Here is a 41,037-nt window from a genome sequence, read left to right as displayed (position 1 = left end):
GCCCCCGGGCGGGCAGCCTCCCACACCTCCCCCGAGCGGGCCGACCCCTCCCGGCGCGGGCGGCGGCCCGTCCGTTCCGCCGCCGCCACCCGGCTACGGTCAGCAGCCGTCGCAGGGCGCGCCGCAGCCGCTCTCCGACCAGGACGACAAGATGTGGGCGATGCTCTCGCACTTCGGCGGCGTGCTGTTCCTGCTCCCGCCCCTCATCATCTGGCTCGTGTTCAGAGAGCGCGGCCGCCGCACGGACACCGAGGGCAAGGAAGCCGTCAACTGGCAGATCACGTTCCTGATCGTCTTCGTCGCGGTCTCGATCGTCGTATCGATCCTGTCGGCGATCATCTGGTTCCTGGCGCCGCTGTTCAGCCTGCTCACCTTCGCGGTGTACGTCATCAACGTGGTGTTCTGCGTACTCGGCGGCATGAGGGTCAACGCCGGCGGGACCTACCAGTACCCGATCAACATCCGCTTCATCAAGTAATCGTCGACGAGGACGGGGCCGGATGCTGCAGCATCCGGCCCCGTCCTCGTCACCCGTTCACACCACGAGCTCGAGCTCCGAGTCGGCCTCGCGAGCCCGCAGGACCACGCCGCTCGCCTCCGCCCACGCCAGCAGGTCACCCGCTCCTCGGACGGCGGGCGCGTCCGACGCGAGACGCCGCACAAGATCGCCCTTCGCGTGCTTGTTGAAATGGTTCAGCGCCCGGACCGAGCCATCGGGTCCCGCCGTGACGACACGCACATAGGCCGACGCGACCGCGGACGGCACGGGGCCGAGTGCGACATAGGCCTCCGATCGGAGGTCGAGGATGAAGGGCGGCGCCGACGCCGCGAGCGCCGCCGCGACGGCATCCGCCCACACCCGCCGAAGCGGCGGAACACCGGGAAGCGCGATCCCGGCGCCCAGCCGATACGCCGGAAGCGGATCGAGCCCTCCCACCGGGCCGAAGGGTGCGGAATGGATCGCGACGTGGTGGCCGATCCACTCCCGCGCGTCGTGATGGAGCGACGCCGCGCCGAGCGCGTCGTAGAGCACACCCGTGTAGCGGTCGACCGACGGCAGAGTCGGCGACGTGAACAGTTCCGCGTTCGCCGCGACCTCGCCGCGCTGCCGCACGGAGAGCTTCAGCGTCTTCGCGGCGGCATCCTCATCGGCGCTGAGCGCTACGAGCGCCTCGGTCACACGACGACGCGGAGGGGCGAGCTCGGGATAGGCGAGCGTCTCGATGGCAAGGGGCGGGCCGTCGCCGCCCGGACGCTTGGTCTCGGAGGGGGGCAGAAGGATCAGCACGGTACGGCTCCGGGGAGGAACAGCGCAGCGCCGCCCGGCGAACCGGACGGCGCTGCGCGAGGGAGTGTCAGGACTGGAGCGTGGCGTTGCCCGCGACGATGGTGAGCTCGTCGCCCTCCATCGAGAGGAAGCCGTCCTGCGCCGTCGCCACGATCTTCGCGCCGTCGGTCTGCGTGATGCGGACCTGACCTTCGGCGAGGATCGCGAGGACGGGCTCGTGGCCGGACATGAAGCCGATTTCGCCCTCGACCGTCTTGGCCACGACGAGGCTCGCCTCGCCGTGCCAGACCTCCGCCTCAGCGGAGACGAGGGTGACGGTCAGCGCCATGTCAGCCGTTCTCCTTCTGGATCTGCGCCCACTTCTCTTCAACGTCGGCGATGCCACCGACGTTGAAGAAGGCCTGCTCGGCGACGTGGTCGAAGTCACCCTTGACGATCGCGTCGAACGACTCGATGGTCTCCTTGATCGGGACCGTGGAGCCCTCGACGCCGGTGAACTTCTTGGCCATGTAGGTGTTCTGCGAGAGGAACTGCTGGATGCGGCGTGCACGCGACACGACGATCTTGTCTTCCTCGGAGAGCTCATCGACACCGAGGATCGCGATGATCTCCTGCAGTTCCTTGTTCTTCTGGAGGATCTGCTTCACAGACGTCGCCACGCGGTAGTGGTCGTCGCCGATGTAGCGGGGGTCCAGGATGCGGCTGGTCGAGGTCAGCGGGTCGATGGCCGGGTACAGGCCCTTCGATGCGATCTCGCGGGACAGCTCGGTGGTCGCGTCGAGGTGCGCGAACGTCGTTGCCGGCGCCGGGTCGGTGTAGTCGTCGGCGGGGACGTAGATCGCCTGCAGCGAGGTGATCGAGTGACCACGCGTCGAGGTGATGCGCTCCTGGAGCACACCCATCTCGTCGGCGAGGTTCGGCTGGTAGCCGACCGCCGAGGGCATGCGGCCCAGCAGCGTCGAGACCTCGGAACCGGCCTGCGTGAAGCGGAAGATGTTGTCGATGAACAACAGCACGTCCTGCTTCTGCACATCGCGGAAGTACTCCGCCATGGTCAGGGCCGACAGCGCGACGCGAAGACGCGTTCCCGGCGGCTCGTCCATCTGGCCGAACACGAGGGCCGTCTTGTCGAAGACACCCGCCTCTTCCATCTCGGCGATGAGGTCGTTGCCCTCACGCGTGCGCTCACCGACACCGGCGAACACCGACACGCCACCGTGGTCCTGCGCGACGCGCTGGATCATCTCCTGGATCAGGACGGTCTTGCCGACACCTGCACCACCGAAGAGGCCGATCTTTCCACCCTGGACGTACGGGGTGAGCAGGTCGATGCTCTTGATGCCGGTCTCGAACATCTCGGTCTTCGACTCGAGCTGGTCGAAGTTGGGCGCCTGGCGGTGGATGCCCCAGCGCTCCGTGATCTCGACGGTCTCACCAGGAGCGGAGTTCAGGATGTCACCGGTGACGTTGAAGACCTTGCCCTTGGTCACGTCTCCGACGGGAACCGTGATGGGGCCCCCGGTGTCGCGGACTTCCTGGCCGCGGATCATGCCGTCGGTCGGCTTCAGCGAGATGGCGCGGACGAGGTCGTCCCCGAGGTGCTGTGCGACCTCGAGCGTGATCTCGTTGGACTCACCGGCGATCGTGATGGTGGTCTTCAGCGCGTTGTAGATGTCGGGGATCGAGTCGTGCGGGAACTCGATGTCGACGACCGGCCCGGTGACGCGGGCGACGCGGCCGACGACAGGAGCTTCCGTCTTCTCAGCGGTGAGGCTCATGGCTTCTCTTCCTTCGTATGGTCTATTTGCCCGACGCCAGAGCGTCGGCGCCGCCGACGATCTCGGCGATCTGCTGCGTGATCTCTGCCTGGCGCGCGTTGTTGCGCAGGCGCGTGTAGTCGGTGATGAGGTTGTCGGCGTTGTCACTGGCCGACTTCATGGCCTTCTGCGTGGCCGCCTGCTTGGCGGCGGACGACTGCAGAAGAGCGTTGAAGACGCGGCTCTGGACGTACACCGGCAGGAGCGCATCGAGCACCGTTTCGGGGCTCGGCTCGAATTCGTACAGCGGGTAGACCTGGCTGGATGCCGTGTCCTCCGCCTCGACGACCTCGAGCGGAAGCAGACGGACCGTCTCCGGCGTCTGCGTGATCATGCTCACGAAACGGTTGTAGACGAGGTGGATCTCGTCGACGCCGCCCTCGGCTCCGCCGATCTCGTACGCCTCGATGAGCGCGCCCGCGATCTCTTCTGCGGTCGAGAAGTGCGGAGTGTCGGTGTCGCCGATCCACTCGCCCGCCGAAGCGATGCGGCGGAACTGGAAGAAACCGACCGGCTTGCGGCCGACGAGGTAGTAGACCGGCTCGCGACCCTCGCTGCGCAGCAGCTCACCGAGCTGCATGGCCTCGCGGATGACCTGCGAGTTGAACGCGCCGGCGAGTCCGCGGTCGGAGCCGAACACGACGACAGCGGAACGCCGGATCTCGTCGCGCTCGGTCGTCAGCGGGTGCTGGACGTTCGAGTGGGTGGCCACGGCGGAGACGGCCCGCGTCACAGCCCGCGCGAAGGGGTTGGACGCGCGGACGCGCGCCATCGCCTTCTGGATGCGCGAAGCTGCGATGAGTTCCATCGCCTTCGTGATCTTCTTGGTCGTCTGAGCAGAAGAGATCTTCTGCTTGTAGACCCTGAGTTGTGCGCCCATGAGTTAACAGTCTCCCGTCGGCGTCAGCCGCGGCGGCCCTTGACGATCTTCTCCTGGTTCACGTCATCGACGTCCGCAGCAGCGACCTCTTCGCGGCCGGGCTGGCCGAGGGCCTGACCCTTGCCACCCTGGAACTCGAGCACAAAGGCATCCGTCGCCTTGTCGAGCTCCGCAAGCGTCGCGTCATCGAGGACGTTCGACTCGCGCAGGGACTCGAGGATCGAGGTGTTGCGCTTCAGGTGATCGAGCAGCTCGCGCTCGAACCGGAGCACGTCTTCGACCTCGATCGTGTCGAGCTTGCCGTTGGTTCCGGCCCAGATCGAGACGACCTGCTCCTCGACGGGGTACGGCGAGTACTGCGGCTGCTTGAGCAGCTCGGTCAGACGCGCACCACGGGCGAGCTGACGACGCGACGCGGCATCGAGGTCGGAGGCGAACATCGCGAAGGCCTCGAGCGAGCGGTACTGGGCCAGCTCGAGCTTCAGCGTGCCCGACACCTTCTTGATCGACTTGACCTGTGCGTCACCGCCGACTCGCGACACGGAGATACCCACGTCGACCGCCGGACGCTGGTTGGCGTTGAAGAGGTCGGACTGGAGGAAGATCTGGCCGTCCGTGATCGAGATCACGTTGGTCGGGATGTAGGCCGAGACGTCGTTGGCCTTCGTCTCGATGATCGGGAGACCCGTCATCGAACCGGCACCGAGCTCGTCGGAGAGCTTGGCGCAACGCTCCAGCAGACGCGAGTGCAGGTAGAACACGTCGCCGGGGTACGCCTCGCGACCCGGCGGGCGGCGCAGGAGCAGGGACACGGCGCGGTAGGCCTCGGCCTGCTTCGACAGGTCGTCGAAGATGATCAGGACGTGCTTGCCGCCGTACATCCAGTGCTGGCCGATGGCCGAACCGGTGTACGGAGCCAGGTACTTGAAACCGGCCGGGTCGGATGCCGGAGCGGCGACGATCGTCGTGTACTCCATCGCCCCGGCGTCCTCGAGGGCGCCCTTCACCGCGGCGATGGTCGAGCCCTTCTGGCCGATCGCGACGTAGATGCAGCGCACCTGCTTGTTGGTGTCGCCGGAGTCCCAGTTGGTCTTCTGGTTGATGATCGTGTCGATCGCGATGGCCGTCTTACCGGTCTGGCGGTCGCCGATGATGAGCTGACGCTGACCGCGGCCGACGGGGATCATGGCGTCGATCGCCTTGATGCCGGTCTGCATCGGCTCGTGCACGCTCTTGCGCTGCATGACGCCGGGCGCCTGGAGCTCGAGGGCACGACGGCCTTCGATGGCGATCTCGCCGAGACCGTCGATCGGGTTGCCGAGCGGGTCGACCACGCGGCCGAGGTAGCCGTCGCCGACACCGACCGAGAGGACCTCACCGCTGCGGGTGACCTTCTGGCCGGCCTGGATGCCCGAGAAGTCGCCGAGGACGACGACACCGATCTCGTGCTCGTCGAGGTTCTGCGCGAGGCCTTCCACACCGTTGTCGAAGCGAACGAGTTCGTTCGCCATGACGCCGGGCAGACCCTCGACGTGGGCGATGCCGTCGGCTGCGTCGACGACGGTGCCGACCTCGGTCGCCGCTGCCCCGGTGGGCTCGTAGGCGGCGACGAAGTCTTTCAGCGCGTCACGGATGACGTCGGGGCTGATGGACAGTTCTGCCATGGTCTTCCTTCTTGTGAGGTCTTGTGGCGGGCACGAGGCCCGCCGGGGCCGCTCCGGTGGAGCGGGAAGATCTAGCCCGCCAGGCGGTGGCGGAGGTCGCTCAGACGCGAGGAGACGGTGGCGTCGATGACGTCGTCGCCGATCTCGATGCGCAGACCGCCGACGACCGAGGGATCGACGACGAGATTCAGCGAGACGTCCTTGCCGTAACGCTCCGCAAGGGTGCGCTGCAGCCGGGACTGCTGGTCACCCGTGAGGGCCGTCGCGGAGGAGACGGTGGCGACGATGCGTCCCCGCTCTTCGGCGACCACGCTGAGCGCGCGACCGAGCATGGAGCGCACGCGGCGCTCGCGGGGAACCTGAACGAGGGACGAGACGACGATGATCGTCGGCTCACTCGCCCGGCCTCCGAGCAGCGCCTCGATGAGCGCACCCTTGGCCGAGGAGTCGCCCAGTCGGCTCCCGAGCGCGAGCTCGAGCTCCGGGTTGGACGCGATCGTGCGAGTGACTGAGAAGAGCTCCGCTTCGAGGTCGACCGAAGGCTCGGCGATAGCCGCGGCCCGGATGCCGGCCTCTTCGATGCCCGACACGAGGTCGGCGGCGGAGGACCAGCGCTCGGCGACGGCCGCCTTCAGCACCGCCACGGTGGCCGGCGAGTATCCGCCGAACACACCCGTGACGACCTGCTGGCGGGCATCGGCAGGCGCCGATGCATCGGACAGCGCGCCGCTCAGCTGCGACGAGCCGGCCAGGGCGCGCACCGCGGCGAAGAGCTCGCGGGCCACACCGAGGTCGACGCTCGGCGCGGCCGCGAGGGCCGACGTCGTCGCCGTGAGTGCCTGAGTGGTCGCGCTACCCATTACTGAGCCGCCTTCTCAGATGCCTCGAGGTCGGCGAGGAAGCGGTCGACCACGGCCTGAGCCTTCTGGTCGTCCGACAGGGTCTCCCCGATCACGCCGCCGGCGAGGTCGAGGGCGAGGGTGCCCACCTCGCTGCGGAGCGACACGAGCGCCGTCTGACGTTCTGCTTCGATCTGCGTGTGCGCAGCAGCCGTGAGGCGGCCCGCTTCGGCAGACGCCGTGTCGCGCGCTTCGGTGACGATCTTCTTACCGTCCTCACGGGCGGCTTCGCGGATCTCACCGGCTTCCTTGCGTGCGTCGGCGAGCTGAGCGGTGTACTCCTCCAGCGCGGCCTCGGCCTTGCGCTGAGCTTCGTCGGCCTTCGCGATGTTGCCCTCGATGGCAGCGGCGCGCTGGTCGAGGAGAACCTGCATCTTCGGCAGGGCGACCCGCCAGAAGACGAACAGGATCACGACGAAGCACACGGCCGACCAGACGATGTCGTACATCGCCGGGAACAGCGGGTTGTAGGACTCGCCTTCCTCAGCCGCTTTCACGACAAGATTCAGCATCCTGTCTCCTTATCAGTGCGATCGAAGAGCGATTACGCCGGCGTAAGGCCGGTGAAGATGAAGTAGGTCGCGATGCCGATGAAGGCGAGCGCCTCGGTGAAGGCGATACCGATCCACATCAGGACCTGGAGGCGACCTGCCAGCTCGGGCTGGCGGGCGACACCCTCGATCGTCTTGCCGACGACGATGCCGACGCCGATGGCGGGACCGATCGCGGCGAGGCCGTAGCCGACGGTGGCGATGTTGCCCTGCAGAGCGGCGAGAACCGTAGTTGCGTCCACGGGATTTTTCCTTTCGGTTGGGTGGGAAGGTCGAAGACCGACCCGCTCAGTGTTCTTCAGCGACTGCGAGCTGGATGTAGACCGCAGTGAGGAGTGCGAAGACGTATGCCTGGAGGACGGCCACCAGGATTTCGAACAGCGTGAAGATGAAGCCGAAGGCGAGCGAGCCGGCGGCGAGCGCCGACCACCATCCGCCGAGATCGACGAGGAAGAAGTTCGTCGCTGCGAAGAAGAGGACGAGCAGCAGGTGGCCGACCATCATGTTCATCAGCAGTCGGAGGGTCAGCGTGACCGGCCGGATGATGAACGTGGAGATGAGCTCGATCGGGGTGACGATCAGGTAGATCGGCCACGGCACACCGCTCGGGAAGAGTGCGTTCTTGAAGAAGTTCTTCGGGCTCTTGCGAACGCCGGCGTAGATGAAGGTCACGTAGCTCACCACTGCCAGAAGCAGCGGTACCGCGACGATCGACGTTCCGGCGATGTTCAGGCCGGGGATGATGCCGGTGATGTTCATGAACAGCACCATGAAGAAGATCGTCGTGAGGATCGGGAGGAACCTCTTGCCGTCCTTCTTGCCGAGGAGATCTTCGGCGATGTTGACGCGGACGAAGTCCAGGCCCATCTCGACGATGCTCTGGAATCGTCCGGGGACGACCGTCATGCGACGGGTGCCCAGCCAGAAGATCAGAACGATCACGGCGGTAGAGAGGAACTGGATCAGATGGATCCGGTTGACCTCGAGGAACCCGATGGCGAAGAGTGTCTCCGGAAAGAACTCTTCAATCGAGGGTCCGTGGAATTCCGGACCTTCTCCGGCGGCGGTGGCGATCAGGGTCGCAGCTTGAATAAACAGCGCTGGCTCCAGCTTCGGGGCCGCGGTCGAAAAACCGAGGCGACGATGGTCGGTGAGCTGCTCCGCAGACGTTCCCGTCGGGATCAGGCGGGCTCGGTAACAGCGTATCAGTCCCGGGGCGTCGCGGAGTCCGCCGAGCCCTTCTCCCCCGCCTCGACATCGGCCGCGGTGGGCAGCGTGGCGTCGCTGACGACCGGCAGGCGCATGCGCAGCATGACCACCACGTCGACGGCCAGCGACACGATGATGCTGACGACGAGGGCGACGAGGAAGACCATCGGGCTCAGCCAGGGCTGATCGCGGAGAAGGAACAGTCCGATCAGGAACACGACGAACTTCAGGATCCAACCGCCCATCACCGAGCCGAAGAAGATGGGCACGAACAGGGGGTCGCCGTACCAGCGGTTGGCGATGAGGATCGACGCGGTCGTGAAGCCGAGGAAGATGGCCGCCATCAGCACGGCGACCAGCGCGCTCCAGAGCCCCGAGGTGCCCGCGACCAGCAGCCCGATGACCGATCCGACCACCGCCAGCGCGGCGGTCGCGAGGGCGGAGAGGATCAGGGTGCGGCGCAGGAGCGGCGTCGAGGAAACGGTCGGCGTGGTCATGTCAGGACTTTCCGTCGGGATGCCGCGCCGTGCGGGCGGCGGGAGGGTGGCAGGGTGACCACGACGCAGGCGACGCAGCCGAGGATCAGATAGGCGACGCCGGGCCAGTACAGGCCCGGCCAGCCGGCGGTGGTGCCGATGTACATCAGCAGCACGGAGAGCGACACGATGGCCGTCCAGGCGTAGAAGACGAACACGGCGTTGCGATCGGTGTGCCCCATGTCGAGCATGCGGTGGTGCATGTGCTGCCGGTCGGGAGAGAAGGGCGACTTGCCCCTCGCCATCCGGCGGACGACGGCGAGCCCGAAGTCGAGGAGCGGGAGCAGGACGATCACGATCGGCAGGATGACCGGGATGTACGCGCCGATGAGCTGTGAACGGCCGAAGAGGTCGTTGTCCCCGAGGAGCTGCTGCGGAAGCCCGCCGGTGACGACGATGGCCGAGGCCGACATCATCAGACCGAGCAGGAGTGCCCCGGCGTCGCCCATGAACATCTTCGCGGGGTTCCAGTTGAACGGCAGGAACCCGGCGCAGATCCCGAGCAGCACGACGGTCAGGAAGACGGCGGTATTCGTCTCGGAGCTGTTCTCGAAGTCCCGGGCGATCATCGCCGAGTAGGCGAAGAACACCGTGTTCGCGATGATGCACACGCCGGCGACCAGTCCGTCGAGCCCGTCGATGAAGTTGATCGCGTTCATGACGATGACGATCGCGAAGATGGACAAGCTGATGCTCAGCCAGCTCGACGCGATGGCCTGGTCGCCGAAGGGCAGGGCGAAGATCTGGATCCCGCCGATGCCGACGATGATCCAGGCCGCGAGGAACTGGGCGGCGAGCTTGATCATCCAGTCGAGGTCCCACAGGTCGTCGGCGACACCGACGACCACCATGAGGGCCGCCGCGCCGAGCAGCGACCACATCCGGGCAGGCTCGCTCCAGATGATCTCGAACGCGGGCCACTGCGACGAGATCAGGAAGAACGCGGCGAGCCCGAGGAACATCGCGATGCCGCCGAGGCGGGGTGTCGGGTTCTTGTGGACGTCACGCTCGCGGATGGCCGGGTGGAGCCGGTAGCGGATCGCGACCTTCCAGACGAGCCAGGACAGCGCGAAGGTGATCGCCGCCGTGATGACGAAGGCGAGCAGGTACTCCCTCACGCCGGATCGTCTTCGTCGTCGGCGGGGTCGTCCTCGAGCAGGTCGCCGAGCACCTCCCGGAGTTCGCCGCGGGTGATGGCTCCCTCTCGCAGAACGCGGACGGGATGCTGCGGGGCACCGACGAGCCCGGTCGCGTCGACGATGGTCGAGGACACCCCTGTCTCGACCATGCCGCCGTCGAGGTAGACGGCGATCCGGTCGCCGAGCATGTCGACGGCCGAGTCGATCTGGAGCGCGGCGGGACGCCCGGTCAGATTGGCGCTCGACACGGCGAGCGGGCCGCACTCCTCGAGCAGCTCCAGCGCGAAGGGATCGTTCGGCATCCGCACGGCGACGGTGCCGTGGGTCTCGCCCAGGTCCCAGGTGAGTGACGGCTGCGCGGGGAGGACGATGGTCAGGCCGCCGGGCCAGAACTCATCGACGAGCCGCTCGACGGCCTCGGGAACATCGGCGACGAGCGCGCGCATCGTCGCGAGCCCGGAGACCAGGACCGGCGGCGGAGATTGCCGGCCGCGGCCCTTCGCCTCGAGCAGCCGGGCGACGGCCGCACTGTTGAACGCGTCGGCGGCCACGCCGTAGACGGTGTCGGTGGGCATGACGATGAGCTCGCCACGGGCGATCGCCTGACGGGCACGGCGCATCGCCGGCAGCAGCTGGTCGGCGTCGCGACAGTCGAGCACGGGAGACATATCCGCAGCATTCTACGGGGCGGAGGCTTGAGCCTCCTGGCAACCCTCGGCGGTCAGGGGCGAATCGCCGTCGTGGCGCGGTCTCGCGCCGTCAGGTCGGGGTGGGTGGCGGCTCCCCGCCATCCGTCGGCGGTCAGGATGCCGCGGATCGCGCCGCCCTGCCACTCGCCGTGCTCGATGACCAGGGTGCCGCCGGGGTGCGCGAGCCGCAGCGCCACTCCGGACAGGATCCGGACGACCTCGAGCCCGTCGGCGCCACCGTACAGTGCGGCGGGCGGGTCCCAGAACCGCACCTCGGGGTCGCGCGGGATGGCGTCGTCGGGCACGTACGGCGGGTTCGAGACGAGAACGGACACGCGCCCGTCGAGGTCGGGGAACGCATCTGCCAGATCGACGAAGGCCAGTCGGGCGTGCGGTGCGATGGCGGCGAAGTTCTCCTTCGCCCAGATGAAGGCGTCGACCGAGTTCTCCGCGGCGTGGACATGCGCGTGAGGGACCTCGGTGGCCATCGACAGGGCGAGCGCGCCGCTTCCCGTGCCGAGATCCACGGCGATCGGTTCGGGTCCGGCGGCGGAGCGGAGCGCGTCGATCGCGAGCTGGGCGACCATCTCGGTCTCGGGGCGCGGCACGAAGACGCCGGGGCCGACCCGGAGTTCGAGGTGGCGGAAGGGGGCGGTGCCCGTCAGATGCTGGAGCGGCTCCCGTGCGGCGCGGCGGACGATGAGGGCCTCGAAGGCATCGGCGGCGGGCTGCGGCATCCGATCGCCCCGGATCGCGGCCGCGGCGACCTCTCCCCTGCCGAGGCCCAGCACGTGGCCGGCGAGGAGCTCGGCGTCGACGGCGGGGGTCGGCACGCCGGCATCGGCCAGACGCGTGGCCGCATCGCGGACGATGTGCCCGAGTTCGCGCTCTGCAGGCGCGTGGGAAGTCGGAGAGGAGAGCATGGGTTCTTCCAGAATACCGCGGGCCTCCCGTCACACTCGTCCCCGGCCTCATCGCGCATCGTAGGCTGGGATCCCTCTTCCGCCTCATCCATCCGCATGAAAGGCCTCACCATGCCCGGCATCCACTCCGACATCACGAGCGCATTCGGCAACACTCCCCTGGTCCGCCTCAACCGCGTCTCCGAGGGGCTTCCCGGCACCATCCTCGCGAAGCTCGAGTTCTACAACCCGGCCTCGTCCGTGAAGGACCGTCTCGGTGTCGCCATCGTCGATGCGGCGGAGGCCTCGGGCGAACTCAAGCCCGGAGGGACGATCGTCGAGGGCACGAGCGGAAACACGGGCATCGCCCTCGCGATGATCGGCGCCGCCCGCGGATACAAGGTCATCCTCACGATGCCCGCGTCGATGTCGACGGAGCGACGGATGCTGCTGCGCGCCTACGGTGCGGAGCTCGTGCTCACAGAGCCCTCGCTCGGGATGAAGGGCGCCGTCTCCGAGGCGGAGCGGATCGCAGCCGACACCCCCGGCGCCGTCCTCGCGAAGCAGTTCGCCAACGAGGCCAACGTGCAGATCCACCGGTCCACCACGGCCGAGGAGATCCTCCGTGACACCGACGGAGACATCGGCTACTTCGTCGCGGGCATCGGCACCGGCGGCACCATCACCGGCGTCGGACAGGTGCTCAAGGAGCGCGCTCCCGAGGCACGCATCGTCGCCGTCGAACCGGCCGACTCTCCCCTGCTCACCACGGGCAAGCCGGGCCCGCACAAGATCCAGGGCATCGGCCCGAACTTCGTGCCGCCGATCCTCGACCAGGGCGTCATCGACGAGGTCCAGGACGTCTCGTTCGAGGACGCGATCACCACGGCCCGCGAGGTCGCCACGAAGGAGGGCATCCTCATCGGCATCTCCTCGGGCGCCGCCGTGTGGGCTGCGCTCCAGGTGGCCGCGCGTCCCGAAGCCGAGGGCAAGAACATCGTCGTGATCATCCCGTCGTTCGGCGAGCGGTACCTGTCGACCGCGCTGTACGAGCACCTCCGCGACTGAGTCGCTTCCCGACGACGCCGCTCTCTTCAGAAAGGCCGACTGTGCCCGGCATCTCCGACGCCCGCCGCGTGGTGCGCGCCGTCCGCGAGGACATCGCTGCCGCCAAGCTCCGCGACCCCGCAGCGCGCGGCGGGCTCGAGATCGCCGCGCTCTATCCCGGCCTGCACGCCGTCTGGGCCTTCCGCCTCAGCCACGCGCTCTGGACTCGCGGCTGGCGATTCCCGGCGCGCGCCGTCTCGCAGGTGAGCCGGTGGCTGACCGGGATCGAGATCCACCCCGGGGCGCGCATCGGACGCCGCTTCTTCATCGACCACGGCATGGGCGTCGTGATCGGCGAGACCGCCGAGGTCGGCGACGACGTCATGCTCTACCACGGCGTGACGCTCGGAGGACGTACGCGTGAGGGCGGCAAGCGGCATCCGACACTCGAGGACGGCGTCGCCGTCGGGGCCGGAGCGAAGATCCTCGGGCCCGTCGTCGTCGGCGCCAGAAGCGTGATCGGTGCGAACGCCGTCGTCACGAAGGACGCCCCGGCCGACTCCGTGCTGGTCGGTGTGCCTGCGCGGGCACGCCGACGCACTGCCGGCGAGGACACGCGCGCACTCCTGGCCGCGCCCGAGTACCACATCTGACCTGCGCCGCCCGGGCGCCGTTCAGTCGGTGGTGCCGATGGCGGCGAGCTGGGCCTCTTCGTCGGCGCTGATCGCCGACTCCAGGATCGGCCCGAGCGCGCCGTCCATGACCTGGTCGAGGTTGTAGGCCTTGTAGCCGGTGCGATGGTCGGCGATGCGGTTCTCGGGGAAGTTGTACGTGCGGATCCGCTCGGAGCGGTCCATCCCGCGGATCTGAGAGCGCCGGGCGTCGGATGCCGCAGCGTCCCGCTCTTCCTGCTGACGCGCCAGGAGGCGGGCGCGCAGCACGCGCATGCCCGCTTCGCGGTTCTGCAGCTGGCTCTTCTCGTTCTGCATCGACACGACGATGCCGGTGGGAAGGTGGGTGATGCGCACGGCGGAGTCGGTCGTGTTGACCGACTGACCGCCGGGTCCGGAGGAGCGGAAGACGTCGATCTTCAGATCGTTCGCATCGATCTGGACTTCTTCGGGCTCGTCGACCTCGGGGAACACGAGCACGCCCGTGGTGGAGGTGTGGATGCGTCCCTGCGACTCGGTCGCCGGCACGCGCTGCACGCGGTGCACGCCGCCCTCGTACTTCAGGTGCGCCCAGACGCCCTGCGCGGGGTCGGTCGAGGACCCCTTGATCGCGACCTGCACGTCCTTGTATCCGCCGAGGTCGGATTCGTTGCGTTCGAGGAGTTCGGTCTTCCACCCGCGTGACGCCGCGTACTGCACGTACATGCGAAGGAGATCTGCCGCGAACAGCGCGGATTCCGCGCCACCTTCGCCGGCTTTGATCTCCATGATCACGTCGCGCGCATCGTCTGGATCGCGCGGGATCAGAAGCCGCCGAAGGCGCTCCTGGCTCGACTCGACGAGCTCCTCGAGAGCAGGGATCTCCTCGGCGAAGGCCGCGTCTTCCTTGGCGAGTTCCCGCGCCGCCGCGAGATCGTCGGATGCCGACGTCCACGCGTCATGCGCGGCAACGATGCGCGACAGTTCGGCGTACCGCCGGTTGACGCGCTTCGCGCGCGCCGCATCGGCGTGCACCGCGGGGTCGGAGAGTTCCTCCTGCACCGCGCGGTGCTCGTCGATCAGCGTCTGGACGGACTCGAACACGTGGTGGTGATCAGCGGATGCTGTTGTCGTGCGCGCTACTGTGGCCGCCGCCGGTGGGAGCCGGCATGGACTTCTGCATCTGCACGAGGAACTCGACGTTCGAGCTCGTCTCCTTGAGCTTTCCGAGGACGACCTCGAGGGCCTGCTGCGGGTCGAGGCCCGCGAGGGCGCGACGCAGCTTCCACGTGATCTTGACCTCGTCGGCCGAGAGCAGCATCTCTTCGCGGCGGGTGGACGACGCGTTCACGTCGACGGCCGGGAAGATGCGCTTGTCGGCGAGCTGGCGCGACAGGCGCAGCTCGCTGTTGCCGGTGCCCTTGAACTCCTCGAAGATGACTTCGTCCATCTTGGAGCCGGTCTCGACGAGCGCCGTGGCGAGGATGGTGAGCGAGCCACCGTTCTCGATGTTGCGCGCGGCGCCGAAGAAGCGCTTCGGCGGGTAGAGCGCCGACGCGTCGACGCCACCGGTGAGCACGCGGCCCGAGGTGGGCGCGGTGATGTTGTAGGCCCGGCCCAGGCGCGTGATCGAGTCGAGGAGGACGACGACGTCGCGGCCCAGCTCGACGAGGCGCTTCGCGCGCTCGATGGCGAGCTCGGCGACCGTGGTGTGGTCTTCTGCAGGGCGATCGAAGGTGGAGGCGATGACCTCACCCTTCACCGTGCGCTGCATGTCGGTGACCTCTTCGGGACGCTCGTCGACGAGGACGACCATGAGGTGGACCTCGGGGTTGTTCGTCGCGATGGCGTTGGCGATCTGCTGCAGGACGATCGTCTTGCCGGCCTTGGGCGGAGCGACGATCAGGCCGCGCTGGCCCTTGCCGATCGGCGCCACCAGGTCGATGATGCGCTGCGTGAGCTTCTCGGGCGCGGTCTCGAGGCGGAGGCGGTCCTGCGGGTAGAGCGGGGTGAGCTTGTTGAACTCGACGCGAGTCGCGGCGTCGTCGACGGAGAGACCGTTGATGGCGTCGACCTTGACCAGCGCGTTGTACTTCTGACGGCTCGACTGCTCGCCCTCACGGGGCTGCTTGATCGCGCCGACGACGGCGTCGCCCTTGCGGAGGTTGTACTTCTTCACCTGGCCGAGCGAGACGTAGACGTCGCTCTGGCCGGGAAGGTAGCCCGTGGTGCGCACGAACGCGTAGTTGTCGAGCACATCGAGGATGCCGGCGATGGGGATGAGGACATCGTCGTCACCGATCTCGGTGTCGAACTCGTCCGTCGGCGTCTGCGTGCGGCGCTTGTTGCGCTGGCGGCCGCGGCCCTGCTCGTCGTCGCCCCGGTCGTCGGTGGCCGGTCCGGCGTTACGGTTCTGCGCGTTGCCGCTCTGGCCGCCGTTGTTCTGGCCGCCGTTCTGCGCGTTGCCGTTGTTCTGGGCGTTGCCGTTGTTCTGGCCGCCGTTGTTCTGGGCGTTGCCGTTGTTCTGGCCGCCGTTGTTCTGGGCGTTGCCGTTCTGGCCGTTCTCGCCCTGTGCGCCGTTCTCGCCCTTGTTGCGGTTGCGGCTGCGGCTGCGCGAACGGCTGCGGCTGCGGCTCGAGCCTTCGCCCTCGGCGCGGTCGCCCTCGGAGTCGGAGGACCCCTCGGAAGCGTCGTCGCTGTTCCGGGACGACGGAGCGTCCTGAACGGCCGGAGCCTCGGCGGCGTCGGCCGCGGGGGCAGCATCGGCGGCGGGGGCCGCGTCCGCGCGAGCGGGCTCGGCAGCAGCGGGCTCAGCGGCAGGAGCGGCCTCGGCCGTCGGCGCCTGCTCAGCGGGAGCCGCATCGGCGCTCTTCGCACGGCGCGGCGCGCGCTTGCGGGGAGCCTTGACGGGCTGGTCGGCGTCGCCCGTGCCCTCGGCCGCGGGGGCGGCGTCGGCGGCGGGCGCGGCGTCGGCGGCAGGCGCGTCGGCCGCGGGCGCGGCGTCAGCTGCGGGCGCGGCGTCGGCAGCGGGCTTGGCCTTGGCGCGACTGCGCGTCTTGCGCACCGGCGCTGCGGTGGCCGCGGCGTCGGTGGTCTCGTCAGTCGACGACGAACCGGTGGTGTTCGCGGCGACGGCTGCGTCGGTGGCGACGTCGTCGCCGGTCTGGATCTCGGAGATGGACTCCACGAGTTCTCCCTTTCAGATGTGGAAAGTCATAACCGCAAGTGGCCCCGTCCACGACGGTGACCGATTCTCTCGGGGGCTCTCACACGAGGACGTGTGACGTGCCGGCCCGAAGAGAGGAAATGTGCGGTGCTTCGCAGATTGCGATGGAGGGCAGATTCACGTGACTACGTGGCATCCTCCGCGTTGCCTCTCACTGTACCACCCAGGACATCGACGGCCAGGAGGAGCGGTGACCAGCGCGTGTCGGTGAGCGTCTGCGCGTGCTCGACGGCGTCGAGGCGGCGCCCCGGTCCGTCGGCGAGCACGAGCACGCTCGGGCCGGCGCCCGAGACGACTGCGGCGTACCCCGCAGCGCGCAGGCCCCTCACGAGCTTGTCGGTCTCGGGCATGGCCTCAGCGCGGTAGGACTGGTGCAGCTTGTCCTCGGTGGCAGCCATCAGCAGCTCGGGGCTCTGCGTCAGCGCCGCGATCAGCAGGGCCGAGCGCGACACGTTGAAGACCGCGTCCTCGCGGGTGACCTGCAGCGGCGCGAGGCCACGTGCGACCGAGGTCGACATCGTGAACTCGGGCACGAAGACGAGCGGAGAGACCCCTCGGTGCACCGCGAGCTTCTTGTGCTGCGGCCCGGTCTCGTCCATCCAGGCGATCGTGAGGCCGCCGAACAGCGCCGGAGCGACGTTGTCGGGATGGCCTTCGAGCTCGGTCGCCCACCGCAGCAGCGTCTCGGGGCCGAGCTCCACGTCACCGGCGAGCAGGCCCTTCGCGGCGAGGAGGCCCGCGACGACCGCGGCGCCCGACGAGCCCATGCCGCGTCCGTGCGGGATCGTGTTGTGGGCCGTCAACCGGATGCCGGGCATCGGCCGTCCGCTCGCCTCGAAGGCATACGCCATCGAGCGGACGACCAGGTGCGAGGCATCCGTGGGAACGTCCGCGGCGCCCTCGCCGGTCACCTCGATCTCGAGGCCGGGGCCGGCGAGCTCGGTGACGGTCAGGTCGTCGTGCACGCTCAGCGCCAGGCCGAGGGTGTCGAAGCCCGGGCCGAGGTTCGCGCTCGTCGCCGGCACCCGGACGGTGACGCTGCGACCCGGCGACGTCATCCCTGGACGGGGGTGAGGTCGAGGGCCGATGCGACCTCGCTGGTCGCGGCGTCGACGACGAGCGGCTCGATCTGCGTGCCGTCGGGATTGCGAAGCGCCCACTGCGGATCCTTGAGACCGTGGCCGGTCACCGTGAGGACGACCTTCGCGCCGGCGGGGATGACGCCCGCCTCGGCGCGGTCGAGCAGGCCGGCGACGCTGATCGCGGAGGCCGGCTCGACGAAGACGCCGACCGTCCCGGCGAGGAGCTTCTGCGCGGCGAGGATGCGCTCGTCGTCGATCGCCCCGAACCATCCGTCGGTCGCCGACTGCGCCTCGAGGGCCAGCTCCCACGACGCGGGGTTGCCGATGCGAATCGCGGAGGCGATCGTCTCGGGGTTCTTGACGACCTCTCCGCGGACGAGCGGCGCGGAGCCCTCGGCCTGGAAGCCGAACATGCGGGGCACGCGGGTCGACACCCCGCGCTCGGCCTCTTCGCGATAGCCACGGGAGTAGGCGGTGTAGTTGCCGGCGTTGCCGACGGGGATGAAGTGGAAGTCGGGGGCATCGCCGAGCTGGCTGACGACCTCGTAGGCGGCGGTCTTCTGACCCTCGATGCGGTCGGGGTTGACCGAGTTGACGAGGTGCACCTTGTATCCGGTCGCGAGCTCGCGGGCGATCTCGAGGCAGTCGTCGAAGTTGCCGCGGATCTGGATCAGCGTGCCGTTGTGGGCGACGGCCTGGCTGAGCTTGCCCATGGCGATCTTGCCCTCCGGAACGAGGACGGCCGCGGTGATGCCCGCGTGGGCGGCGTAGGCGGCGGCGGATGCCGACGTGTTGCCCGTCGACGCGCAGATGACCGCCTCGGCGCCGTGCTCGACGGCCCGTGAGAGGGCGACGGTCATTCCGCGGTCCTTGAACGATCCGGTCGGGTTCATGCCCTCGAACTTGACGTAGACGTCGGCGCCCGTGATCTGTGACAGCGACGCGGCCCGGATGAGCGGCGTGCCGCCTTCACCGAGGCTCACCACGGTCGAGGCATCGGTGACGCCGAGTCGATCGGCGAATTCGCGGAGGACTCCGCGCCAGACGTGTGCCATGTCAGTCAGTCTCCTTCTACGCGCAGGACGGACACCACACGACGCACCGCGGGAGTCGCGGCGAGTCGTTCGACGGTGTCGGAAAGGTCCTGCTCTCGGGCGGTGTGGGTTCCGATGACGAGGTGCGCCACGGCGCCCTCGTCTCCGGCGACGGCGTCGCCGGCGGAGGTGGTCTGTTCGACGGTCGCGATCGACACGTTCCCGTCGCTGAGGATGCCGGCGACGGATGCCAGGACGCCCGGCTGGTCGTCGACTTCGAGGGTGATCTGGCAGCTCGTCGAGATGCGGCCGATCGGCACGATCGGGAGGTTCGCGCGCGTCGACTCCCCCACGCCCGGTCCGCCGGCGACGTGACGGCGTGCGGCGGAGACGACGTCGCCGAGCACGGCCGAGGCGGTCTGCACGCCGCCGGCGCCGGCACCGTAGAACATCAGGTCGCCGGCGGCCTCGGCCTCGACGAAGACGGCGTTGTTCGCGCCGCGGACGGATGCCAGTGGGTGGTCGCGCGGCACGAGCGCAGGGTAGACCCGCACCGAGATGGCCTCGCCGGCGGGGCCCGCGTCGGCCTGGCCGACGAGGCGTTCGCAGACGGCGAGGAGCTTGACGACGTACCCCGCCGAACGGGCGGCGTCGATGATGCCGGCGTCGATCGAGGTGATGCCCTCGCGGTGGACCGCGTCGAGGGGCACCGACGTGTGGAAGGCGAGGCTCGCCAGGATCGCCGCCTTCTGCGCCGCGTCGTAGCCCTCGACGTCGGCCGTCGGATCGGCCTCGGCATAGCCGAGTCGCTGCGCCTCGGCGAGCACCTCGTCGAACCCGAGCCCTTCGCGGTCCATCCGGTCGAGGATGTAATTGGTGGTGCCGTTGACGATGCCCATGATGCGGAGCACGCGGTCGCCGGCGAGGGAATCGCGGAGCGGGCGGATGATCGGGATCGCGCCGGCGACGGCAGCCTCGTAGGCGACGGTCGCGCCGACGCGCTCGGCGGCGTCGAAGATCTCCGCCCCGTGCGTGGCGAGCAGGGCCTTGTTCGCGGTCACCACGTCGGCCCCCGATGCCAGGGCGTCGAGGATGCGCGTGCGGGCGGGCTCGAGGCCGCCGGTGACCTCGATGACGATGTCGGCTCCGGCGATGAGCGTGTCGGCATCCGTGGTCAGCAGGTGGCTCGGCAGATCGCCCTCGCGCGGCGCCTCGAGGTCGCGCACGGCGATCCCGACCAGGTCGAGCGGTGCACCCGAGCGATCGGCGAGTTCATCGGCGTGGGAGAGCATCAGCCGCGCGACCTGAGAGCCGACAGCGCCGGCTCCGAGCAGGGCGACGCGAAGGCGACGGGGTTCGATCATGCGGACTCCTCGGGGGTGCGGGATGAGGCCGGTGCGACGCCGAGGTCGCGCGCCAGCAGGTCGTTCTCGTCCTCGCCGCGGACGATCAGCCGCGCGGTACCGCCGCCGACGGCGATGACGGGTGGACGGGTCAGGTAGTTGTAGTTGCTCGCGAGCGAGAAGCAATAGGCCCCGGTGGCGGCGACGGCGAGCAGGTCGCCCGGCTCGACATCCGCCGGAAGGTACTCGGCGGAGACGACGATGTCGCCCGCTTCGCAGTGGCGGCCGACGACACGCGTCAGCGCGGGCTGGGCGTCGCTCCGACGGCCGGCGACGCGTGCCGTGTAATCCGCGCCGTAGAGCGCCGTCCGGGCGTTGTCGCTCATACCGCCGTCGACGCTCACGTAGAGGCGCTCGAGGTCGTCCGAGACGCGCACGGGCTTCACCGTGCCGACGCTGTACAGGGTTACGCCGGCGCGGCCGACGATGGTGCGGCCCGGTTCGAAGGCGAGCTCGGGGAGGGGGATGCCGCGGCTCTCGCACTCGCGCGAGACCGCCGCGACGATGCCGTCGGCGAGCTCGGCGATGGGGGTCGGGTCGTCCTTCGACGTGTAGGCGATGCCGAAGCCGCCGCCCAGGTTCAAGAGCGGCACGTCACCACCCTCGCGGAGACGAGCATGCAGTTCGACGACGCGCGCCGCAGACTCGGCGAACCCGGCGGTACCGAAGATCTGCGAGCCGATGTGGCAGTGGAGGCCGGCGAAGCGGAGCGACGGCAACTCACGGATGCGGGCGACCGCCGCCTCGGCATCCGTCAGGGCGAAGCCGAACTTCTGGTCTTCGTGAGCGGTCGCGAGGAAGTCGTGCGTCTCGGCGTGGACGCCGCTGTTGACCCGGACGAGGACGGTCTGGACGACGCCCTGCGCGGCGGCCTCGTCGGCGATCCGCTCGATCTCGATGAGCGAGTCGATGACGATCGAGCCGACACCGACGCGCACGGCGCGGGCGATCTCGGGGACGAGCTTGTTGTTGCCGTGAAGTCCGAGGCGAGCCGGGTCGGCGCCGGCGGCGAGGGCGACGGCGAGCTCGCCGCCGCTGGCGACGTCGAGTCTGAGGCCTTCCGCCGTGACCCACCGCACGACGTCGGTCGTCAGGAACGCCTTGCCGGCGTAGTAGACCCGTGCGGTGCCGCCATGACGGGCCGCGGCATCCTGGAACGCGGTCCTCACCTCGCGCGCGCGGGCGCGGACGAGGTCTTCGTCGACGACGTAGAGCGGCGTGCCGAATCGCTCGGCGAGCTCGGTCGCCGAGACGCCGCCGAAGACGATCGATCCCGCCTCATCACGTGACGCCCCGGTCGGCCAGACGTTCTCCGCGAGCGCATTCGCATCGTCCGGCGGCACGAGCCACTCGGGCACGGCGGGGCGGTCGGAGGTGGTGGACACGCAGGGGCACCAATCGAAAGTGGGGACGGGTACGTCGGGCGGTGCGGCCACGCCCCGACAGTGCCCACAGTCTAGGGCACCGTGGCCGCGGCCCCCAGTCCGGTGACGCTACGAGGCGTCGGCGCACGCCCCGGCGGCCTGCGCGGCCGGATCGTTCAGGATCGAGCTGTCGATCTCGAAGGAGGCGACGACGCCGCGGTCCTCGATGGCGACATCTTCCAGGCGCATGGCTGCGGGAAGATAGCCGGCGACGCAGACCGGCCAGTCCTCGACGAAAGATCCCGCGAGCGGGCCGAGCTGCTGTCGGAGCGCGTCGGCAGAGACATCGGCGCCAGCGAGCCGGAAGCTCGTCGGCGAGAGCAGGATGCGACCCTCCGACGCTTCGGCCGACAGCCGCACACCGACGGGGACTTCCACGCCGAAGACCGCGAACTGGGTGTCGAGCGCGATCTCCGGCGGATCCAGCGCGAAGGCATCTGCCGGGAAGCCCTCGACGCGAGACAGCAGAGCGCGCGTCTGCGTCTCGTCGAGGACGACGGTCGCGTCCGCGTCGCTCCAGTCCGCGTCCCGGTACATGGGCACATCCTGGGCGACGACCTCTACGTCGCCCGTGAATCCGTCGAGCTCGACGTCCTGCGCGCTCAGCCGCAGCTCGGGAAGCTGCCCCACGACGACCAGCGGCAGGAGAAGGGGTGCGGGGATCTCCACGTCGATCTGCGTGTCGGCCGCGAGCCCGAGGTTCTGGACGATGCGGTCTCGGATGAGCTGCGGCGCGATGATCCGTGCGGCGACCTCGCCCGCGACGGGGAGGCCGACGGCGAGGAGCACGGCGACCACGATCCACGCCACTGCGCGACGGGACCGTCGTGGCGCCGCTGCCGTCGTCATGTCACATCCGTTCGGGCGCGCTGACGCCGAGCAGATCGAGCCCGTTGCGAAGCACCTGTCCGGTGGCGTCGTTGAGCCAGAGGCGGGTGCGGTGCACGTCCGTGACCTCTTCATCGCCGAGCGGAGTGACACGGCACGAGTCGTACCAGCGGTGATACAGGCTCGCGAGCTCCTCGAGGTACCGGGCGATGCGGTGAGGCTCGCGGAGCTCGGCGGCGAAGGCCACGAGCCTCGGGAACTCCTGCAGAGCGCCGAGGAGTGCGGACTCCGTCTCGTGCGTCAGAAGCTCCGGAGCGAACGCGTCGCGGGCGACGCCCGAGTCGGCCGCGTTGCGGGCGACGTTGTGCGTGCGCGCGTGGGCGTACTGCACGTAGAACACCGGGTTGTCGTTCGTGCGCTTCTGCAGGATCTCGGGATCGAGGGTCAGCGGCGAGTCGGCGGGGTACCGGGCGAGCGAGTAGCGCAGCGCGTCGGTGCCGAGCCATTCGCGCAGGTCATCGAGCTCGATGATGTTGCCGGCGCGCTTGGACAGCCGGGCGCCGTTGATCGAAACGAGCTGCCCGATGAGCACCTCGATGTCCTTGTCCGGATCGTCCCCCGCCGCGCCGGCGAGCGCCTTCAGGCGGTGGACGTAGCCGTGGTGGTCTGCTCCGAGGAGGTAGATCTTGTGCGCGAAGCCGCGGTCGCCCTTGTTCAAGTAGTAGGCGGCGTCGGCGGCGAAGTATGTGTATTCGCCGTTGGACCGGCGGATGACGCGGTCTTTGTCGTCGCCGAAGTCGGTGGTCCGCACCCAGACCGCACCCTCGGCGTCGAACACGTGGCCCTGCGCGCGAAGACGGTCGACGGCCTCGTCGACGAGGCTCGGACGCCCGTCGGCGCCCGGCGCGTGCAGCGTGCGCTCACTGAAGAAGACGTCGAAGTGCACGTTGAACGCTTCGAGGGACGCCTGCAGGTCGGCCAGCTGGAGCGCGTAGGCACGGTCGCGGGCGATCTCGATCTGCTCGGCCTCAGGACGATCGAGGATGCCGGGCTCGGCCGCCTTCACGCGGTCGGCGAGGTCGTCGATGTAGGCGCCGGGATACCCGTCCTCCGGGGTCGGCTGAGAGGCGATCGCGGCCAGTACCGAACGCCCGAACCGCTCCATCTGCGCACCGGCGTCGTTGACGTAGAACTCGCGGACGAGCGTCGCGCCGCTCGCCAGCAGCAGTCGCGCGATGGCGTCGCCGAGGGCGGCCCACCGGGTGTGACCGATGTGCATCGGGCCGGTCGGGTTCGCGCTGACGAATTCGAGGTTGATCGAGTTGCCCGCCTGCGAGCGGTTCGCACCGAAAGCCGCGCCGGCCTCGACGATGGTCTTCGCGAGAGCACCGGCGGCGGCCGCGTCGAGGCGGATGTTGATGAAGCCCGGACCGGCGACCTCGACGGAGGCGATCCCGGCCGTGGCGGTGAGCGCCTGGGCGACCTCGGCGGCGAACTCACGGGGATTGGCCCCGATCGCCTTCGCCAGCTTGAGCGCGGCGTTGGAGGCCCAATCGCCGTGGTCGCGGTTCTTCGGCCGCTCGACCGGGAAGTCGGCGGCGGTCAGCCCGGCGCTCGCGCCCGGGCGTCGCGCCTCGGCCAAGGGGGCGACGGCGGCGAGCAGGGCGGCGGAGAGGGCTTCAGGATCCATAGCCCTCCCAGTCTACGTGGGGCCTTCCGGCGCCCGAACTCAGGCCGGGAACACCGCCCAGACCAGCGCTCCCCCGAGGGGCGACCGGTCGATCCCGATGCGGCCGCCATGCGCCTCCACGACGCGCTGACAGGTCGACAGTCCGATGCCGAAACCGGGGATGTCGGTCTGCGAGCCGCGCTCGAGGGGCTCGAAGACGAGTTCCCGCTCGGCTTCAGGCACGCCGGGCCCGTTGTCGCCGACGGTGAGGCGGGCACCGCCGCCGATCAGAGACTCGATCCGCACCTCCACGCGGGGCGAACCGCCTGCGGCACCCGCGAACTTCACCGCGTTGCCGACGAGATTCTGTACGAGCACGCTGAGCAGGGTGGGGTCTCCGCGCACGGTCGTGTCGGCGGTGACCAGGACTTCCGCCCCGCCGTCGGCGCCCGCGCTCCGGAGATCCTCCATCGTCGAGGTCACGAGGGGGCCGATGTCGACCGACTTCGGCCGCACCGGTGCGCCGCCCACGCGGGCGTAGTCGAGCAGTCGCGCGATCATCGCCGACATGCGGTCGGCGACCGACTCGGCCCGCGCCAGCGCGCGCGAAGCGGCCGGCAGCTCGGCGACCTGGGGCACCTCTGCCGCGAGCTCGATGTAGCCGGCCAGGGCGGTGAGCGGGTTCCTCAGGTCGTGGGCGACCTGAGCGGCGAAGCTCTCCAGCTGCTCGTTGGACTCCTCGAGCTCGCGGGTCATCCGGCGCAGCTCGAGCACGTCGACGATCTGATGCGCGATCAGAGCGAGCGCATCGCTGCCGTCGTCGGAGAGGTCGCGCGGGCGGTCGTCGAAGACGCAGATGGTGCCGATGGGCACACCGACCGGGGTGACCAGTGGGCTCGAGGCATAGAACCGGACCTTGCCGATCTCCCCGGTCACGAACGGGTTCTCGGCGAATCGCGGATCGAGGGTGACATCGCGGATGACGGTGTGACCGGGCTCGCGGAACACGACCGCGCACATCGAGTCCTCCCGGGAGCAGATCGCGGGCTCCATCCCGATCGCCGCGACCTGATGCTGGAAGCGATCGTCGATGATGTTGATGACGGCCGTCGGAACATCGCAGATGTTCGCCGCCAGCCGGACCAGGCCTTCCAAGTCGGGCTCCGGTGCACCGGTGAGGACGCCGTAGCCCTCGATGATCGCCTTCCGGAGTTCGTCGTCTGCGGTTCTCACATCGTCCCCCGGGTCTGTACTGATCCCCCCACCCTAGGTGGCTGCCGTGCGCAACGGGGGCGATGCCCCGAGCGGCTCCTCAGCAGATCGAGACGAGAGCGTCGCGATCGTCCGCAGCGGGATCGGATGCCGCGGCGGTCGGCCCGGGATCGCCCAGGACGGCGGCGTCGACCACCATGTGCGGCAGCGCCAGGTTGCCGCCGTAGTAACTGAGGAAGGCGCAGTCCGCGGCATCCCGCCCCGTCGCGATGCGCACCAGCCCGCGGCGATTCGACAGGCGCGTGGCATCGACGACGCGCCATGCACCGTCGACGTACGCTTCCGCGACCGCGTGGAAATCCATCGGGACGAGTCCGGGGGCGTAGCAGGCGACGTACCGCGCCGGAACGTCCATGGCGCGGAGCAGTGCGATGACCAGGTGCGCGTAGTCGCGGCAGACCCCCTGCCCCGTCGTGAGCGTCGTCAGGGCGGAGTCGGTGCCCTGCGAGAGTCCCGGAGAGTAGGTGACGCTCTCGAACACGTAGCGCTCCACGGCGTTCAGCAGGTCGGCGCCGCGAAGTCCGGAGAACTGGCGCCGGGCGTGGGAGAACACGGCATCCGAGGGCGCGTACCGGCTGGGCCGCAGGTATACAGCGGATTCAAGGTCGGTCGCCGGAGGCGCGGGAGCGGACGTGTCGACGGTGGCCTCGTACCTCACCAGCACCGGGCCGGGCCGGGCACTGACGCGGTGCAGCCGGGTGCCGACGGCATCGATCATCTCCGCCGGCCGCAGCGCCACGCCGTTCTGCGTGAGCGAGAACGACTCGCGCTGCGCCGCGGTGCCGGCCGCGATCGTCACGGCCAGGATCAGGTCGAGAGGGCCCTCGATGTCGAGGTCGAGTTCGGCTCGGACGACGCGCTGCACCGGGCAATCCTTTCACGTGGGAGAGGTCGCGGCGCCGAGCGGGTCAGGAATCGCTTACCCTCGTCGCATGACCTCTGAACGCCGATCGCGGACGTGGGGCATCGGGGTTCTCGCCGTGGGGGTTGCCGCTGTCGTCGCCGTGTCCGCCTGGCAGCCCTGGACGCCTCGCGCTGCCGTCGACACCGCCGCCGCGGGCACCTCGGGCTGGGCCACCGAGCCGCTCTCGCTGCCCGCGGGAGCCGACGTGCTCGTCTTCGGGGACTCGTGGACCTACGGTTCCGCCGCCACGACGCCGACGGACGGCTACGCCTATCAACTCGGCGACCTCCAGGGATGGGACGTCACCGTCGACGGTGTCCGCGGCTCCGGCTACATGAAGCCCGGCCGTGACGGCGCCGATTTCGGAACGCGCGCCCTCTCCCTCGACCCCGGAGCCGACTACGACCTCGTCGTCATTCAGGGGTCGATCAACGACCGCCTCCAGGGCGACCGTGGGTACCGCGAGAACGTCGACATCACCTGGTCGCGGTTCGAGAAGGCCTTCCCCGACGCGCAGTTCGTGATCTTCGGGCCCGCGCCCCACGAGTTCCCCGTCGACGAGGGCACCGCCCGCATCGACCGCGACCTCGCGGCAGAGGCCGCCGAACGAGGCTGGTGGTATATCTCCCCCCTCGCGGAGAACTGGATCACGCCCGCGAACTACGCCGACATCATCGACGCCGGCGCGGGCCGCAAACACCCGTCCGATGCCGGCCACAGCTACCTCGCCGAGCGCCTCGCGGGCGCCCTCACCGAGCGGAGCGTCACGACCGTCGCGGGTGACGAGAAGCCGCTCGAGCCGGTCGGCTGAGGGGTCGCGTCAGCCGCGGATGGCCTCGGCGATGGGCACGTCGCCCGAGTTGAAGCTGATCGTGCGTCCGATCGTGGCCGGCTCGTCGACAGCAGCGGCGAGCACCGCGGCGACATCTGCCCGGGCGACGGAGCGTCCCTCGGTCGCGGTGACGTCGATGCGTCCCGTGGGAGCGTCGAGTGTCAGTGCCGACGGCGCGAGGATCGTCGCGTCGAGACCGCTCGCGCGGAGGTGCTCATCGGCGGCGGACTTCGCGTCGGCGTAGGCGAAGAAGTCGTCGTCCTCGGGGACGCCGTGATCGGGCCCTGCGCCGAAGTACGACACCATCAGGTACCGCGAGACGCCGGCTGCCACCGCGGCATCCATCGTGCGGATCGCGGCGTCGCGGTCGACCGCGTACGTGCGCTCGGCGCTGCCACCGCCGGCTCCCGCCGACCAGATGACGACCTCGTTGCCGGAGACGACGTTCGTGAGCTGCTCGGTCGTCAGCTGCTCGATGTCGGCGACGAGGGCCGTGGCGCCGGCGTCGGTGACGTCGCTCTCGTGGTCGGGGTTGCGGATGACCGCGGTCACGTGGTGACCGGCCTCGGCGAGGATCGGCTCGAGCAGGAGGGCGATCTTGCCGTGTCCGCCGATGAGGAGAATGCGTGCCATGGGGATTCCTTCCGTCCCTTCGACCCTATGACGACGGATCGATCGGGGCGGGGCCTTGCGCTCCCCCTCGCGACGTGAGAAAGCGGCTATCGCGTCGGCGGGATGAGCGGGATCAGACGGTCCTGATCCCAGGCTTCGTTCCATCCGAGTCGGGTGAACAGCCGGTCGAGCACCATCGCCGTGAAGCCCCAGACGAGATGCTCCGTCCCCTGCGAGGGCAGCACGAAGGCCGGCCCGCGGAACTCGCCTCGTTCGGTCCGCAGCACGGTGACGCCCCGATTGGCCGGGTCGAGGAGGTCTGCCACCGGGGCTCGGAACACGGCCGCCGACTCCGCCTCGTCGACGACGCGGACGGGCGACGGATCGCGCCACCACGCGACCACGGGCGTGACCAGGTGCCGCGAGTGCTCGAGCGGGATCAGCTCGAGCCGGCCGAGCACCTCGACCCCGGCCGGATCCAGGCCGGTCTCCTCCTGCGCTTCTCGCAGAGCTGCGGCGACCTCGTCGGCATCCTCCGGATCGACGCGTCCTCCGGGGAAGGCGACCTGGCCGGGGTGGGCCCGGAGGGTCTCCGCCCGGGACAGGAGGAGGACGTCGAGGTCCCGCGACACCGCCGCGGCCTGCGCCTCCCGGTCGCTCGGTGAGCCGTCGAGGACGCCGAACAGGATCAGCACGGCCGCGGACCGCGCGTCGGGCGCCGCCGGCAAGCCGCTGAGGTACTCGATCTCGGCCGCTGTGCTCCCGGATGCGACGTCGGCGGCCAGCGCGGCGAGCTGCGCGCGCGCACCTCTGTGGAGCGGATGCGCGGTCATGGATCCAGGCTAGGCGAGCCTTGCACCCTCGGGACGAGGAGCCCGCGCGGCGATGATAGTGTCGTGCGGTACGCCTCCGTAGCTCAGGGGATAGAGCACTGGTTTCCGGTACCAAAGGTCGGCCGTTCGAATCGGCTCGGGGGCACAGTCAGCATAAGGGGAGTCGAGAAATCGGCTCCCCTTCGTGCATCCTTCGGTGCACCCGACGCCCCCTGACACCAAAGCCTCAGCCGACTCTCTGCGCCGCACGACGTCGAGCGTCCGCGCGTTCCCGCAGCCGGCGCAGGCGATGCACCAGCATCGGGTCGAGTCCGAGCGCCTCGGGCTGATCGATCACCCGGCCCAGCAACTGGTAGTACCGTGCCGCCGTCACGCCGAGTTCCCGCTCGATCGCCTCTTCCTTGTGCTTCGGGTGACCAGGATGACGTGCCTCGAAGTCGAGGAGTTGAGCGGGGGTAGGCATAGGTTGATGATCCCGCTGGGGTCGGACATCCCGGCCACTATGCTCCTGCTATGAGCGACACGCACACCCCGAAGCGCGACAACCGGCTGAGCGCCGTCATCGTGCTCCTCTCGCTCATCCTCCTCGCGTTGATCGTGTGCGCCGTGCTGATCTTCACCGGCAACATGGCTCTGCAGGAGCAACTCAGCGACGCTGTCTGCGAGCTGAGGTTCGGGAGCGACATCACAGCCACCTCGCTCTGCAAGTTCTGAGCGACATCGCCCGATAGTCTCGGGGTCGAATCCCAGCAGAAATCGGAAGATGACGGACACACTCGCAACGGCGTCGCGCCCGGCCACGACCACTACGCGTGTCCCACGCCCCGACATTCAGGGATTGCGAGCGATCGCCGTGGTCCTGGTGGTGGCGTACCACCTGTGGCCGAACAGGCTCCCTGGCGGGTACGTCGGCGTGGACGTGTTCTTCGTGATCTCGGGGTACCTGATCACTGCGCACCTCCTCGGCGAGGTGGCCCGGACGGGCACGGTCTCTCTGTCTCGCTTCTGGGCTCGACGCGTGAGGCGTCTCCTGCCGGCGGCTTTCCTTGTGCTGATCGTGTCGCTGGTGCTCGCGGTGACGGTCGCCCCGCAGGCGCAGCTCGGCCAGAATCTGACGGAGATCGGGTCGGCCGCGCTGTACGTGCAGAACTGGACGCTCGCGTTCAGCGCGATCGACTACCTCGGCGCGGACAATGCTCCGTCGCTGGTGCAGCACTACTGGTCCCTTTCGGTTGAGGAGCAGTTCTACATCGCGTGGCCGCTGATCGTGGTGGCCGCGTTGTGGTTGTCTCGGCGGTTGGGGCGCGGCTCCCGTGGTGCCCTGCTGGTGGCGTTTGCGGGCGTGTTCGTAGCGTCTCTGATGTTCTCCGTCTGGTTGACGGCGACGAACCCGGCGCAGGCGTACTTCGTGACGCCCACCCGGGCGTGGGAGTTCGCCGCGGGTGGCCTGTTGGCGTTCGCGCCGGCGTACGCGCGGAGCCGGGTCGTGGCGACGGTGACTGGGTGGGTGGCGGTCGCCGGCATCGCGTACGCGGCGTTGTTCTACAACGCGGACACCCCGTTCCCCGGGTGGACGGCGATGCTGCCGGTCCTCGCGACGGTCGCCCTGTTGCACGTCGGAGAGTCGGGTCACCGTGTGTCGCCGCAGCGGCTGTCGGCGTTCCGTCCAGTGCAGCTGGTGGGTGACACGTCGTACTCGATCTACCTGTGGCATTGGCCCCTGATCGTCGCGTGGACGGCGTTGACCGGCGGGGTGGGCCTGGTCCCAGGTGTGGGGATCTTCGTCGTCTCTGTAGGCCTCGCTGTGCTGACGAAACGGTTCGTGGAGGACCCGTTCCGATCCAGCTCGGGGATCATCGGTTCACGTCGCCGCGCCTACGGGTTCATGGCTGCGGGGATGGTGCTGATCCTCGGAGCTGGTCTGCTCGTATCGACGGTGACGACGAGCGCTCAGAACCGTCTCGCCGCTGAGCTCACATCGGCTGTGGAGGACACGGGCGGATGCTTCGGTGCCTACGCGCTCGACAACGCTTGCGACTCTCCGTACACGGTGACCGACCTCACCGACCCGGCGTACGCGGCGACGGACATCCCATGGGAGACGGGCGTCGCCGCCAAGGATGCGTGCCTCGGCGCTGACGTTGAGGTTGCGGTGTGCTCGTTCGGGAACACGACGGACCCGACACGTCGTGTCGCGTTCGTCGGCGACTCACACGCACAGCACCTGCTCGACCCGATGATCGACGTTGCCACTCGGAACGGGTGGGAGCTCATCATGATTGGTCGGGGTGGGTGCTCCGGGTTCGAGGTGCCGGCGAGCTTCGATGATGCGAACGCGCAGACAAACAACGATGCGTGCGTGTCGTGGGGCGCCGCTGTAGAAGCGGCGTTGACGGGTCGGGACGACCTGGACCTCGTGGTGTTCTCCGCACGAGCGCACACGAAACGGATCACGACGGCGGATGCGCTGCCCCGCCTCGAGCGGATCGCCGCGGTGGCTCCGGTGGCCATGCTGACCGATGTCCCGGGCATGCCGGAGGGTGAGCGAGGTTCTGTGTGCTTGGAGAACGCGACGGAGACGGTCGACCCGTGCGCGTGGCCCCAGCCTGAGCGTCCAAGCTTCCTCCGTGACGCGGTCGAGCAGGTAGGCGGCACGGTGGTGCCTCTCGGGGAACGGCTGTGCACGGACGGCTCCTGCCACGCGGTCATCGGTGGGGCGGTCGTCTACTTCGACGACAACCACGTAACGACGACGTTCGCGCGGACCCTCTCGCCGTGGCTGTCGTCACAGTTGGTGCCGCTCACTTCCCGTTGAGGTTCGGGTAGATCCCTCCGGGCGGTGGGCCGGGCTGAACGGATGCCAGGTGCGCACGGTGCACGAGCATCGTCGCATCACGCAGGGTGGGGCAGGGGTTCAGTTCAGCGTCGCGCATCCACGCACGGTAAAAGACCCTCTCCCCCGAGCGCCGGATCTCCACGCGGCCGTACTCGAGGCCGTGCGGGTCGACCATCGTCCATACGCCGGGGGTGCGCTCCTCGGTCGCGAGCATCGGATGCCAGTCGGACATACCCGCATCGTGCCATCCGCCCCGGACACGCAGAAGAGCCCCCGACCAGCATCCGAAGATGCCAGCCGGGGGCTGAACTATATGCGTGCGATGGTGCAGCGCGTTACTCCGCCGTGACACACGGCCGTTAGGCTTCGTGCAGTCGTTTCACAGGGGGTCGGAATGCCGTCAGGGCACATTTTCAGTAGGCATTGGCTGTCAGAGCATCTTCCGAACGCCACCTCTCGGCGAAACATCCGTCCCGACATCCAAGGCCTCCGAATGGTGGCGGTTGTCGCGGTGATCCTCGACCACCTCGTTCACTGGCCTAGCGGAGGGTTCGTCGGAGTCGACGTCTTCTTCGTAATCTCGGGGTTCTTGATCACAGGGATCCTTCTCCGCGAGTACGAGAAGACGGGCGCCATCTCGTTCGTCGGCTTCTACCGACGACGGGTGAAGCGCATCGTGCCAGCGGCGACCGCCGTGCTGCTCACGGTCGCCGGTCTCGGGTTCGTGCTCTTCAACCAGGCTCGCGCGAATCAGACTCTCTGGGATGCCGTCGCCTCGTTCTTCTTCGTGTCGAATTGGAACTTCGCCGCGGCTGGGACCGACTACTTCCAGGCCGATGGGCCCGTGTCGCCCCTCCAGCACTTCTGGTCGCTGTCGGTCGAGGAACAGTTCTACTTCGTCTGGCCGTGGCTCATGCTCGGGCTGCTAGCCCTCGCCGGGCTCCGCAAGGGCGCCTCGGTGCGGAGCCGGACGATCACCGGGCTCGTCATGGCTCTCATCGTGGCTGCGACGTTCGCATGGTCGCTGTACGAATCGTCGGCAAGCCCGACGGTCGCATACTTCTCGACACTCAGCCGGGCGTGGGAGCTCGGCATCGGGGCGCTCCTGGCAATCGCGACCCCGTGGTGGGGCAAGATCCCTGACATCCTGCGCCCCATCCTCGGATGGGTGGGCCTGATCGGGATCATCGCATCGCTCTTCCTGATCAACGACGCAGTAGCGTTCCCCGCCCCGTGGGCGCTGCTCCCGGTCCTGTCCACCGCCCTCGTCATTGCAGCCGGGACGGGTGGGCCGCAGCGCTTCCTGTTCCCGCTGACGAATCCGATCAGCTTCTACGTCGGCAACATCTCTTACTCGCTGTATCTCTGGCACTTCCCCGTGATCGTGTTCGGCGCGCTCCTGCTCGACGGGCCCCTCTACTACCTCGTGGCCGTTGTTCTCATGCTGTCGCTCGCGATCATCTCGTACCACCTGATCGAAGTCCCCATCCAGCGGTCCCCTTTACTGGAACCACACACCCTGACCCACCGGCGTGGAAGGCGGGAGAAAAGGCGCTCTGCGTGGGCGCAGTGGCGTCACGATTTCGGCACCTCCTATCGTTACGGCAGCCTGGCGCTCGCGGCGATTATCGCCGTCCCTCTGGTCTTCGTAGCAGTCACGGCCAGCACACCGGACCGAGGAACTGCGGCACCCTACGTACCTCGAGACATGCTCAGTAGTGAGACGCCTGCGCCTGAGTCCGCCGACTTCGGCCCCGAGGTCGCAGCCGTGCAGGAGGAGTTGCGCCGAGGTCTCCGACTAACTTCGTGGGCAGACACGGACCCCACTCTGGACTATGTGCTCGAGAACGACATGATCCCCGCAGGCGTGGGCTCGTGCGGAGACTTGGTGCAGCCAACTCGAGACCGCTGCACCTGGGGCGATCCCGGCGCGGCTCGTACCGCTGTACTCGTCGGGGATAGCGTCGCGATGGCATGGGTGCCATCGCTGCTCCCGCTAGTTGCTGAGGGCGAGTGGAAACTTGTCATCGAAGGCATGTACGGCTGCCCGTTCGTCGACCTCGAGCGGGCCGGCGAACAGTCGAAGATGGAAGCTTGTGTGACCCGCAAAGCAAAGGCAATCGACACAGTCGCCGAACTCGAGCCCGAGCTCCTGATCGTTTCGAACACGTACGAGCTGCCCGAACTCGACGGAGGCCAGAAGGCCACCCCAGCTTCATGGGAAGAAGGCCTCGCGAGCATCCTCGCGCAGACCGACGAGAACGCCGGGGCGACAGTCGTCCTGTCGCCGCCGCCGCCCGACAAGGACATTCGGGAATGCTATTCGCCGACCAACAGTCCTGCTGACTGCGCATCTCGGGTCACTCCTGTCTGGGACAGCGTGGCCGCGGCGGAATCTGCCGCGGCCGAGAAGGTAGGCGCCACGTGGGTGGACACATCAGTGCTCTTCTGCACCGATGGACTCTGCCCTCCCACGACGCCTACCCTCCCGATCAAACGCGACATCACCCACGTGACGCAGCCCTATGCGGAGTACCTGTCCCCCGCAATCCGTGAGCTGATCACGCCCGCAGTCAACGACCTCTAAGCGGGGACATAAAGCCCGACGAGGGGGACCGACCCCGTGAGGTTCGGCCCGATAGTCGCGGGCAGCGGCCCATCACCGACCGACGCCTCGATGCCGACGTAGTTGTTCACGTCGTCCGTGGCCTGGTTCGCTGTGAGCGCCCCCGCGAACGGGTTGTTCAGCCCGGTCAGGCGCCCGAATTGGGGCGCGACGTCGGCGCCCTGAGCGACAACCCCGACGTAGACCGCCCGTCCGCCGAGGAGGCGAAAGCGCATCGGGATTGTGATCACGCCGGTCACGGTCCCGCTCTGCTCCGCCGATGATGCGATGAGCGTACGGGAGAAGGCGTCGTAGACGGCGATCTTGTAGGTCGACCCGGTCCCTCCCGCTATAGCTAGCCTCACCGTTGCGTGCGCCACCTCGCAGTCGCGAGCGGGTGTGAGGATGCCAGCTCGGATGTTTCCTCGCGCGACGGTCACTCGTGTGGCATCCTTCTGTCCCGGCGCGGTGAAGTAGTACCCCGGCGTCATCGGCGCCCCGCCCGCAGGTGCCGCCTTGCTCGGCGCAGAGGCGACTGCGGGGCGCGGCAGGACAGAACCCGCGGGATAGCCGTCCAGGACGCTTGCATCCAGGGAGAGGAGCCCGCCCCACACGCTTTCAAGGCGCGTTCCGCCCGGCATGACCAGCGTCCGCAGCCGCCCGTTCCCTGTGGCGTCGTAGCCGCACTCCCACTGGTTCACATTCACCGGGAAGAGACGCACCTCTTCACCAACGGTTGGCGCGAGCCTCAGCGACGTCGCGAAACCGTTCTTGGAGTAGATCGCCCACGTCTTCTCCTGGTACGAGAACACAGCCGGTCGCGTCGCGGCCACAGGCAGAGTGATCGCGATGTCGTCGTGCCACTCGCCCTCGCTGTAGGAGAAGTGGTGTAGCTCGGCGCTCCCCGGGGTGGGTGTCAGCCACCATGCCGCGTGCGGTACTCCGTTCGCATCTACGCTCGCTCCGGTCTGGTTCAGCAGCCCATTGGCGTAGCCGGCGCGGATAACGCTCGCCTTGTCGGACGGGCGGATGGGCAGTGTCATCTCGACACCGTCTGCTGTCTTCCAGTTGACCCCATCTGTCGAGACGACGTAGCTGATGTCGTGATTGCTCGTCTCGCTGTCGTTCTCACGCCAGAGGTAGAAGATGTGGATCCGGCCATCCGCGCCAACGACGATCCGGTTCGGGTAAGCGCATTCGCTCGGCGAAACGGGAGCCGTGCCCTTGAATAGTTGGCCGACGCGCGTATAGACCCCAGTGGCGGGGACGTAACGGTTGATGTACCAGTCGCCATCTCCAGAGAACCCGTCGCGGTAGAAGATCAGCAGATCGCCATTCGGCATCCGGGGCGCGATCGGGTATGTCAGCACCGCTTCCTGGGTTCCGACCATCGATGTGATCGTCTTCCAAGACGAGATGTCATTAGGCGCCGTGGAACGCACGTACCGAAGAGGCGAGTTGTGGTGGTTGGCCAAGTAGTGGACGAAGCCCAATCCGTCCACTGCAATGACAGCGCTGTTATGCCCATCGTCCGGCACGGGCGCTGCGAGCGGGTTCCCGATGAGGTCTCCCAGATCGAAGGTCGTCCACGTTCGCTGCCCAACCGCAAGGCGAGCAACGATCGGACGTCGTCGCGCATCCCAGTACGCGACGTACTGATCGCCATTCGGCGCACGCGTGATGTTGTCCTGGCCGAAGATGGACGCGTTGACGGCAGTGACCCCGAAGGCTGCCGAAGGGAGGTCGAAGAAGTCGAACAGCCCACCTACCTCATTGGCCCGTTCGACATCCACGAACGTGTTCTTTAGTCGATCTGATTCGGCGATGTAGTCGACGACACGGGCCGGCACGAAGCCTTCCTCGTTCGTCCCCAGAACTTTCCACGTCATGAGTGCGCTCCTATACGAGTCATGCGAAGTCCACGTAGACGTCGTCGATGTCGAGGTCGCCCGCGGTCACACCAGGGGCCAGGAAGATGCGGAGCACGAGATGGGTAGCCCACTTCGGCATCCGACGATGCTGAGTACCGATCGTCACGGGCGTGTACCCCGACGAGGAGGACGTGAACGTGCGCCCGTTGTCCGACGAGCTCATCCGCTCCTCTTTCACGATCAGGGGGACACCCGGAACGGACGACGGTTTCACGAGCGCGGCCATCATCGGGAACGCCACATCCCCGACAAGCCCCGACCCGAACTTCGCGACGTACATGCGGACGAACGGGATCGCACCCGCGCGAGGCACCGGCACGAGCACATCAACCGAGATCGCCGCGGATGCGCCCGTCGTCTTCGACACCCGCAGGTGACGAGCCCCCGTCCGGGGCGACGCGGACGACGACCCGACCTGAGCGTTCGCGGACGACACCGGCGACGTGATCCCCGTATCCCGCGTGATCGACACGTAATCAGCGACCGAGTTCCCCAGGAGAGTGTTCTCGAACCCACCATCCGCGAGAGCGCTCTGCGAGAAGTTGACCGCCTCGATCAGCGGGTTCGTGGTCCCGTTCGTGAGGATCTCAAGATCGGTGATCCCCGCGCCCTTCGCGAACGCACCAGACGCGGTACGGATGTTCGACACGCGGATACCCTTGAACGTCGACTTCGCGCCGTACTCCCCACCGGTGCAATCGTTCTGCACGATCACCTCAGGAGCGGTACCCGTGTCGAACGTGCCCGTGAACACCATCATCACGTTGGAGACCTGCACGGCCCCCTGGTTGCCCGTGATGACGATCGGGACACGGTTGTCGTCGGCACGCCGCTCGAGGTGACCACCCTGCATGCAGATGATCGTGTTGTCCGAGCGGAGCCACGTCCCGCAGTAGTCGATCGACGTGCCGATGAGGTCGAGGCGACCGTTCTGGTTCGCACCGTGCACACCGATGTCACTGTTGAAGATCGTGCCGCCGATGAACTGGATGCGCTCCCCCGCGTCGGTGACGCCGGCGGGAGCTTTCACGGCGGTGGCGCACTCCCACACGTCGAGGTTGATCGAGTTCACGCAGTACACGTGCGACCCGAGCTCCACACCAACACCGAAGTGGTGCACGTTCACGTTGATGAAGTTCGAGTGGCTGATGGTGTGCTGGTTGCCGGTGAGGCTCGAGTGGAGCCGCAGCCCGGTGACAGCACTGTTGCGGTTGCCTGCACCGGTGCCACCGTTCCCGCGGATCTGGATGTCCTGCAGGATCGTCCGGTTGAGGAGGTACTGGTTCACCGTCTCATCGGAGGTGAGCGTGACCGCGGAACCGGACGTCATCGCGCTCGCGTCGAAGATGGTCCCCTCCACCTCCGGTGTCGAAGGCTCACCGATGAGGGTGTACTTCGACACGTCGATGACGAGCCCGTTCACCGGGTACACGCCTCGGGCGAGCCGGATGACACCACCGCTCGAGAGGGAGGCGAGGGCTGCCGTGATGGTTTTCTTCGGGCCGGATGCGACCCGCCCATCGAGCGCATCCGAACCCAGCGCGGAGTCCACGTACACGCACGTCGCGCGACCCCCGTCGAACTCCCGCCGCAGCCCAGCCTTCGCCCGCGGCGGGAGGCTGTCTTTCTCATCGATACCGATCGGCTTGAAACTCATCCCACACTCCCCACAAGGAACGTCCCCGGGTCAGCAGGGTCTTCGGCGAACTCGGTCGGGTCGAGCACGATGAACACGCCCGGGTCGTACGGGTCGAGCGCGATCGGCGGGCCCGACGCGTACTCGTCCAGGACACGTTTCGCGGCACCCTTGATCGTGGTGACGACCGTGGAGAACGACCCGTTCCGGATCTCCACCTGCGTGACATCCGCGTCGACCTTGAACGGCAGCAGAGCCCCGTTCGTATCGGACGTGAGCAGCATGGGCGCCCCGGAAGGGTCCGTGACGGTGAGGGGCAGGGTGCCACCCACGGGGTACACGGTGAACGCTGCTTCCTTCACGAGACGACCCGTCTCCGGGGCGTAGGCGAACTGCGTCTCGAAGACCTCAGACATCAGCCCTCCGACTTCGAAGTGACCGCGATACTCTGCGCGACGTCGGAAACACCCGTGGGACGCCACAGTCCGTAGTGGGACGACACGGACACGACGAACGCCGGGAGGGCCGCGAACAGTGCGAGGCCGAGGTCGTACACCTCGCCACTCGAGAGCGCCCGCGCGAGCTCCACGGCGAGAGAAGTGACCAGCGACAGCGCCGCCAGCAGGATCGCCTTCATGCTCCCGGACGAGACGCGCGTGGTCACGAGCCCGACAATCACGGGCAGCAGGAAGGCGATGACGAACTGGACGACCGTCAAGGGGTCGAGGGTGAACGCGATGTTCATGGGATCTCCTTAGAGGTGCGTGCGCTTGGTGGGTTGGGTGGGCCAGTCGTCGGCGAAATGCCCGAGACCGAGGCGGGAGAGGATGGGGACCGGCGGCATGGGAATGTCGCCAAGACGTCCGCGCTGGTTCCACTTCCAGACGCCCACGACCCATTCGCGGAAGGCGTCCTGCAGTTCGTGAGATTCCTTCTCGACGGCGGCCAGCTTGTCGCGCATCGGCTTGACCTGACGCTCGACTTCCTGCGCCACTTCGTTGCGGATGTACTGCGCGAGCTCGGATGCGTCATCCCACCGCGATGCGATGACAGAGTTGTCGGCGGTCGATGCCGCGACTTTCGTTTCGCCTCGCTTGCCCCGGAACCCGAGGTACGCCGCGTAAGCGACACCAGCGAAGCCGAAGAGCGGGCCGGCGATCGAGCCGACTGTCTGCCACCACTCCATCAGGCCCCCCTCGTGCCGCGGCTCTTCCGGCGTCGGTATTCGCGACCGAGCCAGACGATCCGCCACACAGGCACGACGGCCAGTGCAGATGAGATCCCACCAACGAACCCGCCACTGGAGTCCCCGACGAGCACGCGCCCGACGATGAGCAACCCGTACGTGATCAGGACGAACGCAAGTCCGCACTTCGAGATGAGCTCGAGGGCCCACAGTCGCGGGAAGGAAACCCCGACGAGGCACCCGACCGAAAACACGAGAACGGCTAGTGATGCGGCGTGCGACACGGCGGCGTTGTAGACAACTGCGAACGTCGGGAGCCCGTTGAACACGGCCATGAGACTGCCGACGATCAGGATCAGGTCGATCGGGGGGAGCACCCAACGTTTCACGTCCCGTGCGATCTCCCCCTCCGTGATGGAAATCGCACCGGGAGCCCAGATCGACGCTCCGAACAGGCGGCGGAGCATCACTGGATGGTGGGGAGCTTGTTGAGCTGAGCCATCGTCAGCTTGCCGCTCGTGTACGGCAGATCGCGGCCGAGAGCTTCGTACAGGGCCTGGATGACTCCCCACTCAGCACCCTTGATGTGGCGCTTCTTGCCGCCAGCGACCTGCCAGACACGCTTCTGGGTGTCGTCCTTCGCTTTCACGTAGATGGCCATGTCTTCGTCCTCCGGGATCGGGGTGGCGGCGGGCTTCGCCGGCGTGGTGGTGGCAGGTTTCGGAGCAGGCTTCACCGGCTTCACGGTGGGCGCGAGGATCACGGCGTAGTGGCTCTCGCCGTAGGTGCGCGACCAGCCGCGGTACTTCCCGACGCGCTTGTTGATCTGCGCGACGGATGACGTGCCGACGTTGGTGCCGTACTTGTCGTTGGGGTAGCTCGTCGCGTTGAGGACGTCCGTGCCGCCGCCGAGCATGTCGATGCCGACGTGGCCCCAGTTCCCTCGCTCGCGCCGCGAGTTCAGGCCGACGTAGTCCCAGTAGTGGACCGCGCCACGTGGCGCCTTCGCCGGGTCGGTGGACTCGATCTTCGTGTCCTCGAACGCGGCGCGCGCGGACGGGTAGGCGTTGTCTTTGCCGACGTCACCGAAGTGACGACAGACGGTGTGCACGACGGCGGCGCACTTGCCGTACCAGTCGTAGTCGTCCCAGGTGGCGAACTTCGCTTTCACCTGGGCGGGGGTTCCGCTCTTGGGCATGATGCCTCCTGGGTCAGATCGGGTAGGAGCCGAGAAGGCTGAACGTGGTGCCGTTTTGCATGACGGTGCCGGGAGCGACCGCGCAGATCTCGACCCCACCGGAGTGAGCCCTGCCCACAGCGACAGCGCCACCGTTCGCAGACACAAGCGGGTAGTTCATCCCCGACGCGGGCGCCCACCCAGAAACGAACGTCCCGACGACCTGGTTGCCGATGTCACCGTTCGCGGGGACCGTGACCGTCGCACCCCGGTAGATCAGGTAGAACGACACGAACGCGACACCAGACTTCTTCCGCCCCGACTGGGCCGAAATGTTCCAGTTCGCCGCGCTCTGCAGCACGTTGTCGAACACGCCCGACAGGAGGTTGTCGCTCGACGCGTCGAGCACCCGCCACGTCGTACCGTCCGTCGTGTACTCGAACCCCTTCCCGTCCGGAGCGTCCGCACGGAACACGAGGATCGGGTTCGACAGTGACGGGGCGAGGTTCGCGGCGGTCAGGTCAGCGATCTTCTGCGCCCGCTCGGTCACGTCCGCCACGGGGATGTAATCCCGGATGGACAGGGCGAGCTTGCTGAACGCCGAACGCGAGGGAGCTTCCCCACCGCTGGGGACATCATGCTTCTTCACATCGGTTGCCATCTGGACTCCTAGATCGTGACCTTGTAGGTGATTTTCAGCGCCATGCCATCGCCGGCTGAGGTGCCTCGGACGCCGCCGTACCCGCTGCCCACGGTGGCGAGCCCTTTCGCCGCTCCCGTGCGGAGCGCTTCGCGGAGAGCGGCGGGCAGCTTGACCTTCACGGCGCTGCTCGCGCCCGTCTGCCCCGACACGGTCGGGCCGCTCGACGACGGGGCGTTGCCCGGTTTCGAGCCGTGCGGGGAACCCTGCACGACGATCGACGGGAGATCCGAGTTCAAGCCGACGCCGCGGAGGGTGAGTTCGATCGACACGATCTCGTCAGCGTCGAGATCCCGGATGCGGTTGCCGTACACGGCGAGGCCGGTCATCTCCCCCGACCCGTACTTCGAGCCCTGCCAGAGCGTGGACCGTCCCCCGTAACGGTTCGTATTCCACCGGTCCCACTGGTCATACCGGTGCCGGTACGACCCAGACCATGTCGGGGTGATCGTCACAGTTCGGGTGACTGTCTTCGGTGGCGGGGGGCTCGGTTTCGACCACGACACCGTCACACTGTCGGACCATGCCGACGACCCACCAGGACCGTTCGCCTGCACCTCGACACGCAAGGACTGG

The 41,037-nt window shown here is 68.2% G+C and carries 43 protein-coding genes and 1 tRNA gene (1 of these 44 only partly in view); 8 read left to right on the top strand and 36 right to left on the bottom strand.

Annotated features, from left to right (window positions below; genetic code table 11):
• Positions 1-478: DUF4870 domain-containing protein (locus ACJJV7_RS07140; protein WP_405467838.1), on the top strand; the 478-nt coding region annotated here is incomplete at its 5' end.
• A 57-nt stretch (positions 479-535) separates the two neighbouring features.
• On the opposite strand, the gene ACJJV7_RS07135 is transcribed toward ACJJV7_RS07140, so the two are convergent.
• The 13 genes from ACJJV7_RS07135 to prmC all read right to left on the bottom strand — a co-directional run bounded on the left by ACJJV7_RS07135 (position 536) and on the right by prmC (position 11,595).
• On the bottom strand, positions 536-1,288 hold the full coding sequence (locus ACJJV7_RS07135; RefSeq protein ID WP_405373515.1) for a YaaA family protein: 753 nt from the start codon (positions 1,286-1,288) through the stop codon (positions 536-538).
• 67 nt (positions 1,289-1,355) lie between these two features.
• Positions 1,356-1,616 (bottom strand): F0F1 ATP synthase subunit epsilon, encoded by a 261-nt coding sequence (locus ACJJV7_RS07130; RefSeq protein ID WP_405373513.1) that lies wholly within the window; start codon positions 1,614-1,616, stop codon positions 1,356-1,358.
• Between the two features lies 1 nt (position 1,617).
• Entirely contained in the window at positions 1,618-3,066 is a 1,449-nt protein-coding gene (gene atpD / locus ACJJV7_RS07125; protein WP_405373511.1) for a F0F1 ATP synthase subunit beta, read from the bottom strand.
• Positions 3,067-3,088: 22 nt separating this feature from the next.
• On the bottom strand, positions 3,089-3,985 hold the full coding sequence (locus ACJJV7_RS07120; RefSeq protein WP_405373509.1) for a F0F1 ATP synthase subunit gamma: 897 nt from the start codon (positions 3,983-3,985) through the stop codon (positions 3,089-3,091).
• 23 nt (positions 3,986-4,008) lie between these two features.
• Entirely contained in the window at positions 4,009-5,649 is a 1,641-nt protein-coding gene (atpA, locus tag ACJJV7_RS07115) for a F0F1 ATP synthase subunit alpha (protein WP_405373507.1), read from the bottom strand.
• A gap of 71 nt (positions 5,650-5,720) precedes the next feature.
• Positions 5,721-6,509 carry a F0F1 ATP synthase subunit delta gene (locus tag ACJJV7_RS07110; RefSeq protein WP_405373505.1) on the bottom strand — a complete coding sequence of 263 codons (789 nt, stop codon included), beginning with the start codon at positions 6,507-6,509 and terminating at the stop codon, positions 5,721-5,723.
• Entirely contained in the window at positions 6,509-7,060 is a 552-nt protein-coding gene (locus tag ACJJV7_RS07105; protein WP_405373503.1) for a F0F1 ATP synthase subunit B, read from the bottom strand. The genes ACJJV7_RS07110 and ACJJV7_RS07105 overlap by 1 nt, the downstream gene beginning before the upstream one ends.
• Before the next feature lie 32 nt (positions 7,061-7,092).
• Entirely contained in the window at positions 7,093-7,341 is a 249-nt protein-coding gene (gene atpE / locus ACJJV7_RS07100) for an ATP synthase F0 subunit C (RefSeq protein WP_405373501.1), read from the bottom strand.
• A gap of 46 nt (positions 7,342-7,387) precedes the next feature.
• The gene (atpB, locus tag ACJJV7_RS07095) at positions 7,388-8,176 is read right to left on the bottom strand and encodes a F0F1 ATP synthase subunit A (RefSeq protein WP_405373535.1); all 789 of its coding nucleotides are present in this window, start codon (positions 8,174-8,176) and stop codon (positions 7,388-7,390) included.
• Positions 8,177-8,304: 128 nt separating this feature from the next.
• Positions 8,305-8,805, bottom strand: coding sequence for a hypothetical protein (locus ACJJV7_RS07090; RefSeq protein ID WP_405373499.1), 501 nt, complete (start codon positions 8,803-8,805; stop codon positions 8,305-8,307).
• Positions 8,802-9,962: an MraY family glycosyltransferase gene (locus ACJJV7_RS07085; RefSeq protein WP_405373497.1), complete on the bottom strand. Its 1,161-nt coding sequence runs from the start codon at positions 9,960-9,962 to the stop codon at positions 8,802-8,804. The genes ACJJV7_RS07090 and ACJJV7_RS07085 overlap by 4 nt, the downstream gene beginning before the upstream one ends.
• Positions 9,959-10,651, bottom strand: a complete 693-nt coding sequence (locus ACJJV7_RS07080; protein ID WP_405373495.1) for an L-threonylcarbamoyladenylate synthase — start codon at positions 10,649-10,651, stop codon at positions 9,959-9,961. The genes ACJJV7_RS07085 and ACJJV7_RS07080 overlap by 4 nt, the downstream gene beginning before the upstream one ends.
• Positions 10,652-10,704: 53 nt before the next feature.
• The gene (gene prmC, locus ACJJV7_RS07075; protein WP_405373493.1) at positions 10,705-11,595 is read right to left on the bottom strand and encodes a peptide chain release factor N(5)-glutamine methyltransferase; all 891 of its coding nucleotides are present in this window, start codon (positions 11,593-11,595) and stop codon (positions 10,705-10,707) included.
• Positions 11,596-11,706: 111 nt separating this feature from the next.
• On the opposite strand from prmC, the gene cysK reads away from it, so the two are divergent.
• Entirely contained in the window at positions 11,707-12,642 is a 936-nt protein-coding gene (cysK, locus tag ACJJV7_RS07070; RefSeq protein WP_405373491.1) for a cysteine synthase A, read from the top strand.
• 41 nt (positions 12,643-12,683) lie between these two features.
• Positions 12,684-13,274 carry a serine O-acetyltransferase EpsC gene (gene epsC, locus ACJJV7_RS07065; RefSeq protein ID WP_405373489.1) on the top strand — a complete coding sequence of 197 codons (591 nt, stop codon included), beginning with the start codon at positions 12,684-12,686 and terminating at the stop codon, positions 13,272-13,274.
• Positions 13,275-13,295: 21 nt separating this feature from the next.
• On the opposite strand, the gene prfA is transcribed toward epsC, so the two are convergent.
• From prfA to ACJJV7_RS07015, 10 genes are all read right to left on the bottom strand, one after another.
• A complete protein-coding gene (gene prfA, locus ACJJV7_RS07060; protein WP_405373487.1) occupies positions 13,296-14,375 on the bottom strand; it encodes a peptide chain release factor 1 in 1,080 nt (359 codons plus the stop codon).
• Between the two features lie 10 nt (positions 14,376-14,385).
• On the bottom strand, positions 14,386-16,458 hold the full coding sequence (rho, locus tag ACJJV7_RS07055; RefSeq protein WP_405373485.1) for a transcription termination factor Rho: 2,073 nt from the start codon (positions 16,456-16,458) through the stop codon (positions 14,386-14,388).
• Between the two features lie 164 nt (positions 16,459-16,622).
• A complete protein-coding gene (gene thrB / locus ACJJV7_RS07050; RefSeq protein WP_405373483.1) occupies positions 16,623-17,555 on the bottom strand; it encodes a homoserine kinase in 933 nt (310 codons plus the stop codon).
• Positions 17,552-18,634, bottom strand: coding sequence for a threonine synthase (gene thrC, locus ACJJV7_RS07045; RefSeq protein ID WP_405373481.1), 1,083 nt, complete (start codon positions 18,632-18,634; stop codon positions 17,552-17,554). Before thrC ends, thrB begins: the two co-directional genes overlap by 4 nt.
• 5 nt (positions 18,635-18,639) lie before the next feature.
• Positions 18,640-19,977: a homoserine dehydrogenase gene (locus ACJJV7_RS07040; protein ID WP_405373479.1), complete on the bottom strand. Its 1,338-nt coding sequence runs from the start codon at positions 19,975-19,977 to the stop codon at positions 18,640-18,642.
• Entirely contained in the window at positions 19,974-21,401 is a 1,428-nt protein-coding gene (gene lysA / locus ACJJV7_RS07035; protein WP_405373477.1) for a diaminopimelate decarboxylase, read from the bottom strand. Before lysA ends, ACJJV7_RS07040 begins: the two co-directional genes overlap by 4 nt.
• Before the next feature lie 108 nt (positions 21,402-21,509).
• Complete coding sequence (locus tag ACJJV7_RS07030) at positions 21,510-22,289, bottom strand: LmeA family phospholipid-binding protein (protein WP_405373475.1); 780 nt, start codon at positions 22,287-22,289, stop codon at positions 21,510-21,512.
• Between the two features lies 1 nt (position 22,290).
• Entirely contained in the window at positions 22,291-23,958 is a 1,668-nt protein-coding gene (gene argS / locus ACJJV7_RS07025; protein ID WP_405373473.1) for an arginine--tRNA ligase, read from the bottom strand.
• A 39-nt stretch (positions 23,959-23,997) separates the two neighbouring features.
• Positions 23,998-25,170 (bottom strand): ATP-binding protein, encoded by a 1,173-nt coding sequence (locus ACJJV7_RS07020; RefSeq protein ID WP_405373471.1) that lies wholly within the window; start codon positions 25,168-25,170, stop codon positions 23,998-24,000.
• Between the two features lie 79 nt (positions 25,171-25,249).
• Positions 25,250-26,074 carry a transglutaminase family protein gene (locus ACJJV7_RS07015; protein ID WP_405373469.1) on the bottom strand — a complete coding sequence of 275 codons (825 nt, stop codon included), beginning with the start codon at positions 26,072-26,074 and terminating at the stop codon, positions 25,250-25,252.
• A gap of 67 nt (positions 26,075-26,141) precedes the next feature.
• Between ACJJV7_RS07015 and ACJJV7_RS07010 the strand changes: the two genes are divergently transcribed.
• Positions 26,142-26,924 (top strand): SGNH/GDSL hydrolase family protein, encoded by a 783-nt coding sequence (locus ACJJV7_RS07010; RefSeq protein WP_405373467.1) that lies wholly within the window; start codon positions 26,142-26,144, stop codon positions 26,922-26,924.
• A 9-nt stretch (positions 26,925-26,933) separates the two neighbouring features.
• On the opposite strand, the gene ACJJV7_RS07005 is transcribed toward ACJJV7_RS07010, so the two are convergent.
• Both ACJJV7_RS07005 and ACJJV7_RS07000 read right to left on the bottom strand, forming a co-directional pair.
• Positions 26,934-27,578 carry an SDR family oxidoreductase gene (locus tag ACJJV7_RS07005; RefSeq protein ID WP_405373465.1) on the bottom strand — a complete coding sequence of 215 codons (645 nt, stop codon included), beginning with the start codon at positions 27,576-27,578 and terminating at the stop codon, positions 26,934-26,936.
• Between the two features lie 86 nt (positions 27,579-27,664).
• Entirely contained in the window at positions 27,665-28,390 is a 726-nt protein-coding gene (locus ACJJV7_RS07000) for an NUDIX hydrolase (RefSeq protein ID WP_405373464.1), read from the bottom strand.
• A gap of 72 nt (positions 28,391-28,462) precedes the next feature.
• On the opposite strand from ACJJV7_RS07000, the gene ACJJV7_RS06995 reads away from it, so the two are divergent.
• Positions 28,463-28,535: transfer RNA gene (locus ACJJV7_RS06995), tRNA-Arg, on the top strand.
• A gap of 81 nt (positions 28,536-28,616) precedes the next feature.
• Here ACJJV7_RS06995 and ACJJV7_RS06990 read toward each other — a convergent pair.
• Positions 28,617-28,853 (bottom strand): DUF3263 domain-containing protein, encoded by a 237-nt coding sequence (locus ACJJV7_RS06990; RefSeq protein ID WP_405373462.1) that lies wholly within the window; start codon positions 28,851-28,853, stop codon positions 28,617-28,619.
• A 50-nt stretch (positions 28,854-28,903) separates the two neighbouring features.
• Here ACJJV7_RS06990 and ACJJV7_RS06985 point away from each other — a divergent pair, with 50 nt between their 5' ends.
• Both ACJJV7_RS06985 and ACJJV7_RS06980 read left to right on the top strand, forming a co-directional pair.
• A complete protein-coding gene (locus ACJJV7_RS06985) occupies positions 28,904-29,104 on the top strand; it encodes a hypothetical protein (RefSeq protein ID WP_405373460.1) in 201 nt (66 codons plus the stop codon).
• A 124-nt stretch (positions 29,105-29,228) separates the two neighbouring features.
• Positions 29,229-31,205, top strand: coding sequence for an acyltransferase family protein (locus tag ACJJV7_RS06980; protein WP_405373458.1), 1,977 nt, complete (start codon positions 29,229-29,231; stop codon positions 31,203-31,205).
• Here the strand turns inward: ACJJV7_RS06980 and ACJJV7_RS06975 are convergent.
• Positions 31,192-31,458, bottom strand: a complete 267-nt coding sequence (locus tag ACJJV7_RS06975) for a hypothetical protein (RefSeq protein ID WP_405373456.1) — start codon at positions 31,456-31,458, stop codon at positions 31,192-31,194. The two genes, ACJJV7_RS06980 and ACJJV7_RS06975, sit on opposite strands and share 14 nt — an antisense overlap.
• Positions 31,459-31,620: 162 nt before the next feature.
• Here ACJJV7_RS06975 and ACJJV7_RS06970 point away from each other — a divergent pair, with 162 nt between their 5' ends.
• Positions 31,621-33,813: an acyltransferase family protein gene (locus tag ACJJV7_RS06970; RefSeq protein ID WP_405373454.1), complete on the top strand. Its 2,193-nt coding sequence runs from the start codon at positions 31,621-31,623 to the stop codon at positions 33,811-33,813.
• Here the strand turns inward: ACJJV7_RS06970 and ACJJV7_RS06965 are convergent.
• The 9 genes in view from ACJJV7_RS06965 to ACJJV7_RS06925 are tightly spaced (at most 19 nt apart) and all read right to left on the bottom strand, a layout consistent with a single transcriptional unit that may run on beyond the window.
• On the bottom strand, positions 33,810-35,720 hold the full coding sequence (locus ACJJV7_RS06965; RefSeq protein WP_405373452.1) for a BNR repeat-containing protein: 1,911 nt from the start codon (positions 35,718-35,720) through the stop codon (positions 33,810-33,812). The genes ACJJV7_RS06970 and ACJJV7_RS06965 overlap by 4 nt on opposite strands.
• A gap of 19 nt (positions 35,721-35,739) precedes the next feature.
• Positions 35,740-37,419: a hypothetical protein gene (locus ACJJV7_RS06960; RefSeq protein ID WP_405373450.1), complete on the bottom strand. Its 1,680-nt coding sequence runs from the start codon at positions 37,417-37,419 to the stop codon at positions 35,740-35,742.
• Positions 37,416-37,814, bottom strand: coding sequence for a hypothetical protein (locus tag ACJJV7_RS06955; RefSeq protein WP_405373448.1), 399 nt, complete (start codon positions 37,812-37,814; stop codon positions 37,416-37,418). Before ACJJV7_RS06955 ends, ACJJV7_RS06960 begins: the two co-directional genes overlap by 4 nt.
• A complete protein-coding gene (locus ACJJV7_RS06950; protein ID WP_405373446.1) occupies positions 37,814-38,143 on the bottom strand; it encodes a hypothetical protein in 330 nt (109 codons plus the stop codon). Before ACJJV7_RS06950 ends, ACJJV7_RS06955 begins: the two co-directional genes overlap by 1 nt.
• Positions 38,144-38,152: 9 nt before the next feature.
• On the bottom strand, positions 38,153-38,584 hold the full coding sequence (locus ACJJV7_RS06945; RefSeq protein WP_405373444.1) for a hypothetical protein: 432 nt from the start codon (positions 38,582-38,584) through the stop codon (positions 38,153-38,155).
• Positions 38,584-39,051: a hypothetical protein gene (locus ACJJV7_RS06940; RefSeq protein ID WP_405373442.1), complete on the bottom strand. Its 468-nt coding sequence runs from the start codon at positions 39,049-39,051 to the stop codon at positions 38,584-38,586. Before ACJJV7_RS06940 ends, ACJJV7_RS06945 begins: the two co-directional genes overlap by 1 nt.
• Positions 39,051-39,782 carry a hypothetical protein gene (locus ACJJV7_RS06935; protein WP_405373440.1) on the bottom strand — a complete coding sequence of 244 codons (732 nt, stop codon included), beginning with the start codon at positions 39,780-39,782 and terminating at the stop codon, positions 39,051-39,053. Before ACJJV7_RS06935 ends, ACJJV7_RS06940 begins: the two co-directional genes overlap by 1 nt.
• Positions 39,783-39,795: 13 nt before the next feature.
• Positions 39,796-40,422 carry a hypothetical protein gene (locus ACJJV7_RS06930; RefSeq protein ID WP_405373438.1) on the bottom strand — a complete coding sequence of 209 codons (627 nt, stop codon included), beginning with the start codon at positions 40,420-40,422 and terminating at the stop codon, positions 39,796-39,798.
• Positions 40,423-40,430: 8 nt separating this feature from the next.
• Positions 40,431-41,037 carry the 3' portion of a hypothetical protein gene (locus ACJJV7_RS06925; RefSeq protein WP_405373436.1) on the bottom strand. Its footprint extends 587 nt past the window's final position, so 607 of the gene's 1,194 nt are visible here — the last part of the coding sequence; its start codon lies off the right edge, out of view; the stop codon is at positions 40,431-40,433.

The sequence above is a fragment of the Microbacterium sp. Ld4 genome, from assembly GCF_045066555.1.
In the GTDB taxonomy this organism is placed as follows: Bacteria; Actinomycetota; Actinomycetes; order Actinomycetales; family Microbacteriaceae; genus Microbacterium.
The sequence above is the reverse complement of the archived record's forward strand: the minus strand, read 5'-3'. Positions and strand labels throughout refer to the sequence as shown.

Bases quoted from the DNA above. Each gene is read 5' to 3' on its own strand.
- ACJJV7_RS06965 (WP_405373452.1), bottom strand. From the start codon at position 35,720: ATGACGTGGAAAGTTCTGGGGACGAACGAGGAAGGCTTCGTGCCGGCC.
- cysK (WP_405373491.1), top strand. From the start codon at position 11,707: ATGCCCGGCATCCACTCCGACATCACGAGCGCATTCGGCAACACTCCC.
- ACJJV7_RS06935 (WP_405373440.1), bottom strand. From the start codon at position 39,782: ATGCCCAAGAGCGGAACCCCCGCCCAGGTGAAAGCGAAGTTCGCCACC.
- ACJJV7_RS07010 (WP_405373467.1), top strand. From the start codon at position 26,142: ATGACCTCTGAACGCCGATCGCGGACGTGGGGCATCGGGGTTCTCGCC.
- ACJJV7_RS07120 (WP_405373509.1), bottom strand. From the start codon at position 3,985: ATGGGCGCACAACTCAGGGTCTACAAGCAGAAGATCTCTTCTGCTCAG.
- ACJJV7_RS06930 (WP_405373438.1), bottom strand. From the start codon at position 40,422: ATGGCAACCGATGTGAAGAAGCATGATGTCCCCAGCGGTGGGGAAGCT.
- ACJJV7_RS07080 (WP_405373495.1), bottom strand. From the start codon at position 10,651: ATGTCTCCCGTGCTCGACTGTCGCGACGCCGACCAGCTGCTGCCGGCG.
- ACJJV7_RS06960 (WP_405373450.1), bottom strand. From the start codon at position 37,419: ATGAGTTTCAAGCCGATCGGTATCGATGAGAAAGACAGCCTCCCGCCG.
- thrC (WP_405373481.1), bottom strand. From the start codon at position 18,634: ATGGCACACGTCTGGCGCGGAGTCCTCCGCGAATTCGCCGATCGACTC.
- argS (WP_405373473.1), bottom strand. From the start codon at position 23,958: ATGGATCCTGAAGCCCTCTCCGCCGCCCTGCTCGCCGCCGTCGCCCCC.
- ACJJV7_RS07040 (WP_405373479.1), bottom strand. From the start codon at position 19,977: ATGATCGAACCCCGTCGCCTTCGCGTCGCCCTGCTCGGAGCCGGCGCT.
- thrB (WP_405373483.1), bottom strand. From the start codon at position 17,555: ATGACGTCGCCGGGTCGCAGCGTCACCGTCCGGGTGCCGGCGACGAGC.
- ACJJV7_RS07005 (WP_405373465.1), bottom strand. From the start codon at position 27,578: ATGGCACGCATTCTCCTCATCGGCGGACACGGCAAGATCGCCCTCCTG.
- ACJJV7_RS06950 (WP_405373446.1), bottom strand. From the start codon at position 38,143: ATGAACATCGCGTTCACCCTCGACCCCTTGACGGTCGTCCAGTTCGTC.
- ACJJV7_RS06970 (WP_405373454.1), top strand. From the start codon at position 31,621: ATGCCGTCAGGGCACATTTTCAGTAGGCATTGGCTGTCAGAGCATCTT.
- prmC (WP_405373493.1), bottom strand. From the start codon at position 11,595: ATGCTCTCCTCTCCGACTTCCCACGCGCCTGCAGAGCGCGAACTCGGG.
- ACJJV7_RS06945 (WP_405373444.1), bottom strand. From the start codon at position 38,584: ATGGAGTGGTGGCAGACAGTCGGCTCGATCGCCGGCCCGCTCTTCGGC.
- ACJJV7_RS06985 (WP_405373460.1), top strand. From the start codon at position 28,904: ATGAGCGACACGCACACCCCGAAGCGCGACAACCGGCTGAGCGCCGTC.
- ACJJV7_RS07110 (WP_405373505.1), bottom strand. From the start codon at position 6,509: ATGGGTAGCGCGACCACTCAGGCACTCACGGCGACGACGTCGGCCCTC.
- atpD (WP_405373511.1), bottom strand. From the start codon at position 3,066: ATGAGCCTCACCGCTGAGAAGACGGAAGCTCCTGTCGTCGGCCGCGTC.
- ACJJV7_RS07000 (WP_405373464.1), bottom strand. From the start codon at position 28,390: ATGACCGCGCATCCGCTCCACAGAGGTGCGCGCGCGCAGCTCGCCGCG.
- ACJJV7_RS06940 (WP_405373442.1), bottom strand. From the start codon at position 39,051: ATGCTCCGCCGCCTGTTCGGAGCGTCGATCTGGGCTCCCGGTGCGATT.
- ACJJV7_RS07030 (WP_405373475.1), bottom strand. From the start codon at position 22,289: ATGACGACGGCAGCGGCGCCACGACGGTCCCGTCGCGCAGTGGCGTGG.
- ACJJV7_RS06975 (WP_405373456.1), bottom strand. From the start codon at position 31,458: ATGTCCGACTGGCATCCGATGCTCGCGACCGAGGAGCGCACCCCCGGC.
- ACJJV7_RS07105 (WP_405373503.1), bottom strand. From the start codon at position 7,060: ATGCTGAATCTTGTCGTGAAAGCGGCTGAGGAAGGCGAGTCCTACAAC.
- ACJJV7_RS07130 (WP_405373513.1), bottom strand. From the start codon at position 1,616: ATGGCGCTGACCGTCACCCTCGTCTCCGCTGAGGCGGAGGTCTGGCAC.
- ACJJV7_RS07090 (WP_405373499.1), bottom strand. From the start codon at position 8,805: ATGACCACGCCGACCGTTTCCTCGACGCCGCTCCTGCGCCGCACCCTG.
- atpA (WP_405373507.1), bottom strand. From the start codon at position 5,649: ATGGCAGAACTGTCCATCAGCCCCGACGTCATCCGTGACGCGCTGAAA.
- ACJJV7_RS06990 (WP_405373462.1), bottom strand. From the start codon at position 28,853: ATGCCTACCCCCGCTCAACTCCTCGACTTCGAGGCACGTCATCCTGGT.
- ACJJV7_RS06955 (WP_405373448.1), bottom strand. From the start codon at position 37,814: ATGTCTGAGGTCTTCGAGACGCAGTTCGCCTACGCCCCGGAGACGGGT.